This is a genomic window from Clostridium pasteurianum DSM 525 = ATCC 6013 (genome assembly GCF_000807255.1).
GTDB lineage: Bacteria > Bacillota > Clostridia > Clostridiales > Clostridiaceae > Clostridium_I > Clostridium_I pasteurianum.
Genome location: NZ_CP009268.1, coordinates 1,499,462 through 1,557,132, shown reverse-complemented (window position 1 = coordinate 1,557,132; position 57,671 = coordinate 1,499,462). Strand labels below are relative to the sequence as shown.

Below are 57,671 nucleotides of genomic sequence, written 5' to 3'. Positions count from 1 at the left end.
TCATTCGCAGTCTGACTGCCGAAATAAAAGTATATGGCATTCGGAGTTTGATAGAGTTCAGTAACTGTTGTCAGCCCCTACCTCATTCAGTGCTCTACCTCCATAACTCAATTAATCGACGCTAGCCCTAAAGCTATTTCGAGGAGAACCAGCTATCTCCGAGTTCGATTGGAATTTCTCCGCTATCCACAGCTCATCCCATGGTTTTTCAACACCAATGTGGTTCGGTCCTCCACGGAATTTTACTTCCGCTTCAACCTGGCCATGGATAGGTCACCCGGTTTCGGGTCTACAGCATGCAACTAGTCGCCCTGTTAAGACTTGGTTTCCCTTCGGCTGCGCACCATAAGTGCTTAACCTTGCTGCATACCGTAACTCGCTGGCTCGTTCTACAAAAAGCACGTCGTCACACATAAAAAGTGCTACGACCGGTTGTAGGCACACGGTTTCAGGTTCTATTTCACTCCCCTTCCGGGGTTCTTTTCACCTTTCCCTCACGGTACTGCTTCACTATCGGTCACTAGTTAGTATTTAGCCTTGGGAGGTGGTCCTCCCAGCTTCCCACAAGGTTTCACGTGTCTCGTGGTACTCTGGATTAGATCTTGCAATTTTCTCTTTTAACCTACAGGACTATTACCTTCTGCGGTAGAGCTTTCCAGAACTCTTCGGTTAAGATATTATGCAGTGATGATCTATCCACAACCCCAGGAACAAAGTCCCTGGTTTGGGCTGATTCCTTTTCGCTCGCCGCTACTAAGAAAATCGATATTTCTTTCTCTTCCTCCGGGTACTTAGATGTTTCAGTTCCCCGGGTATGTCTCCATATACCTATGAATTCAGTATACAGTACATGTCTGCTCGACATGTGGGTTGCCCCATTCGGAAATCTCCGGATCACAGGCTATTTGCGCCTACCCGAAGCTTATCGCAGCTTGTCACGTCCTTCTTCGACTTCTAGTGCCAAGGCATTCACCATGCGCCCTTTGTAGCTTGACCTTGTTACTCTTTTAGGCGTTAGCCCTTTTAGAGTTTAGTCTTTATTTGTTTAATTTCAATCTTTCGATTAAAACCATATTATACAAAGGATTATTTTTTACTTTACTTTGTTTCTCTATGCAATTTTCAAAGTACATTTTAAGAGAATTGATCTCTCAAAATTAAACAGAGACAAGAGTAAGAAACCAATGTATACAACAGTTATCCTGCTGCAATTACTCCTTAGAAAGGAGGTGATCCAGCCGCAGGTTCTCCTACGGCTACCTTGTTACGACTTCACCCCAATCACTAATCCCACCTTCGGCCGCTGGCCCCATAAAGGTTACCTCACGGACTTCGGGTGTTACCAGCTCTCATGGTGTGACGGGCGGTGTGTACAAGGCCCGGGAACGTATTCACCGCGACATTCTGATTCGCGATTACTAGCAACTCCAACTTCATGCAGGCGAATTTCAGCCTGCAATCCGAACTGGGATGAGTTTTCAAGTTTAGCTCCACCTCACGGTATTGCATCTCGTTGTTCTCACCATTGTAGCACGTGTGTAGCCCTAGACATAAGGGGCATGATGATTTGACGTCATCCCCGCCTTCCTCCCGGTTAACCCGGGCAGTCTCACTAGAGTGCTCAACTTAATGGTAGCAACTAATGATAAGGGTTGCGCTCGTTGCGGGACTTAACCCAACATCTCACGACACGAGCTGACGACAACCATGCACCACCTGTCTTCCTGCCCCGAAGGGCTTCACGTATCTCTACGCTATTCAGGAGATGTCAAGTCTAGGTAAGGTTCTTCGCGTTGCTTCGAATTAAACCACATGCTCCGCTGCTTGTGCGGGCCCCCGTCAATTCCTTTGAGTTTTAATCTTGCGACCGTACTTCCCAGGCGGAGTACTTATTGTGTTAACTGCGGCACAGAAGGAGTCGATACCTCCTACACCTAGTACTCATCGTTTACGGCGTGGACTACCAGGGTATCTAATCCTGTTTGCTCCCCACGCTTTCATGCCTCAGCGTCAGTTACAGTCCAGAAAGCCGCCTTCGCCACTGATGTTCTTCCTAATCTCTACGCATTTCACCGCTACACTAGGAATTCCGCTTTCCTCTCCTGCACTCTAGATACCCAGTTTGAAATGCAGTCCCCAGGTTGAGCCCGGGGCTTTCACATCTCACTTAAGTATCCGCCTACACATCCTTTACGCCCAGTAAATCCGGACAACGCTTGCCACCTACGTATTACCGCGGCTGCTGGCACGTAGTTAGCCGTGGCTTCCTCCTTTGGTACCGTCATTATCGTCCCAAAAGACAGAGCTTTACAATCCGAAGACCGTCATCACTCACGCGGCGTTGCTGCATCAGGCTTTCGCCCATTGTGCAATATTCCCCACTGCTGCCTCCCGTAGGAGTCTGGACCGTGTCTCAGTTCCAATGTGGCCGATCACCCTCTCAGGTCGGCTACGCATCGTCGCCTTGGTGAGCCGTTACCTCTCCAACTAGCTAATGCGCCGCGGGTCCATCTCAAAGCGGATTACTCCTTTAATTAAAGCTCCATGTGAAGCTTTAATATTATGCGGTATTAATCTCCCTTTCGGGAGGCTATTCCCCTCTTTGAGGCAGGTTACCCACGTGTTACTCACCCGTCCGCCGCTAGAAACCCGAAGGTTTCTCGCTCGACTTGCATGTGTTAAGCACGCCGCCAGCGTTCGTCCTGAGCCAGGATCAAACTCTCAATTTATAAGTTTGATGTTAGCTCATCGCTTCTCTTCTCAATGAAGAGTTTGTTACTCTCAATTTTAATTTCTTAAAATCTAAAGAATTGCTGGTTTACTTACTATTCTTATACTCTGTTTAATTTTCAAAGATCAATCACTGTCATTTGACAGCTTTTATAGTTTATCATTTCTTTTATTACTTGTCAACAACTTTTTTTATTTAAAGTTATTGTTTTTTTACTTTTGTTCAAGCAACATTGACTATCTTATCATCATTATTTAATATTGTCAACAATTTATTTCAATATTAAAATTTAATTTTCATATTGACTATATTATAACTTGAAACGACAAAGACTATTTTACCAAAATTAAAATATTTTATAAATATACTATTGTCTTTTAAATATAAATAAATTTAAATAGCTTTAAATTTATTTATTTTACTTAATATTTCATATATTGATACGCTTGGCTAATTGTATATATAACTGAATATAATTTTTATGGTAATAACTTAAATTTATATATTGTATTTTTTGCAAATAAACTTACTAGCTTCTGTATCATATCCATTTTCCATATATTTTTCTAGAGTTTCATGCATTTCTATATAAAATCCTTTTTCATTACTTATCATATTATTTTCATATAATTTCTTCACTGGATCATCTTTAAAAATAATATTCCATTCCCTTTCATTTAAAATGCCTTTGTATATATCTTTTTCTTCTTTTTCAACTCTTTGCATATATTCACCATCATAAAATACTATTATTTCTCCATTTACTATGATAATTTTTTCTACTCTGCAGGATACAGGAGTATTTAAGGTGTTAGATACTATTATAACTAATAATTCCTTAGAGTCTTTTACAAGTTTCACACATTGAATTCTTCCCATTCCAATATCATTTTTTACCCATTTACCTTCATATATAAGTTTTTCAATTTTATACTCTATATCCATACTTGTAGTATTTTTAACTTCATTATTAATGTTCATTCTATCTCTCCTATAAAAAGTATATAAAAGTATATAAAAGTATTATTTCATTATTTCAAAAATATATTCTTTGAAAAGTATAAAAACCTGTGAATTTATTTTCACAGGTTAGTTCAATTATATAATTTAACCTGACTAACTTGGCGTAAGTCTCCCACGCACTCTGTACAGCGATTCATACCAAATACAAAATAAATTTTGTTTTGTCTGCTTTTCTTCAAGTGGGAGTTCAACGCCAAGTAAGCCATGCATTTGCAGTTCTAAAATTCAGATGGGGTAAAAGAATCCCCACCTGAATTAAGAACTTGCTTCAATAAGTCTATCTCTCTATAAAATGAATTATTTCTTTTTCAACTTTTTCCACATCTGGTACATAAGATTTTAAAATTTTAAGTTTACCTTTAATTTTATAGCTTCCCATATAGGCAGGGATAAGTATACTCTCTCCACAGGTTATTGTCTCCTCTCCCTCATTAAAATATATTTTACCTTCACCTTCAACACAGGTAAAGATATAAAATCTTTTTCTATCACTTTCCTCTTTAAGTTCACATTTAATTTCATAGAGTTCTAAAGAAAACTTATCGCAAAGAGAATAGAAAATTTTATTATAATTCTCATTTTCTACTTTCAATCCTCTGCTTTTTTCTCCTGTGAGAGTAAAATTAATTACATCCATAGCCTTATCAATATGCAATTCTCTTCCTCTATTATAATCATACACCCTGTAAGTAGTATCACTATTTTGCTGAATTTCAGCTATTATTACCCCCTGACCTATGGCATGAACCAGCCCACTTTTAACAAAATAGACCTCCCCTTTTTTTACATTTACTTTATTTAGGTATTTATCAAAATCTCCATTGCTTATGGCACTTTTAAACTGTTCTTGGGTACAATCTTTAGTTCCTACTACTAAATTAGCTCCCTCAAAAGCTTCTACTACATACCAAATTTCTGTTTTGCCAAGTTCACCCTCAACTCTTCTAGCATATTTATCATCCGGATGAACTTGTACAGATAATTTATCTTTGGCATTTATTAATTTAATTAAAAGTGGAAATTTATTTTTATCTATTTTATCTCCTAATATTTTTTCTCCCTCTAACTCTATTAATTTCCCCAAAGTTAAATTTTTATATTTTCCATTGGATACTATACTCATTCCATGCTCATGACAAGCTATATCCCAGCTTTCCCCTATATTACCCTCTGGCAAATTGTCTCTAAATTTTTTCAGATCTCTTCCACCCCAAATTTTTTCATAGTACAAATTTTCAAATTTTAATGGATACATAGTGACCTCCTAAAATAATCTAATATTAACTTCTGTTGCACAAATAGTAAAAATTCCATAAACTTTTCTAAAATTAATAATATTAATTACATATTACCTCTAAACATGCAAATTTTCAACGTAGTTGTACTAAAGCAATTCTTACATTCTCCCTTTGATCATCTTTAATTTGTAAAGCTAATTGAATTGTGATACTATAAGCAATGATAATTATTAATTGCTGTTTACTAATCAAATTTTATGAAATAATTATAAATAGATTTCTAAGTTTAATATGAAATTTTTTTCAATCTTAAACTTAGAAATCGTTATCCAGAGACGTATCAACTGTTACTTCCCACATTGATATAATATGGGAATTCTATCAATGAAAGTCATTGGACAAATATATTATAGAATTTTATTTTATGGAGGTGTTTAAAATTAAAATTAATTCATTCTTTAGTATTATAATTTCAAAACTAATTATTAAATTATCTAAAAAGTTATTTAAAGGTGGTACAAATTTTCCCGGGAAAATTGCTTTAAAACTAGACAAAGACATTTTAAAAACAATTACAAAAAACTATAACGTAATACTAATAACAGGTACTAACGGAAAAACTACTACAACTAATATGATTTATAATATGATAAGAAAAAGTAATAAAAAAGTAATTACCAATAATACAGGAGCTAATTTAAAATCCGGTATAACCTCTTGTTTTATAGATAATTTTAGTTTTACAAAATTTAAGGAAAACAGCTATGCTGTCATAGAAGTAGATGAAGCCAATGTAAAACTTATAACCGAATACGTTATTCCAGAAATTATAATAGTTACAAATTTATTTAGAGATCAGCTTGATAGATATGGTGAGGTTTATACTACTTTAAATAAAATAATGGATGGAATAAAAAAAGTTCCTGAAGCTGATTTAGTATTAAATGGTGATGAATCATTGCTAGGTGATTTGAATATTCCAAATAAAATAATTTATTATGGATTTAATTCATCTTTAAATAACAATAAAAAAGTAGACATAAATGCTGATGCTAAATTCTGCAAAAAGTGTAAACATGCCTATTCTTATGAATTTATTACATATAACCATCTTGGGAAATTTTATTGTGACAATTGTGGATACAAAAGACCAGAGCTTCAATATCACGTAGATGAAATAAAGGAACTCTCTTCTTCGGGCTCCCTTGTATCTATAAATGATTCAGATTACTATATAAATCAACCAGGTATTTATAATATATATAATGGACTCTGTTCACTTTCTACAGCTAAACTTCTTGAAATTGAAAACTCAGTAATAGCTGATTGTCTTGAAAATATTGAAAGCAGTTTTGGAAGACAGGAATCTATAAATATTAATGGAAAAGAATTAAAAATAATATTAGTAAAGAATCCAGCTGGCTATGACCAGGCATTAAATACAGTCTCTTTAGACAATAGAGCTATAAATATTTGTATGCTTTTAAATGATAATTATGCAGATGGTCGTGATGTATCATGGATTTGGGATGTAAATTTTGAAATTCTAAAAGAACTAAATATTAAAAATACTATAGTGGGCGGAACCAGATTATATGATATAGCAGTCCGTTTAAAGGTTTCAGGTATTGATGATAATAGGTTTATTATAGGCGAAAGTAACGAAAAAATATTAAAAACTATAGAGAAATGTGAAGGCGATATAGTATATGTACTAGCTACTTATACAGCCATGATCGATTTTAGAAAATTCCTCAATAATAAGGGCATAATTAAAAAATTGTGGTAATGAATTTTAGAACTGCAAATGCATGGCTTACTTGGGCGTCGAACTCCCACTTGAATAAGTGTGAGTCTTAAGCCAAGTTAGTCAAGTGAAAATAAATATTATATGGTGGTGAAATTCTATGGAATTAAATATTTGTCATTTGTATCCTGATTTATTAAATGTATATGGCGATATAGGAAATATATTGATCCTAAAATATAGAGCTGAACAAAGAAATATACAGGTAAATGTATTTAATATATCTTTAAAAGATGATTTTAATCCTGAGGATTACGATATAGTTTTCTTTGGAGGCGGTCAGGATTATGAACAATCTATAGTATCCAGTGACTTGATTAATACAAAAAAGGAAGGTATATCTAAATACATAAACAGTGGCAAGGTATTTTTATCTATTTGCGGCGGCTATCAACTACTTGGTAAATATTATACTACTCCAGAAGGTGACAAATTAGATGGCCTTGGCATTCTTGATATATATACAGATGGTGGTAATACTAGGTTTATAGGTAATACAGTAATAAAGAATGAGGATACTGGTGAAATATATGTAGGTTTTGAAAATCATTCCGGAAGAACATATATAAATGATTTAAAACCTCTTGGAAAAGTTATAAAGGGTTATGGTAATAATGGTTCTGACGGATATGAAGGTTGTATATATAAAAACACCTATGGAACATATTTCCACGGTTCTCTCTTATCCAAAAATCCAGAGCTTGCAGATAGATTAATAAAAACTGCCTTAGGCCTAAAATATGGAGAAGTTTCCCTTGAACCTATAAATAATGATTTGGAATTGGAAGCAAAAGAATTTATTATAAAAAGAGAGACAGGTAATTCAAATAATTCTTAGTTGACAGTGGAGATTTAAAAAAGCTCAAAAATAAAGTTCAAAGAACAGATTTAGTTATTTGTTCTTTGAACTTTATACTTTGATTCTTATTTCCTCTTCTTTATCTATGAAAACCAATACTCACTTATTCAATTACTATATTATCTCCTCTAGCATCTACCTTTACTGTAGTTCCATCATAAATTTGTCCTGCAATAATTTTTCTTGCTATTTCCGTTTCCAGAGTATTCTCAATATATCTCTTTAAAGGTCTAGCTCCATATACAGGATCATATCCTTCTCTTGCCATAAGTTTTTCTGCTTCATCTGTAATGTGAAGTTTAATATTCTTCTCATTAAGTCTCTTTCTTATGTCCTCGATAAATATATCTATAATTTTTGTTATTTCACTAGTTGTCAGAGGTTTAAACATTATTATATCATCTAATCTGTTGAGGAACTCTGGTTTAAACCTTGCCTTCATCTCATCCATTACATATTTTCTTATATTTTCATCTATACCGCTTTCACTGGTATTTGATAGAAGATGACTGCTGCCTATATTTGATGTCATGATTATAATACAATTCTTAAAATCTACAGTTTTACCCTTATTATCTGTAAGCCTTCCATCATCTAATATCTGTAAAAATATATTGAATACATCATCATGGGCTTTTTCTATCTCATCAAACAAAATAACACTATATGGTTTCCTTCTCACTGCTTCTGTCAGCTGTCCACCTTCTTCATAACCTACATATCCAGGAGGTGCTCCTATTAATCTTGATACAGAATATTTTTCCATGTACTCTGACATATCTATTCTTATTATATTTTCCTCTGTATCGAATAGAGTTCTTGAAAGAGTCTTTGCCAGCTCTGTTTTACCTACTCCCGTTGGTCCAAGGAATATAAAGGATCCTATAGGTCTCTTTATATCTTTAAGTCCAGCTCTTGCTCTTATTACAGCATTAGACACTGACTTTATTGCTTCATCTTGACCTATTACCCTCTTTCTCAACTCATCTTCCAGCTTTAAAAGTTTCTGCCTCTCTCCTTCTACAAGTCTTGAAACAGGTATTCCCGTCCATTTTGATATAATTTGTGATATTTCTTCTTCTGTAACTTCTTCTTTTAAGAGTGCATTTTCTGTCTTTTCTTTAATCAGCTGTTCCTTTTCATTTATCTCTTTTTCAAGCTGTGGTACCATTCCATATTTTAATTCAGCTGCTCTATTCAAATCGTATTCTCTTTCAGCCTTTTCTATTTGACCTCTTACTTCATCAAGCTTGGTTTTTAATTCTTTAACTTCTGTTATCTGACCCTTTTCTTTTTCATACTTTGAGGTCATTTCCTTATCTTTTTCTTTAAGATTGCTTAATTCTTCTTCTAAAGACTTAAGTCTTTCTTCTGTAGCTCTATCCTTCTCCTTTGACAGTGCTTCTTTTTCAATTTCCAATTGGAATATTTTTCTCTTTAACATATCCATTTCTGTGGGCATACTATCTATTTCCGTTCTTATCATAGCCCCTGCTTCATCTATAAGATCAATTGCCTTATCTGGCAAATACCTATCTGTAATATATCTGTCTGAGAGCTTTGCTGCAGCTATAATAGCTGAATCATGTATTCTCACTCCGTGATGTATCTCAAACCTTTCCTTCAATCCTCTAAGGATGGAAATAGAATCTTCCACCGTAGGCTCTTCAACTATAACTGGTTGAAATCTTCTTTCCAAAGCTTTATCTTTTTCTATATATTTTCTATATTCATCAAAAGTAGTAGCACCAATACAATGAAGTTCTCCTCTTGCAAGAAGTGGTTTTATAAGATTTCCAGCATCCATTGCCCCCTCTGTCTTTCCCGCTCCTACTATAGTGTGTATTTCATCTATGAATAATATTATCTTCCCTTCACTATTTTGAACTTCCTTTAATACTGCTTTAAGTCTCTCTTCAAATTCACCTCTATATTTTGCACCAGCAATAAGAGCACCCATATCCAATGAAAAAATAATCTTATTTTTTAATCCATCTGGTATGTCTCCTCTTACAATTCTCTCTGCTAGTCCTTCTACTATAGCAGTCTTTCCAACCCCGGGTTCTCCAATTAAAACCGGATTATTTTTTGTTCTTCTGGAAAGTATTCTTACGACTCTTCTTATTTCTTCATCTCTGCCTATAACAGGATCTAGTTTATGCTTTTTTGCATCCTCAACTAAATTTCTGCCATATTTTGAAAGAGCATCATAGGTTCCCTCAGGGTCTTCTGTATCAACTCTCTGATTTCCCCTTATTTCAGCTAAAGTTTTTAAAAATTCCTTCTTATCTATATTATTTCTTTTTAATATATTAACTACAATATCGTTTTTATCCAGCTCCATCAATGCAATCATAACATGTTCTGAACTTATATACGAATCCTTAAAATCCTTAGATATCTTTTCAGCTTTTATAAAAATCTCTTCAAATCTTCTACTTGCATAAACAGAAGAACTCTGTGCTGATTCTCCTAAAACTTTAGGCATTCTGTCCAATTCATTTTCTATATCCTTTTTAAGGGTTTCAATATCTACCCCCATTTTACTAAAAATGTTTGGAATAAGGCCATCCTCTTGAGAAACTAAAGCCATAAAAAGGTGGATGGAGTCAATAGTCTGATGATTAAATCTTACAGCTACAAGTTGTGAATCATTTATAGCTTGCTTAACCTTTGTTGTTAACCTTTCTATATTCATAGTTTTCATCTCCTTAGTAAAAATTTAAAATAAATAGATCATCTAAAGATGTCTAAAATTAATATATTCTATATAATATATTATACTACTTTTTATAAAAATTATGGTTATATATTTATAATAAAAGACCACCTTAATTAAAAAGATGGTCTTTATTATAATAATTAAATTTTATAATTATATGTATTAAAATAAACTATATTTTTTTATCCATATTTAAAGCTAAATTAAAGTATTTTAATGATTCAGAAGTATTCTTCATTTCAAAATATAAAACACCCATTTCCATGTACCTATCTTTAATTGTGTTTTTATCTCCTATCTTCATAAGTATGTCCAAAGATAGGTTCATATACATTTCACTCATTTCAATATTGTTTTCTATATGCATTATAAGAGCTTTAAAGTAATAGGATTTTTCAATAAATACATCTTCATGTAAATCTATTGAATAGTTTAATATTTTGTCACATAATTCCTTAGCCTGTGAAATTTTATTTATTTGGATTAAAGTTTTAATCACATCTAGGATAAAATGTACAAAATCCCGATTAACCTCTTCAGGATATAATGATATGGCTTCATTTATATAATCATAGGCATTTTCATCCATATTAGTTTTAAGCATAGCACAACCATAGTTATAAATAAATTTAGCTTTAAGTTCTCTATTATTTTCAACTAGCTTATAAGACTCTTTTTCAAACTCTCTAAATTTTCCATTATTCATCCCAATGGATAGCCTGCCTAATAAATTAAAAATTTTAGCTTTATAACAACTATCATTAATAAACTTTATTATGTCTATAATCTTATTTAAAATTTCATAGGCATTTTCATATTGTCCCATCATAAAAATACAGTTAGCCTCTTCATAAATGGCACTAATAAGGAAATTATAATCTTTGCTTTCATTTTTCATCAAAGTTTTTCTTACATTATTGTAATAACTTGCAGCCTGAAAGTATTCATTTCCAGCGTAAAAATATTTTCCAATATCCATGTAATATATAAGCTTATTTTTTTCACTGTCAGAATTTCTACATAATTTATAATACCTAGCTGTATTATCTTGACAAGACTTAATATCTTTAATTTCTAAATAATAACTAAAGAGTATATGCATGAATTCAAAAGCTATATCATAGTATTTATATTCTTCTGCATAATCTAAATTATATTTTAATATTTCTGCCTGACTAGTCTTATTATAATTGACTTTAACTTCATTCAAATTAAATTTTAACTGTTCTCTTACATCTTTTTTCAAATATTCAATATCCATACCAAGCTTGTTAGATATTAATTCAAGAATCCAATCTTCTGGCTTTATTTTCCCATTTTCTATACAGCTCATTTTGGAAACGGATATTTTTTCCTCACATATGTCTTTTAGGGTATATCCTTTATATATTCTAGTTCTTTTAATTTTTTCTCCAATAGATAGTATCTCCATGCAGCACACCCTATCTCTAATTTATAAATATTTTATTATTCCCAGTTTTTTAAAGTTTTCTACCCCATGATGTAAATACGTAGCAGCTTTTGTATCCTCATTATTATCTATGTAAAACTTTCCTGTAATAATAGAAATTTCTCCAGCTTGTTCTACTAAATTCATATTTTCTGCGTAGTGCAAAGCCATAAGAAGAGTTTCTTCTGCTTCTTTCATATTTTTCTCTAAAACATCCACCCTATACTTTAATAAATAATACTTTATAATATTGCTATGATTATTATCAGAAATCTTACTTAATATTTCCTGAAGAGTTTTTTTAGAATTCTCTAAATCTTTCAACTTTATGTAATTTTCACATATATTTGATAATGTTTCAATAACAGCATCTTCGTTGTCAGCTCTCATTTCTTTAGCTTTATTGAGATGAATAAAGGATTCTTCAATATTTTCAAATTCATAGAATAGCTTTCCCAAATCATTTTCAATATCACCTATGTATTCTTTCTCATCATTTTCTCTAAATATTTCAAGAGATTTTTTAGAGTATTTTATAGCATTATTTAAATCTTCCTTCTTTATATATTCTTTAGAAAGCAGAAGAAGTGTTTTTGCATATTGTTTCTTATTATTAATTTCTTCAAACTTTTCTTTGGCAAGATAGCTGTAATTTATAGACTTATCCATGTCATCTAACCTAAAATATATTAATGCTGTAAAATAATAAATTTGTCCTAATAAAAAATCATCTCCTATATTATTATCTTGAAATACTTTTTCTGCCTGTTGAAAATAACTGCAGGAAGAATGATAAGCATTTAAACTTAAAGTTATTTTCCCCAACTTTAAATAGGTTTTAACAACTTCTTCCTGATGATTAAGTTTTATAAATATAGCATTCGCAGCTAAAAAATACTGTTGTGCTAAACCCATCTCTTCCTTAGACATGCCTATTATTGCGCGAAGATATAAATTTCTTGCCTTTCTATAATCCAGATTATACTTTTCTGCATAATACATAGCATTTTCAAGAAATTGTTCTCCCAATTGAAATTCATTATTTAAAATATGTGCCTCTGCAATATTTTCATAATATACACAAACTTTTTCTGCCTGAGTTTCTTCTGACTCCATTAAATATTCTACAGAAGTATTTAATGCCAATGCTAAATATTCTAACAAATCCATACTGGGATTGGATTTTCCAGATTCCACAAGACTTATTTGTCCTGGAGTAATTCTATCTCCAGCTAAGTCCTTTAAGGTCATATTAAGATTTTTTCTTCTTATTTTAATCTTTTCACCTAAAGACAATATCTCCATATGTTATCTTCCTTTGCTTATACATATATTTGCAAATTTTAAATATATTAAAATCTTTTTAACTATTTATACTTAATTATTTTATATTATATCATAATTCGTTTAATATTTACAAAATAAATCACAGTAATACCTTAAATATTTTATAAAAAAATAATCGGAGTGTACACTCCGATTTAATTAGTCTATCCAATGCTTTATATTATGAAAAATATCTCCAGCAGCATTATTAATCATACGTCTTGATTTTCTAATTTTCTTTTTAGTATTCCTATTTAAATCTGGTGCAATGAGCATTCCTGCTGCTGCTCCAATTAATGCTCCTGTCGTTATTCCCTTTATAAATCTTCCACGCATATATATACACCCCTTTATTAAATAATATTAATATTCTAAGTCTATATTATGCAATTTTTAAAATATTACTCAAATAAAGTATAGGCTATAATAAATTAATTTAATCTGCTATCCAGTAAATATGTAATAAATTTTATTTTTTGTGAATCTGTTAAATTAGTTATAAATTTCAAGGTATTTCCTTTGTCAGATTTATACTTATTAATGATACTATCAAATTTAATCCCTTCATTTTCTTGAACTTTATTTATGCATTTACTATCAATAATTTCTATATTCTCCTTTGCTTTAGGTGCTATAATCAGTATTTCATTTTTTATATCTTCACTCTTTACTTTTAATTTGTTATCAATGAGCCACTTTTCCACAACCTTATCGGATTTAATATTAACTTTCTCCTTACATTTTTCATCTGCAAGCTCATTATAAAAATCTCCCGTATGACTATCCACTTTTACAAATATCACCTCGATACCTTTATTTATTAATTCATTTATTTTTTTATGATAAGCTATAGAAGATTCCTCTCTTCTCTCCCAAAAACCTGTAGCATGATGGCAAATACCAGCATAATCATGAAATATTACAACTTTATTTTCTCCATTTTTTAAAGCATACTCAACGGATTTTATAGTGGCTTCTAATTCTCCAGCTATCTGTCTTATATTTTTTTGAGAATTATCCTTTGATTTTCCACTTTCTATATATTCTATTACATTATTTCTCACTGCAACCAAACCATAAGCATATCTTTCAGTTTCTCTATTATAGCTTCCATCTACATAAATATGCAAACAATCCTCAGGATAGAAGTCTACTCCTTTTTTCAGCAGCTTACTTCCTTCATTTAAGTAATTTTTTGCACTATCTCTATCTTCAAAACTTTTATATACGGCACCCTTAACACCTTTAACATATTTAAGGCACTCTGACCAGGTATTCACTATTCTATTTTCAATTTTTCTATTTTCCTGAAAATCATATCCTTCTTTTATAGCATAAACTTTTTTACCCATTAAACATATATCTCCCAATTTTCTTTTGATATTAATATTTTCTTGCTTTATGTATATTATAAATTAGGTAACATAAGTTGTAAATATTCATATTATAATTACAAATAGAATGGATAAGGAGGCTTGTTAATTGGAAGAATTGGAAATACCCGAATTTCTTTCATCTGAATTTATTCAGCACGCAGCTTCTAATGCAGATATAATGAAATTAGTATTGGATAATGAAAACGATGGTTTAGTAGTTAAAGATGGTCATTTTAAAGTGAATGATATTTCTAAGCTTTCAAAACTGAAATTAGTATTATGTGATGTAAAAATTGAAATAAATAATTCAGAATGTATGGAAAATAAATATGGAATTACTGATACTACTTCACAACAATGTAATAAATCCAGTGAATATAGCTGTACAGAAAGCAATCATCATAGTAATCATAACAGTAATAAGTACAAAAGTTCAGATAAAAAGCCAAAATTATTATTTGATATAGATGGAAAAGGTACCAATAAAAATATATATATCGGCAAGCAAGGCAAAACTCCATTTAATCAAATTGGAAAAATAAAAGAATTATTAAAACAAATAAAAAAATCAAAAATGGAAATAGAAAATTTAGAAAAAGAATTATATAAAAAAAACAAAACATTAAAAATCTCTGAAAAATTGTTAAGACATGAACAAAAAAAGGCAATTGCTATTCAATCAAAAATTGAAGTAATTTCCGCAATCTTAAATCATTCTCATAGAACATTTGAAAATAAATTAATAAACTCATATAAAAGAGAAATTACAACTTTGAAAAGTGATCTTAATATCAAAAATAAACAAATAAAAAAAATTCAAAAATCTCTAAATGAGAATGAAGAAACCGTAGAATCATTAAAAAAATTAATCAATAAAAAAAATCACAAACTCTTTGAAAATTTATTTAACTATAATATTTAATACATTGAAGATAGAATAATTATTATCACTAATATGATAAAAAAAACATATATTATAGAGAAATAAAAAGAAAAGAGGGATATAAGAATGGCAAATATAGAGATTCCCGAATTACTAACACCTGAAATTATTGACTCAATAGCTTCTAATGCTGAAGCATTGAAATCAGCATTGGCTTCTAAAACAGAAGAGGAAAAAGTTTCTTTATCACATTCAAAGAATTGCAAAAAATGCTGTTGCCCTGATTCTTTGAAATTCAATTTCTTCTTGTGCCATGTAATAATTATTAATAAAAATGCAGATTGTAAAAAAACAGATAAATGTGATGAATCTGATAATGAAGATTTGTAATCATTAATGATATACAGACTGATATTATTGATAGTTTTATCAATAATATCAGTCTCTTTAAATTTATTATATCTAAAAATTGTTTTTCCTTATTTTATTGTAATAATCTATCACATGTCTTTCATATTCTTCTTCCATAATAGGAGATTTCAATATAAAATCTGCTGTAGATTTGCTCATAGCTATCGGAATATCATATAGAACTGAAATTCTAAGAAGAGCTTTTACATCTGGGTCATGAGGTTGCGATGTCAATGGATCCCAGAAAAAAATCATAAAATCTATGTTACCCTCAACTATATTTGCTCCAATCTGCTGATCTCCTCCCATGGGGCCACTTTTAAAACCATTTACCTGTAAACCAGTCCTTTCAGTAATAAGTTTTGCAGTAGTACCGGTACCACATAGAAAATGTTTACATAAGACATCTTTATTTTCCTCAGCCCAGCTTATTAAAGCCTCTTTTCTATTGTCGTGAGCAACAAGTGCAATTTTCTTTTGTTTTTCTAATTTATCTATACTCATATTAATCCCCCTCGATGTAATCTTTTTTATAAAATTATATCATATATTATAGCATCTTCAAAGAAATAAGTAGTTAGTACTTGGAGAAAAGGACGAAACAATCCTTTTCTCAGTTGAAAGTGGATAGTGGAAAGTGGAGAGTTTAAAAAAGTTCAAATATCAAAGTCCAAAAAACAAATAAGGTGATTTTGTCTTTTACAACAAAATTCACAATTAGTTAAGAGTTAAAAATTAAGAATTAAGAGTTACTGATGCTTTTTCTTCGCTGTACTGCGAAAAAAGCTTTAGAACTAATAATTTAACATTTTAAATGGCAATATAGGTTTTTAGACCGGTAGGTCGGCTGTGCTAACTAACTTAGGTAATAAAATTTTTCAAAATATAACTAAACATTCGTTAATTCTGTTGACCTGTCCGTAGGACCATGTTATTAATAAAATACCCCTTAACAAGAGCTATATACAATATAAGTTTAGATGAATTACATGAAGAAGTTGCAGCTGTTATCTTCACCTTGTTAGAAATGAAGTATTACAGCTCTTAGCTTTCAAATAACTATCTAAACATCGATATTTTCTATACTTAATATGATTGAAAAATCGAGTCTAGTAGCCACCAAATAAATATTTTTAACTATACAAAATTGTAGGTATTAATCCTATAGTCCTTCGGACTATAAAAACAACTATCTAAATGCTAATACTCAGTCAACGTAGATTCATCATATTAATGTAATATCACTGCTAAACCACCGGGCTAACCGCCCAAAAACCTTTTATAAACCAATCTCCTTTTTTAAGTTTGTATTTATTAATTCTAAATTTTTCTGTAGTGTAACGGAAGAAAAATATCCATCACTCTCAACTTTCAACTCTTAACTCTTAACTTAATAGGTAACTTTACTCCTATCACTTTTCTAAATCTGATATTTGTTCTTTGAACTTTGCACTTTGACGTTTGTTTCGTCCTTTCCCACTATTATGATTTAATCACTGACAACCACTGATACTCCATCAGGAATAACTACGACTTCAGCCTTTTCTCCCTTTATATTATAAGCCATCTTTAAAGCCTCCTCAAAAGTCTTAGCATGTTTCATATGCATATTTTCAATCATAGATGGATCACACAAATCAGTAACCATAATTACAGTATAATCATTTAAAATTCTTGCCAATATTTGAATTTCCCATTGATCTGGTATAGTTTTATTTCTTGGTACATTTAGTATTCTTTCAAGAAGCTCTCTAGGATTTTTTGCATTAGAAACATTATCATAAAAAGACTTACCACCATGACCATCATTGCAGGCTGCTATCATAATAATAACTCCGCCTTTTCTGCAAGTAGTTTCGGCAGCAGTCATTCCCTTTACTGCTTGATATATATTTTGGTCTAATGGATATCCTCCATTACTGGTGATTGCAATATCTGCCTCTATCTTTTTTACACTGGAAAGCTCCATAACAAATTTACAGCCCTCTTCATGAGCCAGTCTTCTATCTCCAGCAAAAGCATTTATGATTTTCTTATCTGCGTCTATAACTACATTTAAAATAAATGCTAATTTTGCCTTTTCAGCAGCGTAGAGCATATCTCTATGAATAGGATTATCCTCTATAATTCCAGTTCTGGCCTGGTTACTATTGATAAACTCTGAACAGTGATTGGCCATTATAGTTTCTGCTGATGCTATTCCGGGTAAAATGCTTTTTCTGCCACCAGAAAAACCAGCAAAAAAATGAGGCTCAATAAAACCTTCTGATATCAATAATTCTGTATTAATAGCTAATTTATTTAAAATAAGCTGTCCACCAGAAGGTAATACACCTACATTGGTTAAATCATTTTTATCTGTAGATACATGATTTATAATCTTTTCTTTTTCAACTATTTCTCTTCCAAATTTATTTATCATTTCTTCTCTAGTTGTGGGTCTATGAAATCCTGTAGCAATAAGTATAGTTATATCTATACTTGGATTTACTTTTCTAATTCTATTAAGTAAAATTGGCATAGTTATATTACTTGGAACGGGCCTTGTATGATCACTAGTTATAATAACCATATTATTTTTATTCTTTACTAAATCTTCTAGTCTTTCGCTTCCTATTGGATTATCAAGTGCTCTGTTTACTATATACTCCTGTGATTCATTAACTTTATAATTGTGTGCTTTAGATATCAATATACCTTTTAAGTTTTTATTATCTATGTTTATCTTTAGGGTTTTTGTTGAATAGGGAATTTTAATCATTTTTATTACCTCCGAAAATTTAATCGATATATTTTATAAAAGCCATAATAACGATTACATATATAATAAAATTATATCACATAATTAAAAAAATTGAATTAATAATATAAAAATTACCAATTCAATCTTAAAATTTTCTTAATCTCATTTTCCTTTTCAATTATATCTTCAAAGTCCCCAGTATATATTTTCTCACCAGTAAGTTCTTGTATTACTTTAACAAACTTTAAAAAATCACAATTTCCTGCCCTTTCCCCCATACCTGTAATCGTACAATCGGCAAATTTTGCTCCTGCTTTAAAGGCAGCAAAAGAATTTGATATTGCCATTCCAAAATCATTATGTACATGTATTTCTATATCTATAGGAACCTTATCTCTTATTTTTTTTATTTGACTATAAAGTTCTTTAGGTTCCATAATTCCCACTGTATCTGCATATCTTACTCTTTTAACTCCCAAAGCAAAAATCATTTCACATAGCTGAATTAAAAAATTCAAATCAGCCCTTGAAGAATCTTCTAAGCCTACAGTTACTTCACAATCTTTTTCCAAGGCATAGATAACTGTTCTCTTTAGATTTTCCGCAACCCATTTTCTATCTTTTTCCAACTTAGTTTTTATTTGAAGATCCGATACCGGGGAAGATATATGAACTATATCTACTCCACATTCTATAGAAGTGTCAATATCCTTAGTACTCATTCTGTTCCAAGCGGCTATTTTACTAGGAAGCCCTAAGGCGGCTATTTTTGATACGCTTATCTTCTCATCACCCCCCATGGCAGGTATACCGGCTTCTATTTGGTGTACTCCCATCTCACTTATAATTTTAGCTATTTCTACTTTATCTTGCACACTTAAAGCTATACCTGCTTTTTGTTCCCCATCTCTTAAAGTAGTATCAACTATATTAATACCCATACAATATCATCACCTTTGATAACTTTTATTATATTCTTTGTACATTTCTATTATCTCATTGTCTAAAACATTCCTTTTTTCTTGAATACTCTTTTCTCTTATATCTTGTAAAAATAAATTCATATCTATATTATTACAATTTAAATTAAGCTCTTTAAATTTTACTACTAAAGCTGCTTTTCCAGAATGTTTTCCAATATATAATTTTCTATTTGTACCTATAAGTTCTGGATTAAAAGGTTCATAGTTCTTAGGATTTTTAGCAATACCATCTGCATGTATTCCCGATTCATACTTAAAAATATCTTCTCCCAATATAGGTTTCATTGAATATACTCTCTCACTGGTTATTTTTTCATATATTCTAGTAAGTTTACTTATCAATTTCAAATCACCACGTATCTCAATATTTCTTATGGACTTAAGCGCTATTATAACTTCTTCCATAGCAGCATAATCATTGCTATTAAATTCAGTGGTAATAATATCACTACCATTTAAAAAAGCATTTATAATTATTGCTGTAGCCATATAATATTTATTGCTGGCACAGAAATCTACAAGTACATTAAATTTAGATTTTAGATCTTTTATTCTGAAGTCTTCATCAATAAAATCCAGCTTGCTTAAATTATTTATCCTTAAGCATACTATATTGAAAATACAAAATATTTTATTGTCTTCACTTAAATACAACTCATCCAAATCTTCTATATCTATTTCTAAGATTATGTTATGTTCTTTTAAATTTTTCTGAATTTTTTCATCTTCTAATAAAAACCTATATATAGTTTTATAGTTTAAAATTATATATTTAAAATTATAATTATTTAAATAATTATAATCTTCAATATTTTCAATTCTGTATATATAATCTAAATTTAAGGGAAATTTTTTTATCTTGTCCATAGAATCTCTATTGATTTCAAATAGATCTATACCTGTTTCGTGTAATAATTTCAAGAAATATGCTATGTCATCATTATTGAAATTTTGAAATTTTTTTACCAAATTCGGTATAGTTCTATCTATAATATTTTTTTTGACACCATCCATTACAACAGCCATATATAAACACCTTCTCGCTAATCATCATCCCTAATACTAAGTCTAACTAATAATAACAATACAAAAGTCATTATATACAAAATCGTAGCAAAAGCAGTAGCCATTTTAATATCATCCTGCATATAAGTATAGATTTGAAGTGGTATGGTTCTTGTTTTTCCTATAATGTTTCCTGCAAACATCAAAGTGGCTCCAAACTCTCCAAGAGATCTTATCCAAGCCAAAATAAGTCCAGACACGATTGACTTTTTAAGCATTGGAATCATAATTTTAATTATTGTTTCAATTTTTCCTGCCCCTAGCACATAACTCACTTCAAAAAGTTCAATAGGTACTGATTTAACAGAATCTCTAAGAACTCTTACATAAAGAGCAGAAGATACAAAAAATTGTGCAATTATTACAGCTGTAGAGGTAAATATAACATTTATCCCATGATTAGATAAAAAATTACCCACTACACCATTTTTACCAAAAGCTAGTAGCAAAGCAATACCAGCTACTGCTGGAGGCAAAACTACAGGAATTTCTACAAATATATCTAATATTTTAGATAAAACTTTATTTCTAACAAAATTGATACAAAAAGCTGTTGGAGTTCCTATGATAAAAGTAAATATAAGTGCTATAAGTGAAGTTACAAAGCTTAAAATTATAGTCTTTATATTATCTTGATCATAAAGGGTTTGAATAATGTGAGAACCACCTGAATACCGAATCATTGAAATTATTGGAAATATAAGCATTACAAAATATATAGCCGTTAGAGCTAAAAATAAAGGAGCTAATATTTTTTCAAGAAAAGAAAACCTGCTCTCTCCATCTCCATAGGAAGAAAGTTTTTTTGAACTCTCTAATATTTTTTTATTATTTTCCATGTATTATATTACCTCCTGTTAAATACATAAAAAAATATTTAGAATTAAGTTGTTTAATATAAAATACTATAACTTATATAAAACAATATAATATTCTATATATTCTTATATAATTTTATAATTTATTGTATCAATAAATATTAGTTCATACATTATTATAGGCACAGAATGATATATAAAAAAATATAATTATTATCAACTACGACATTATACCATATTTTATACAGTTATACTATAGCAGTTATTTATAAAAAATTAAGGAAATAACAAATCAAATATATTAAACTTTGACTTATTATCTCCTTAATTACAGATTTCAGATGTACTAAACTATTTTACTGAAAAGCCATATTGCTTTAAGATATCTTTTCCTTTACCAGTAGTAACATAATCAACAAACTGCTGAGCTGTATCCTTATTTTTTGAGTCACTTACTACAGCTATAGGATAATCCACTTGTAATTTTGAAAACTCTTCGTCAGTTATAACTTGTAATTTTTCCTGATTATTTGCATCTGTCTTGTAAACAACACCTGCATCTGCATCTCCAAGATTTACTTTACTTACGACATCTTTTACATTCAATTCCTGACTCTTAATGTTTTTTATTATTTTATCATAAGTAGCCTGATCTATTGTGTTATCAGCTTTAGCAGCATCTAAAGCCTTGTAAAAGTAGTTTCCTGCTGGAAGAGATTTATCTCCAACCACAAGTTTTAGACCATCTTGACCAAGATCTTTTAAAGAATTTATAGTTGCTTTACTATCTTTATTTTTTACTATAACTATCTGATTCTGCGCAAAAATAACATCTTTATCAACCTTTTTAGCATCTGATAGAGTTTTCATATTTTTTGTATCAGCTGATGCAAATACATCTGCAGAAACCCCTTGATTGATAGAAGCCACTAGCTGCTGACTGCCTGCAAAATTAAATTCTACATCGATATTTTTGTCATTCTTGATCTGCTTACCTATTTCAGTATAGCTTTCTTTTAAGCTGGCTGCTGCAAATACTGTAAGCTTTTTAGCTGGTTCCTGTTTGGTTGCAGTATTATTATTTGTGTCATTCTTACTAGCATTACTGCCACAAGCTGCACTAAATACTGAAATCATCAAAATACTAACAACTAATACTATGACCTTGAATTTTTTAAATAGTGATTTTTCCATCCTTAACTTCTTCTCCTCCTTGAGCTGCCATTTCTTCTACAGCACGCTTTATTCCTCTATTAATAGAATCATACATTTGGATAAGTTTTATTCCTTCTGATTCTAAAGTCTTAACGGGTTCTATTCCTGCTCTTAAGGCAAGCACTGCATCACAGTCATGAATAGTTTTTACTATTTTCATAATCTTATTCTCATGTTCTCCGCAATCATCAGTTCCAGTACAATACTGATCCACATCTCTGCTCTCTAAAAATTTAATATCTCCACCTTCATAAGCATAAATTTGAAATTCTTTAGCTTGACCAAAATGCTGATCTATATCTACACCTGATTTAGAAGCTATAGCAAATCTATATTTTGACATTCTAGTTGAATTTTCCTCTGGAACTTCAACTTTATCTTGATATGCATCAACTATTGAACTGCTGCATCCTGATTTACAATCTCCTGCTGGAGCTATATCTGAAAAATCTGCTGAGCAATCATTTCCAAGAGTACCTATAGCATCAGCTCTGCACTGTTTACAATGATACATCTGCTTCATATCTATTTCACAAGCTTTTCTCATATCGTTCAGCTCTTTAGTAGTAGTTTCCGGCATATTTTCAAAAGCAGTTCCTTCCACTGGTATTAATTTCATTATATTAGTCATAAATGCTCCACATTCTTTAGCCTTTTTAACTACTTCAGGAATATGAGTATCATTTACCCCTTTGATCATTACAATATTTACCTTACAGACAACTCCCTTTGAAGATAGATATTTAAGTCCTGAAAGCTGATTATGCATAAGTATGTCAGCAGCTTCTTCTCCAGTATATTTTTTACCAATATAATTAACTTCTCTATATATCTTAGCTCCTATTTTCTTGTCTACAGAATTCATAGTTACCGTAACGTGAGATACTCCTAACTCTATTAACTGATTAGCGAAAAATGGAAGCATCAATCCATTAGTTGATATACAAAAAGTTATATTAGGATCTTCTTTCTTTATGAGCTCTATAGATTTCTTAACCACATCAAAATTAGCTAATGCATCTCCAGGTCCTGCTATTCCTAATACAGTTAGATTCTTAAATTTAGCCTTAACTGCTTTAAATTTTGCTAAAGCCCCCTCCGGACTAAGAACTTGACTTGTAACTCCTGGTCTGCTTTCATTAGTACAATCATATTTTCTATTACAATAGTTACAGCTTATATTACAACTTGGTGCTACTGGTATGTGCATTCTAGCAAACTTATGTGCATTATCACCATAACAGGGATGAGTACAAGATTTTTTTGCATTTAATTCTTTTTTACTAAGAACTTTTTCTTCTACTAAGGGTTCCTCAATTGTTACATTTGTCTTATTTGCTATTTCCATATTATCTTCTCCTTCTTTTTTAGGAATGAAGAACCTATCATAAGAATCTTTCCTAAAGGTATCTTCTTTATCTTCAAGAATAGTATTTGCAATAGAATCTATAAAAAAGGCTGATCCATTATATCCTGTAAATATCAATCTCTGTGCTCCAATTCTATCATGCACCGGGAAACCTATTCTAACTATTTTTACACCAAGTCTGCCAGCCATTCTTCTTCCATCTGAATTTCCAATCATTACATTTATATTAAAATCTTTTGCATAGGACTCTATAGTTTCAAAATCAGTATCATCTAAAATTACTGGTTTTTCTACTTGCCTTGCAAGTTCTTTTTCTAATTTTGCTTTTAATTCTTTATTTTTTGACCCAGTTGCTATAAGCTTTACTAGGACACCATTTTCTGCACAAGTCTTAGTAATAGCTAATACAAGCTCTGGTTCACCATAAATAACAGCTCTAGCTTCTGCATTATATTTATGGCTATCTATCATAGCATCCAAATATCTTCCTCTTTGTAGCTTAATTTTATCTGGCATAGATTTGCCAGTTATTTTCGAAATTATTGACATAAATTCATCAGTGCTTCTAAGTCCCATAGGAATATTACATTTATAAAGCGGCACTCCAAATTCTTCTTTTAAATATGTTCCAGGAGAATAATCATATGGAACTGTCATGCCCATTTCTATAGTAGCTAATGCACTTCCCATCTTTTCAATATCTTCTATTTTAGTACCACCTGCTGGTAGTCTTGTATATTGATCATTATGAGATGAATCCAAAGTATTGGATACATCCGGTAAAATAGTATATTCTACCCCAAAAGTTTCTAATATTTCTTTTATATTTCTTACATCTCCAGGATTTAAATTGGCACAAATAATATTTATTTTATTTAATTTCACATCATTTTCTGGTTTTTTACAAATCTGTTCTACAATACTTCTTAAAGCTCTAAAATATCCTTCTGCCTGAGTACCACCATATCCAGGAGTTGATGTGGTCATTATTTTTATATTTTCATAAACTTCGTTGCCTTTTTCTTCTTCTCTAAACTCATGTAAAATTCTCTGTATATCTTCACCTATAGTTTCAGCAAGACAAGTTGTCATTATTCCTATAGTTTTAGGATTGTACATTTCAATCATATTCTTTAAACCTAATTTCAAGTTTTTAGTTCCACCATATACAGTACCATTTTCAGTCAGTGAAGATGATGCTATATCAATAGGCTCATTATAATGAGTTGCCATATGTCTTCTAATATATGTGCTACACCCCTGAGATCCATGTAAAATTACCATATTCCCTTCTATACCTTTGAATGCCATAACGCCACCCATAGGCATACACATCTTACATGGGTTAACATTTAAATTCACAAAATTTCGACTATTCAATATATTCACCTCCACTTATATTCTAAACATAATCCCATACTGGACTGTTTATTGTCAAGTCAATTTCTTTAGCAAAATTCAAAGAACCTACATAACCACTTAATGCATGTTTTCTCTCATGGTTATGGTCACAGAAAGCTATACCCAATTTATAAGCTAAGGGTCTTTCCTTTACACCACCTACCAGTATATCTGCTCCCTGTTCCAAAATAAACTTTTCTAGTTCATAAGGATTTGCATCATCTAATATTACTGTTCCTTCAGTAGTAATACTCTCTATAATTTCATAATCATCTTTTTTACCAGTTTGAGTTCCTACCATTACTGTTTCCATTCCTAAATTTCTAAATTGCTTTATAAGTGATATTGCCTTAAAGGCACCACCAACAAATATAGCAGCTTTTTTGCCTTTTAATCTATCTCTATAATAATCCAGTTCATTTTCTATTTTACTTTCTTCCTCTAAAACGAACTGTTTTGCTTTCTTAACTTTCTCTTCATTTCCTAAAATATCTGCAATTTTAAGTAATGAATTCTTTGTATCTTCAACTCCATAAAAACTTACCTTGATATAAGGTATTCCAAATTTCTTTTCCATCATCTTTGCCAGATACATCATAGATCCAGCACATTGAACTATATTAAGCTTAGCTTTTGGCGCATTCATTATTTCATCATAACTGCTATCTCCAGTTAATTTAGCTACCACATCTATACCAAACTTTTTCAAATAATTAGTTACAATCCATATTTCTCCTGCTAAATTAAAATCGCCTAAGAAATTTATTCCATCAATTTTTTCATCAGTAGTCTTATCTCCCATAAGCTTCATTAATGCATCACAAGCTGCTTTATATCCAGTAGACTTGCTTCCTGCAAATCCAGGAGATTTAACCGGTATAACTCTTATACCATATTTCTCTTCTGCCGCTTTACATACAGCATCAGTATCATCACCTATAACTCCTACTATACAAGTTGAGTAAACAAAAATTACTTTAGGGTGTTTCTCTGCTACTATTTCATCAATAGCTGCTGATAACTTCTTTTCTCCACCAAATATAACATCTTTTTCTCTTAAATCTGTAGAAAAACTATTTCTATATATCTCTTCACCACTGCTGAGACTTCCTCTTATGTCCCAAGTATAACTAGCACATCCAATAGGTCCATGAACTAAATGATAGGCATCTGTTATTGGATTAAGAACAACTCTAGCTCCACAATAAACACAGGCTCTTTGGCTTACGGATCCAGATACACTGGCTGTATCACACTTGAAATCCCCACCACATCCACCGTCTTCACTTTTTTTGTTATAATAAATGGATTCTTCTCTTTGTTCTATTACCTTTAAATTTTTCTTTTGGACTACAGGTTTATAATCAATATTTTCTTTTTCCTCTTTTTTATCTACTAACTCTAAACACTCATCAATAATAGAATCATCATAACAAAATTCTTTTTTCCTATTCTCCATAATACTGTACCTCCAAAATCTTAATTTATAACATTACCCTATAAAATCACCTATATTAAAATTTGATTCAGGATAACTATAGTATCATCCTGAATCCATGGGGCATTTATCAATATATAATATTGTCAATTCCATATAGAATGACTATATAGAATTGACACCAAAATACTTATATATAACTATAAGATAAATTATCTTACTACTTCAAAATCTTCTTCTGTACATTCTCTTTCAATCTTGTCAAGGATAACATTAGTTATTTCTTCAACTAGACGTATTGCACCTTTGTATCCAACCTTTGGATTATAGTAATGTCCATATCTGTCCATTATAGGGAATCCGAATCTAACAAAAGGAATGTTTTCTTCTCTTGCAATGAATTTTCCATAAGTGTTTGATATTAATAAATCAACACCTTCATTTTTTATCCATTGGTGTACATCGAAGAAATCGCCTTCAACTTTAACTTTGCTTCCTTCTATACCAGCTTCTGCAAGCATAGCATCGATTTCTTTTTGGAATTTCATACCAGGAGTACCAGTAACCACATACTTTGGTATAGCACCTAATTCTATTATGAATTTGCTTAGAGCAATAATTTCATCAGGATCTCCAAGTAATGCAACTTTTTTACCTTGAAGATACTGCTGTGCATCTATCATCAAGTCAATTAATTGACCTCTTTCTTCTTCAATTGAAGCAGGTACTTCTTTACCAGTTGCTTCAGATAAAGCCATTATGAATTCATCTGTAGCTGAAACACCGATAGGAGTTCTTAATGTTTTAAATGGAACTTTGCATTTCTTTTCTAAAGTTTTTGCACCTAGATCAGAAGCATAACTTCCAAGAGAAAGAGTAAGATCTGAATTTCCTGTGTCCTTTAAATCTTCAATCTTTGTTCCACCTTCTGGATACATTTTGTATTCGCCTGTAGTAGGACCATCTAAAACCCCACTAGTATCAGGGAACATTATATAAGGAATATCCATAGCTTCAAATAATCTCTTTATTTCTCTCATATCAGCTGGACCAACAAATCCAGGGATTACATTTATTTTTCCATTTTTTGCACCTGTATTTTCAGATAAATAGTTGACAATACCCTGTACCATATTAGCAAATCCAGTAACATGTGAACCAACATAACTTGGTGTATTTGTATGGATAACTAATTTACCTTCTGGTATGCTGCCTGCATCTTCCATTTGGCTGATATAAGTAGGCAAATCATCACCTAATGTTTCTGATAAACAAGTTGTGTGAACAGCTATTATATCAGGATTGTATAATGAAAATATATTTTTAACAGCTGTCTTTATGTTAGAACCACCACCGAATACGCTGGCACCTTCAGTAAAGGAACTTGTTGAAGCCATTGCTGGCTCTTTGAAGTGTCTTGAAAGTACTGTTCTGTGGTAAGAACAACAACCTTGTGAACCATGACTATGAGGGAGACAGTTATGAATACCTAATGCAGCATACATAGCTCCTACTGGTTGACAAGTTTTAGCTGGGTTAATTCTTAAAGCTTTTCTTTCTACTATTTCTTTTGGTGTTGCATCTAACATTACGCTTCCCCTCCTACAACTACTTTACTTTCTGATGAAGCTTTTTTCCAAGGTGGTGTTATCATCTTCCATGCTGGTGTATAGATACCATTAACAAGTTCATGACCAAAGTTAACTACACCTCTGAAACCTGCATATGGTCCATTATAGTCATATGAATGAAGTTGTTTTGACAATACTCCGCCTTTTTGGATAACGAATTTTTCTTTTATTCCAGCAAAGAACATATCTGGTTTTAACTTTTCTAGTACTACTTCCATGTCATGGTGATTCATATCATCAATCAATATAGTACCATCATGCATTTCTTTCATCATTCCACCATAAGAAGATAATGGAACGCCTGCTTTTTTAAGTTCTTCTACTTTATCTTCTGGAATTACAACACGGTATTTCTGTTCATCCGGAGTAACAGTTATTTCAGGAATGTTTTTGCTGTCCGCATCAATTTTGATAGTTGGTATAACTTCTCTTCCTTCATAATCGTCACGGTGAGCAAATTCGAATCCAGCTACTAAACTGTCTACACCAAAGCTCTTAAGCATGTTCATGTATGTGTGAGATCTTGATCCTCCAACATATAGACAAGCAGTTTTTCCTTGAAGTTTTTCTTTGAAATAGTCTAAATCATCTTGAATCGCAGCTATTTCTTCTGCTATAACTTCTTCAGTTCTCTTAGTAAGTTCTGGATCATCAAAACATTTAGCCATATCTCTAAGTGTTTCAACTATTCCATCAACACCTATGAAGTTACATTTAATCCATGGAATACCATATTTAGTTTCCATCATTTCAGCAATATAATTGATAGATCTGTGACATTGAACTAGGTTTAAGTCTGCTTTGTCAGCATTTTGTACTTTTTCATAAGTAGCATCACCAGTTAAAGTTGCATTTACATGGTAACCTATTTTTTCAAGTACTCTATCCATTTCCCAAGCATCTCCACCAATGTTGTACTCTCCTAGGACATTTATTGAATATTTCTTTTGTTCCTTGTTACCTTTTCCTATGATATCAGTCATAACAGTGTTGTTTGCTATATGGTGACCTGCAGATTGAGATACACCTTTATAACCTTCACAGCTAAAAGCATGAACTGGAATTCCAATTTCTTTGCTTGCTGTTGCAGCAACTGCTAGTATATCATCACCGATAAGACCAACTGGACATGTTGCATAAACACCTATAGCTGCTGGATGGAACATTTCATATGCTTCATGTATAGCATCTTTTAATTTATTAACTCCACCAAAAACTATGTCACTTTCCTGCATATCAGTAGAGAATACATATTCATTAAAATTTAATCCAGTACCGTTTTCTGGTTTAGACTTAAATCTTCTTCCACCCCATGTATAGAATGAACATCCTATAGGTCCGTGTGTGATGTGAACCATATCCTTTATTGGTCCCATAACAACACCTTTACATCCTGCATAAGCACAACCTCTAGCTGTGATTATTCCTGGCACTGTTCTTGTGTTAGCAACTATTTCAGGATTTGGTGTTTCTTCAGTTTTTATAACTATATGACCACTTCTAGTCTTTTTAGTTTTAGGTATATATTTTTCTAAAATCTCGTCTTTTAAATTTTCGCTCACGAAATTCACCCCTCATCAAAATTAAATACTTTTATTAAATCTTATAGATCCATTAAACCATATTGCATTAATATTTCTTCAAGTCTTTCTTGAGTCATTGGCTTTGGTATAACGAATAATTCATTTGCATCTACTTTTCTAGCTAATTCTCTGTATTCTTCAGCCTGTTCACAAGTAGGATCATATTCAATAACAGTTTGCTTATTGATTTCTGCTTTTGTAACCATTGGGCTTCTTGGTACGAAATGTATTAATTGACTTCCTAGTTCTTTAGCAAAAGCATCAAGTAATTCATATTCATTTGCAACTTTTCTACTGTTACAGATGATACCACCAAGTCTAACTCCACCGCTCTTAGCATATTTTTGGATACCTTTTGATATGTTATTAGCAGCATATAGTGCCATCATTTCTCCACTTGCTACTATATATATTTCCTGAGCTTTTCCTTCTCTGATTGGCATTGCGAATCCACCACAAACAACGTCTCCAAGTACATCGTAGAATACATAGTCTAAATCGTCTGTATAAGCTCCTAATTGTTCAAGCATGTTTATTGAAGTGATTATTCCTCTTCCTGCACATCCTACTCCTGGTTCTGGACCACCGGATTCAACACATCTAATTCCGCCATATCCTTCTTTTAATATGGAATCTAATTCAACGTCTTCTCCTTCTTCTCTTAATGTATCAAGAACTGATTTCTGTGCAAGACCTCCAAGTAATAATCTTGTTGAATCTGCCTTAGGATCACAACCTACTACCATTATAGTCTTACCCATTGCATGAAGACCTGATGTTAAGTTTTGTGTTGTAGTTGATTTTCCTATTCCACCTTTTCCATAAATAGCTACCTGTCTCATTAAACATTCCTCCTAAAAATTAAAAGTAATTTACGTTTTGCTATGTTGTTTTTTTAGCTTAATGAAAATATATCACAATAATTTAATTAATACAATAGAAAATTTGATAATTTCATAAAGTTTTTTTGTATTTTTTATCAAAAGCTTAATGAAAACGATATTTCAGATAAATTTTATCAAAGTATTTATGGATACAGGCATTAATATATTGATAATTTAGCAATGTATTAATATTAATTATAAAAAATCACAAAGTATTTATTAATAAATTCATATATAGCTTATATTTAAAAATTAAATAGAATAAAGGATAACTTTTAAGCTATCCTTTATTCTATAGTAAAATTTCATGTATAAAAGTTTCCAAATTATTTATTTTTAAAATTATAGTTTTACATTTAATACTATCTTAATCAATAAGACCATGTTCCATTAATATTTGTTCTAATCTTTCTTGAGTCATTGGCTTTGGTATAACGAACATGTCATTTTCCTCTACTTTTCTAGCTAGTTCTCTGTACTCATTAGCTTGTTCACAAGTAGGATCATATTCTATAACTGTTTTCTTATTTATTTCAGCCTTTGTTACTGATGGACTTCTTGGTACGAAGTGTATTAATTGACTTCCTAATTCTTTTGCGAAAGCATCAAGTAATTCATATTCATTTGCAACTTTTCTACTGTTACAGATGATACCACCAAGTCTAACTCCACCGCTCTTAGCATATTTTTGGATACCTTTTGATATGTTATTAGCAGCATATAGTGCCATCATTTCTCCACTTGCTACTATATATATTTCCTGAGCTTTTCCTTCTCTGATTGGCATTGCAAATCCACCACAAACAACGTCTCCAAGTACATCGTAGAATACAAAATCCAAATCGTCTGTATAAGCTCCAAGTTGTTCAAGCATATTTATTGAAGTGATTATTCCTCTTCCTGCACACCCTACTCCTGGTTCTGGGCCACCGGATTCGACGCATCTGATTCCAGCATATCCAGTTTTTAATATCGAATCTAATTCAACGTCTTCTCCCTCTTCTCTCAAGGTATCAAGAACTGTCTTTTGAGCAAGTCCTCCTAACAATAATCTTGTTGAATCTGCCTTAGGATCACAACCAACTACCATTATTTTATTTCCTCTTTCAACTAAACCTGCTGTAAGGTTTTGTGTTGTAGTTGATTTTCCTATTCCACCTTTTCCGTAAATAGCCAACTGTCTCATTTAATATTCCTCCTTAAATTACGTCCCTTTGATGTCTAACATGGAATGATTATTTTCCACATCTCTATGCTTTATACTTCGTTTTTCATTATATTCCTTAATTTAGTACTTGTCAACAAATATACCATATTTACTATTAAATTATTAATTTTTATTTATATAACATATCAATATATCAAATTTTCTCCATTTATGATACACCATTAATTTTTTATAGATTATTCAGTTCTATATGATATAATGTTTATAATCGTAAAGTCTTACAAAGCTGAAATATTGTATATGATAAAAATTCAATATAAATAAAGATATATAATTTATTTATAGCTTATTGTAGTTTATTCATAATATATTTATAATTATTTATATGATATTATTTATCTATAATGTGTATAATAAATATTACTTACAATATGAATAATATTAAAGTTTTAAGCATTATACTAATTAACTATTACTAATGTTAAAAAATATAAATCAATCATGGAAGGAAATGTGGTATATGGATATGGATACAGCTCTCACTCCTCAAGAGGTTGCGGATATATTAAAAATTTCAAAAAGTACCGTATATGATTTAATTAAGAAAAAAGAAATAAACTCTTACAGAGTAGGTAAAAAAGTTCGAGTTGACTTAAAGGATGTAGAAGCCTACAAAAATAAAACCAAAAATATAAAATCTAATATTTTTGTTCCTAGTAATTCAGTAGTTATTAATTCTTCATCTTTATATGATGGAATGACACCAAAGGAAGAGGTGTTAGAGGATAGCTTTGTTATATCTGGTCAAGATACAATTTTAGATATTTTATGCCGTTATCTCGATTCCTACCCTCATGGTTCTATGCGAGTTTTGAGATCCTATGAAGGCAGTTATAATGGTATATATGAATTATATTGTGGAAAAGTTCAAATAGCTACAGCACATATTTGGGATGGAAAAACTGGTGAATATAATGTTCCTTATATTGAAAGAATGCTCCCTGGGACATCTGCAGTTATAGTCCGTTTTGTTGGAAGAATGCAGGGATTCTATGTTGCAAAGGGGAATCCAAAGGGAATAAAAGATTGGAATGATCTTTCAAGATCTGACATAGTTATTGTAAATAGAGAGAAAGGTAGTGGAACTCGAATTTTATTGGATGAACATTTACGCCTAATGAATATTTTAGGCAAAGATATAAAAGGTTACAATAAGGAATGTACCTCTCATTTAGCAACTGCCAGTGTGATTGCCCGCGGTAATGCCGACCTAGGTATAGGAAATGAAAAAGCATGTTCTCAAGTACAAGGTGTTGACTTTATACCTATACAACAAGAAAAATATGATTTAGTCATAAAAAAGGAAGATATAAATCATCCTACTACAAGAGCTATTTTAGATATTCTGAATTCAGAGGAATTTAAAATTGAAATTTCAGGCATAGGCGGATATGATGTCAGTGAAATGGGAAAAGTTGTAGCAGAAACATAACAGGACAATTGAAAAATTGTCCTGTTATTATATTTTTAATCTGATAGGAGTCTTTCTATTATATTACCTTTTTTCAAATGAACTTCCACAATTTCTTCCACATCATTCACAGTAACTCCGCTATACCAAATACCCTCTGGATATATAACCATATTAGGTCCTTTATTAGTTATGCCATTTCTAAAACATCCACAACTTGACACTAATACTTCATCTGCCATACCATATTTAGCTATTAATTTATCAAATTTTGAAATTATATCTTCAGCACCTTTTTTATAGCACACTCCCTGTTGAACTTTATTACATTTAGTACCATTGCAAATTAGAATATGATATTTAATTTTTCTTCTCATTGCAAAATACTCCCATCCTTTAAAATGCATATACTTTATAATTAATCGAACTCACTATTACCAGGCTTTTTTACCTTTTAATAGTAAATACAAAAATAACGGAGCTCCTATAATGGAAGTTAGTATTCCAAGAGGAATCTCCATTTGGAACATATTACGTGCAAAATTATCCACTAATAATAAAAAACTGCTTCCTACAATAATAGATACAGGTAAAAGTACTTTATAATTGGGTCCAACTATTAAACGTGCAATATGAGGAATTATAAGACCAATCCATGAAATCATCCCTGCAATAGCTACGGAGGCTGCAGTAAGCATAGTAGCACAGATAATAGTAACTATTCTCATCTTCTTAGTATCCACTCCTAAAGATTTAGCTTCCTCATCTCCAAAAGATAGTATGTTTATTTTCCATCTTATTGCCATAATAGGAATAATGCCTATCGAAAAAGGTATAAGAAACATTAAAATGTCGCTATTACTAATAGATGACAAACCGCCCATAAGCCAAAAAGTAATGGCTGGAAGCTTATTATCCGGATCTGCTACGTACTTAGTAATTGATATAATTGCTGAAAATATATTTGAAACTACTACACCTGTTAACACCAAAAGTACAATTGATCCTTTATCTTTTCCGATAATGTTACTAATAGCATATGTAAGTATTACCGCTATAACTCCCATTATAAACGCCATTGCTTGTACAGCTATGCTGTTAAAAGATAATAGTAGTCCTATAACCGCACCCATTCCTGCTCCAGAGGAAGCTCCTAAAATATCTGGTGAAACCATAGGATTTTTGAATAAACCCTGATAAGCAGCTCCAGATACTGATAAAGCAGTTCCTATCAATACTGCAGCAAAAATTCTTGGAACACGTATTTGAAATAATACCATTTCCTCAGTTTTAGACCAAGTAACAGGCAGGTTAAATAGTTTTCCTATTACAATATTAAATAATTGAGATAAGGGTATCCCATATCTGCCAATAGTAAAAGACAATAAAAAAATAGATAAAGATATTATACTTAATATAATTATAATAAGATTTTTATTTTTTGTTGTTTTACTTTCTGTACTGGCAATAGATATTAATTCTTTTTCTACTTTAACACTATTATTTACAATTTTCATAAAATCACCTTTCCAGTTTAAATCTATTTTGTACGTTAAATCTATATATAATTATAGTAATTTACATGTTAACAGTTTTAATATATTATGTATAAATAGCTTAAGATAACTATTATAAATGTACATTTATAATAACAAAAAAGCTTTAATTTAAATTAAAGGCTGCAATTTTCAATTCGCAGCAAAGACATAAATATACATTAGTTGACAATTAGACAACTATGTGATACTGTATTGTTGGTTTAAGTTATAATTTTAATATATTTTATTTAATATATTGCTCACACTGCAGCATGAGCAATATTTTTTTTCATAAACATTATACATATCCTTCTAAATCAATTTCTTTAGATCTGTATGCTCTTTCCCAATCATTTGCTATTACTTCTAAAACATTCAACATTCCATCATATCCAAAATAAGCTTTATCCACATAAACATCCATATTTGTAGGTGTTAATACATCAAATGCAATTTTAACCCCAACTTCTTCTGCCATATATTTTTCCCAGGCAGATCCAAGCACTGCATCTACTCCTGAGTTTTTCAAAGTTTCCTTTATTTGATATCCATCAATACCAAAAGCTACTTTACTTGATAATCCAAGATCCTTTAACTCCTGATCCAATAATTTTCTTCCCTCTGGAGTATCAGATCTAATCAATATTATCTCTGGAATCATCTCTAATTCTTCAAATACCATTCTAACTAAAGCAATTCCCATTGTAGCATCAGCGGATAATGCTATTCTACAGTTATGATAACGAGGAATCATCATAAGAGCTCTTCTACGAAGAATTGTCATTACTTTTTCCTCACCTTTTTTTATTATTTCTTCAACTTTCTCACTAACACTAAAATATTCTCCGAGTCTGCGTAACCATTTAGAAGTATTTTTAAGTCCTACTGGTAAAGGTATATCATCTAGTATCAGAGGTACTCCATGAGTTTCTCTCATTTCTTCTGCAAACTGATATCCTACATCGTGACTTAAAATAATGTTAGCTGATGCCATACCTGCCTTTTCCAAATCATCAATAGATATATCCTTTGCCAATACAGTTTGAACTTTAATACCTAAAGTATTTAAAATATCCTTTACCCAATCTAAATCTGCCCACCAAGTAGGATTTATATTACCTTGAGGTGCAATAATATTTACACTTTTTTCAATTTTAACATCTGACTTCTTGATAAAAGGTAATAATGAATTAAAGCCCAAATCTAATCCATCATAGCTATTTCCACGAAATCCACCAGCCATAATTGGTATAAGCTTGGCATTAACTTCTGATTCCATATCTCTACAGATTCCTTCCAAATCCTCTCCTATAATATCTGCTGCACAGGTTCCAATTACGAATATAACCTTATTTCCAAAAGTCTGGTCTGCTTCTTTGATTAACCTTTTTAGCTTATCAGAAGCTCCCATTATAACATCTGATTCAAAAAGACGAGTACATCCTATCTTTCTTCTTGTAAAATCAACTTCATGCGTATCATAAGCTGCATTAACTGTTGCTGCACATCCTTGAGGTGAGTGAATCACTATACTTGCGTCTTTTATTCCTGCAATGACACCTGCAACTCCCTCTAAAGCACAACTTACAATCGGATCTTTACTATGGTTACATTGTTCAAAGGTTAATTCATCATACATTGTCCTCTCCTCCTTTTATGAGCATATACAGTACAATCAGGTAAATCCTGACTTAATTTAGGGGTTAAAGCCTGCCCGGAAGCCAAGCCAGCCTCTTCTTTTGGAAATACCATTTCCTTAAACACAGAACTTCTAGGTCTAAAAGAATACTTTAATGCAGTGTTTATACACTTAGCTACTTTTAATGCTCCTCTATATCCAAATCTTGGTCTGTTTAATATAGCATTTAAATCCACTAAAGGAATGTTTGGAAAACTTAAGGATGAACCAAAATATACTACAGATTTTGGATCAATTCCTCCAAGAAAATCTAACAACTCATCTTCGGTCTGCTTCATGGATTCGTATTTACCAAAGGCAAGAGTACCTTTTGTTATTAATATTTCAGGGTCTAAACCAGTTTCCAATAGATAATCTATACTAGTTTGTCTTGCTTCAGTACTCCAGGGATGGAAATTAAATATTATTGGTCTCATTCCAAAATCACTTTTTAACATGTGTGCAATAGATAGTGATTTTACAGCATCATGACCTTCTACAATTGCAATTTTGTCTTTTAATACTTTTTTACTTTCTTCAAATTCTTCTTTTATAGCTTCATATTCTCTTTCCATTAAAGCTTTAGCTGACTCTTCCATTTTTAGGTACTTTGCTGCTCCCATAATCCATTTTTCTGTAGCCGCAATACCATAAGGAAGTATTGTAGAATTAATAGGTGTACCATACTCTTCTTCCATTGACTTACCAATAGCATAACCAATATCAAGACATAGTCCACAGTTAACAGCTACACTAGGAGCTTTTTTTATCTCTTCCAATGTGCAATTTCCAGCAATAACAGAATTTATTTTTGCACCCATTCCCTTTATGAGTCTAACAAGTTCCTTTACATCAGTATCTACTTCTGTTCTTTCAGCACCCATTTTTCCGCCTACAATATTAACAGTATCAAGCATAGCAGCTTTACTCTCCTCAGTAGGTTTATCCATAAGTTTAACTATTTGCTTAAATACTAAATCAAATCCACTTCTATATTCCCCTGAAAAGCCTTCACAATGTATAGACATTAACTTTGCATTTAATTCAGGCTCCATATTATCCATAATTTCATCTACATTATCACCTATGATACCTGTGGCACAACTAGTTGCAACAAATATAACATCTGGTTTATATTTTTTATCTACTTCCTTAAGTGCACCTATTAATTCTTTTTCTCCACCATAGATTACATTTTTTTCTCCTATGTTGGTACTTATAATAGGTTCATAAGCAGCTCCACTATTACGGCAATTTGTGAGTTTATAGGCTTGTTTTACCCCATAGGCACATCCACTAGGTCCATGAGTAAGTATAACAGCATTTTTGATACCGCTTAAAATCTTAGTTGCAGTCCAAAATTTACAAGCTCTTGTATGACTTCCCTGCAAACTTGTTTTAATTTTACCCTCTTTAGCAAGCTGGTATAATTCACTGAGTGTTCCATGAAATTCTATATTTTCTGCTGTAATAGCCATAACATATACCTCCTTAAAAATTTTATTTTTAATTTTTTACCATACAATTATAAAATTTATATGTATAGCCAAGTTTCTGTTTAAAAACTTGGCTATACAAAAGTTTTAACTTATTAACTTATAGACTATCTTATGATCATGGACTACCAAACGTTTAGTATCCATTCTTTGTTGTGTTTATACTCCATATCTGTAAATAAAGTATTTGCAATAGTTTCTGCAAGGAATTCTGCACCCTTATAACCTACTAAAGGATGTTTCCAAAGTCCTGCTCTGTCGAAAGTAGGGAAACCCACTCTAACCATAGGAATATTATTATCTACAGCAATATATCTTCCTTTTGAATGTCCCATGATTAAATCTAATTTAAGACCTTCATTCTTTATTCTTTTCTCTAATTCCCACAAATCAGAATTGCAAACAACTTCTATATCACAATTAGCTCTTTTTTCTAACTCAGTAATTCTAGGATCTTTAGCGTACTTCTTGTTATCATCACCTAAAAGAAGTAATACAGGTTCTAACTCACATTCTATACAGAAATCTGCAAGACCCATTACTAAATCAGGATCTCCATATATAGCAACTTTCTTATTTGCAAAGAACATATGAGCAAGATCAGCCATCGCATCTATGGCTCTTCCACGTTCAGCAACTAGTGATTCAGGTACTTCTTTACCAGTAAGCTTACTTATGTTTTCAATGAACTTATCAGTATTTGCTATTCCAACAGGCATTGCATCAAGTACTGCAGGGACCTCAAATTCTTCTTCTAAGAATGTAGCAGCACTTCCACCTTCATATTTGCAAACAGCTATAGATCCTAAAGAATTAGCACTATCAGCTATATCTTCTATAGTTGTATTACCATAAGCAAGAGCAGATTTATCAGGCATAATTGGAGCATCGAAAGTTTCTACATCCATTAATATATTGCCTTCAACATCCATTTGAGCTAATATACCCTTTATTTCTGTTACATCTCCCGGATTTATCCATCCAGTAAATATATTTAATTTATTATTAGGTTTAGTTTTCTTAGCAAGCTCAGTTACAAATGATAGAACACCTACATCATAACCACTAACCTGACTTCCAGTATAACTAGGAGTATGCATTGGAATTAACTTAACTTCACAATCTGGATGTTTCTTTTTCCAAGCCATTTTTATTTTTCTTATAGTACCTTCAATATCATCACCTATAGTTTCCGTGGAACAAGTAGTAATTATAGGTAAAACTTTTAAATCAGGATATCTATTTATAAGTGTTTCTACACCATCTTCGATTCTCTGAACTCCACCAAAAACTGCTGCATCTTCATGTAGTGAAGAAGAAGCAATATCAAAATTTTCTTTATAGTGCTGAGCAAACATAAGTCTTACGAAAGTACAACAACCTTGTCCTCCATGAACTAATGCTATACAATCTTTAACTCCTATACTTGCATATTGAGCCCCACAAGGCTGGCAGTTGAAAATAGGATTTATTACACCTGTACGTTCTCTTTTTACTATTGAAACAGACATTTTATCACCTCTCGAATATTTTAGAAAAATTTAGCCTTTTTAGATATATAAGCTGCATAGTAGATCACATAAGCTATGTATATCCGCAGCTTAGGCATATGAAAATAAATAATAAGTCAAAGATGCGGCGGATATTTTGAATCATACAAGGAAACAGGTTCCGCAGATAGTGATGAGCTATCTAAGAGTTCTGTTGACGCAGTAGGATTCAAAATATACCAGCATACTGACTAGTTATTTATTTGAATGTGCCTTATATAGAATTTAATTTAATAGAATGGGACTCTCAATTCCTCATTTCTACATTTTGTTATTGAAACATCAACAAGTTTTGCTTTAACTCCGTCTAACAATTCATCTTTTTCACTTGCACTCATATCTTTTAAATAAGAGAATTTTTCTAACAATTGATCTGAAAGAATTTTTGCATCTGCATAATGACCCTTATCTTTAGGTTCTAAGTCTTTAACAGCTATTTTTTCTCCCGCAAATAATTTAGGGAGCATTCCAAAAACTCCATTTATATTTTCTGTTCTATCCCATTCTCTTGAATGAAATTGCCATAAGCATCTTTCCATAATAAATTCAAGTATTTCATCAACTTTCTTTTCCATAAGACTATACCCCCTGTGTAATAGCTTCTTTAGCTGATTCTCTGATATCTTTTCCAGCTAAGCCCCAAAGTGGAGAATTTATAGCATTATACATATCTCTAGCCATGTTTACAGATCCTTCAAATCCCATGTATGGTCCATTATGATATCCATGTCCATTTATATAAGGTATGTGCAATTTTTTAACCATTTCACCAACTCTAGGTCCTGTAAGAACAACATCAGGCTTAACCATATCTAATACTTCAAAGAATTCCAATTCATTTCCATCATCAATATAGATAGTACCTTTTCTTCCTCTTGAAATAACTTTTTCAAAGTCTTCCTGATGACCAAACTTAGATGACATAGCAACAACTTCCATACCTAGATCATCTTCTAAAGCTTTAGTCCAGTGCCATAATCTAGGACCACCAGTCCAGATGCAAAGCTTTTTACCAGCTAATCTTTCTTTGTACCACTTCATCTTTGCACCCCATTTAGCATCTTCTTCTGCAATTACTTGCTCAGCTTTATCTTCTATACCAAAGTATGTACCCAATTTCCTTAACCCTTCTTTTGCATAGTCATAACCCCAAGTATCAACATCAAGTCTTGGAATTCCATACTTTTTCTTAAGCTCATTAGCTATATATCCTGCAGATCTAGCACAGTTTGTAAGATTTAATTTAGCTCTATGCATACCTCTTAACGCATCATAAGTTCCATTTCCTGTAAAGTGAGCTATTACCTGTATTCCCATTCTCTCTAAGTAGTCATTCATAACGAATGTATCACCTTGGATATTATAGTCACCAATGATATTAACAGTATATTCACTCTTTATTTCAGGTTCATAAGTTCCTACTTTTTCCTTCATCCAATCTATATTGAATACATGATGTCCCATAGATTGACTTACACCTGCAAATCCTGGACACTGTACAGCGAATAAATCTACATCTTCACGTTCTTCTTCAACTTCTTTAATAACTGACTTTATATCATCACCTATTAACGCAGTAGCACATGTTACATAAACCATCATTCTCTTTACTTCTGGGAATGCGTCAAAAGCTTCATTTATAGCTTGTTTTAATTTTTTCATTCCACCGAAAACAACATTTCCCTCTTTCATATCTGTGGACCAGCCATATTTTAATTGGAAGTTGTTGTTGTCACTTGGATATCTTTTTGTATGCCAAGTATTATAAGTACAACCTATAGGTCCGTGAACTAATTGAATAGTATCTTTAAGAACACCACCGATAACTAGTTTAGCACCACAATAACTACAGCCTCTTTCTGACAAAGTTCCTGGTATAGTAGTAACATTAGATGCAGGTAGATACTGAGTTAAGTCTTCTCCGTCCTCTTTTATATAAACGTGTCTTTCTCTTTCCGGTATAGTTTCATCACATTTAAACAATTTTAATGGCATCTTCATACCTCCATTTTCATTTTTAATAATATTTATGAATTAATTATTTTTATTCTATATATCTCTAATCTAATATTGGTTAAATTATATAAATATACTTTATTTAATATACTGCTAATATTTATAACAAATAAATCCTATAGATCCATTAAACCATATTCCATTAATATTTCTTCAAGTCTGTCTTGAGTCATTGGCTTTGGTATAACGAACATTTGATTTTCATCTATCTTTCTAGCTAATTCTCTGTATTCATCAGCTTGTTCACATTCAGGATCGAAGTCTATAACAGTCTTCTTGTTGATTTCTGCTTTTGTAACCATCGGGCTTCTTGGTACGAAATGTATTAATTGACTTCCTAGTTCTTTTGCGAAAGCATCAAGTAATTCATATTCATTTGCAACTTTTCTACTGTTACAGATGATACCACCAAGTCTAACTCCACCGCTCTTAGCATATTTTTGGATACCTTTTGATATGTTATTAGCAGCATATAGTGCCATCATTTCTCCACTTGCTACTATATATATTTCCTGAGCTTTTCCTTCTCTGATTGGCATTGCGAATCCACCACAAACAACGTCTCCAAGTACATCGTAGAATACATAGTCTAAATCGTCTGTATAAGCTCCTAATTGTTCAAGCATGTTTATTGAAGTGATTATTCCTCTTCCTGCACATCCTACTCCTGGTTCTGGACCACCGGATTCAACGCATCTGATTTTTCCAAATCCATCTTTTAATATAGAGTCTAATTCTACATCTTCTCCTTCTTCTCTTAATGTATCAAGAACTGATTTCTGTGCAAGACCTCCAAGTAATAGTCTTGTTGAATCAGCTTTAGGGTCACAACCAACTACCATTACTTGTTTTCCTCTAGTTGCAAGACCTGCTGTAAGATTTTGTGTTGTAGTTGATTTACCTATTCCACCTTTTCCATAAATAGCTACCTGTCTCATTCAATCATTCCTCCTAAATTTGTTTGGCACATTTTATTACTCTCTGGAAAGTTTAGTTCCAATTTAGTAATTTCTGTGCTCTTTTGTTTGATTATATTTTAATTTTTAATACATGTCAATAATTTTTAAGCTTTTTTTATTAATTTATTTATATTTTCTTCAAAAAAATATTAAAATATAAATTGTTAACATTTACATGGTATATTAATATTATAATACATTTAAAATTTTAAAATTATAAATATACATTTTAATATAATATGATACAAATACCCTTAGATTATGTTTAAATTTAATTTTATATTTATATAGAATATATAGTGATACTCATTAAAGATAATATTTATTAAAAATATTTTGTGATTTTTAACAACAAAAAATCAAGCACAATAATAAATGCTTGACCATAGATACACAATTGAAGATATAAATCCATATTTTTTCAAATATAGTATATAGCAAATTTAAAATTATCAATATTTAATCATATATATGATATGCGCTGATTAATCGTTTACAATATGGTTTGTAAAAAAATTTCCTTCCTTATTATATATATAAGTTCTATACAATTATGTTTCTTAACGTTATATGATGTTGTGTTGCATCAAGCAAGCATATATACCATGTTATATATATTTACAATTCCCTATGTTTATTTATATAGAAATTACTAGTTTATTATACTGTTAAATCACATTTTAAAATATATTATTTAATTGCTTCTAAGTTATAAACTAAAATACACTTTATTCAATATAATTAACTTCACTTTTATAGTTTTATATTGACTAATGTAACGTTATGTTATATAATAAATTTAAATTAAGTTATAATTATTTATAACACTTTATATTTATTTAAGTTTTAAAAACTTCATTTAATAAACTTATTATGCAATTTTGCATTAATAAATAGATTATTAATCTCAATCATTCCTATAACTTAAGAGTAAAAGTATATTTTGTAATATTACTTTTACTCTCTTTTTTACATTTAATACAAAATATATATTACATTCTACGCATTGTATTTTTTAATTGATATTAGGAATATCATCTCTAATGTTTTATCAATGTCATTGTATTTTGAATTATTTTATATTACAATTATCTTAATATTTATGATTTTTTAATTATTTTTATTACTAATCACAATAAGTTGGTTATAATTTAAACTTCACAATATTTACAAACCCAATTAAATATTAACTAAATCACTTCGAATATGCAACTAAAAGGTTTAAATTTTTTAGTTAATTTAGTTAATACCTTATGAAAGGAGCACTAATATGTTACAAGATACAGCATTAACTCCTCAGGAAGTAGCTGATATATTAAAAATAGCCAAAAATACAGTGTACGAACTAATAAAAAGAGGAGAATTAAACGGCTATAAAGTTGGAAAAAAACTTAGAATTGATTTTAAAGATGTTGAAGCATATAAAAATAGATCAAAAAATCCTCAATTGACTCAATCTAATAACATTAATGATAATTTTTCAGATAATAATAATCCATTATCCTTTGAAACTCTTTCTCCACCTCTATATGAACCGACTTCGGTCAGAGATTTCGTAATTTGCGGTCAAGATGTACTATTGGATATTTTATCTCGTTATTTAGAATACAACCTTCACGGTTCACGTATTCTAAGATCCTATACAGGCTGCTATAACAGTTTATTCGCTCTATATCTTGGAAAGATCCAAGTTTCAACTGTTCACCTTTGGGATGGAGATTCCGGAGAATACAATATACCTTTTGTCAGAAGGATGCTCCCCGGCATACCCACAATAATAGTACATTTAGCCTGCAGAATGCAAGGATTTTATGTAGCAAAAGGAAATCCAAAAGATATAAAAAGCTGGGAAGATCTAAAAAGATCCGATATTTCCATTATCAATAGAGAAAGAGGTTGCGGAACTAGAATTCTTCTGGATGAGCACATTCGCTTATTGGGAATCGACCCTTATTCTATAGATGGATATTCAAGAGAATGTTTTTCACACCTTGCGGTAGCCAGCACCGTAGCCAGAGGTGGAGCGGATCTTGCTATAGGAAGTGAAAAAATGGGACTTCAAGTAAAAAATATTGATTTCATCCCACTGCAAAAGGAAAGGTATGAATTAGTTATAAAAAAAGAAGATATGAACAAACCTTTTTTTAAAGTTCTTATGGATATCATAAATTCCAATAACTTCAAGATGGAGTTAGAAGGTTTAGGTGGATATGATCTTTCAGAAACCGGAAAGATAGTGACAGAATTATAAAGTATATATCATATTATCATAAAATTTCAATTAATATTGTTAATAACGCTACTAATATGTTATAATATTATTAACTTAAAAATTAAATTGATTAAATAAAATCAATTTAAAAAATTATAAATAAATCTTACTAAATGTTAATTTCATATTTTCATTTAGTTTTGATAAAAATTTATTAACAATTAAAAGGAGAGTTCTTATGGTAAACCCAAAACACCACATATTCGTTTGTACTAGTTGTAGACTTAATGGAAAGCAGCAAGGTTTTTGTTACTCCAAAAATTCCGTTGAAATTGTAGAAACATTCATGGAAGAGTTAGACAGCAGAGATTTATCTAGTGAAGTAATGGTAAATAATACAGGTTGCTTTGGTATATGCAGTCAAGGCCCTATAGTTGTTGTATATCCCGAAGGAGTCTGGTATGGTAATGTAACTGCTGATGATGTTGAAGAGATTGTAGAGTCTCATATCGAAAACGGAGAAGTTGTTAAAAGACTTCAAATTTAGTAGATACATATAATAAATAATAAAAACACTATGTGGATTAAACACATAGTGTTTTTATTATTTTCTTTCTATCTATTAACTAAAGTTTTTTCATCATTAAATTGATTGTATACTTTAACTTCAAATTCCCCTTCAGTCAACTTTTTAACTTCAAACTTCATACCTAAAGTCATCAATTCATTTTCAATCCACTTGGGAATATGATTACAAACAATCTTTAATTCCCTGAAAGGTTTATTTTTAAGAAAAGGCTGCAATATTTTTTTTGAACTGATACCAGGATTATTATTTTGTACTCTTTCAAGATTTATAAAATACTCTCCTTGTTTTTCCAAAGCTATAGGTTCTATTACTGTATCCTGTGCTTTCCTTCTCTTAGCTTCTTTTTCTTTACTTTCTATAATCATTTCCATTAATTCATCTAAAAATTCTTCTGGATTTCCATCAGCTTCTGCAATAACAAAACCCGATTTTTTTAAAACACTATAGGGAATTCCATCTACCCTTTTTCCTAAAAAAATACTGCAATCCCCCAAATCCTCCGTAATCATTAACATTTTCTCACGGACAGCCCCCATTCCATTAGATGTACTCAGATTAAAAATAGTTTTGCTTTTAACTCTCCAACCTTCTTCTTTTTTTTCATATATAACTATCATTCCAGAATCATATACACTACCTGTATTTCCATCTTTTCCTACTAGCACAGCTACTTCATTAAACATAATTACCATCTCCTAAATTTTTATAATATTCTCTATAAATTTTTATAAAATATTTATAAAAAATTCATTAGCACTATCAAATAATTGATAATATTATTACATTAAATTTTTCATATATTCTATAACAAAAATTAAATCAAGCAAACATATCAATACAATTTAATATAAATTATATTATAACACCATTTATATTGCAATATATTATTTGTTTATTTATTAAATTATATTTATTTTTATTGCTAATTTATCAATAAAAAGAAGTTTTTTTATTGACTTTACATATGCAAAAGCATATAATCATACATAACATTATATAACTTATCATTTTTTATAAATTATTGTACATTTTATATTAAATTGAATTATTTTGTTTAAAAAACAATATTAGAAAGGAGAAAAAATGAATAAATATATTGATGATAAGTTAAATACCAGTTAATGCATCAATTTATTGTACCTGAACTAATTTTAAACTTCTATTAAAATTATACATATATCTTGGAATTATATAACTTAAGAAGTTCTATGAAAGGATGATTTAAATGGCAAAAAAATTTATTAGTATTATATTAATTATATCTTTATTAACTATTTTACTAACAGCTTGTAAAAGCGGTAACTCAGAAAATTCTGCAAAAGCAGAATCTGAAAAACCCAAAACTATTACCGACTCAGCAGGAAAGCAAGTTGAAATACCATCTAAAATAGATAATATTGCCGAATTATGGGGAGCACATATTGAAGTTTTACAAACTCTTGGAGTTGGTGATAAAATTATATCCACTACATTTACTCCTCAATCAAGACCTTGGTTATTTAAAGTAATTCCAACTTTAGATAAAGCTGTTTTCAGTGTGTTAACAAGTTTAAATGTAGAAGAATTGGTAAGTAAGAAACCCGATATAGTATTCATTCCCTCTGGCGATCCTAATGTGGACAAACTTACTAAAATGGGTCTGCCAGTAGTACAGCTTTCCTTTACAGATTTTGAATCCATGAAGAAATGTTTTACATTAACAGGTGACATCTTGGGAGGAGATGCTGTAGAAAAAGCTAAGAATTATAATTCCTATTTAGATAGCAAATTAAATATGCTTAAAGCTGTTACAACAAAAATACCTGAAGATCAAAAACCTAAAGTTCTGCATCTTTCTAGTGCTGATCCCTTTAAAGCAGATGGCAATAGCACAATCATAAATGATTGGATCGAAGTTGCCGGTGGTATAAATGTAGCAAAAGATATTAAAGGCAACAGACAAACTGTTTCTATGGAACAAATTCTTAAATGGAATCCAGATATTATTATTGTAAGCGAAAATATTAAATCTATAGATAAAATTACAAAGGATGAAAGACTAAAAGATGTTACCGCTGTAAAAAATGGTAAAGTATTCTTAAATCCAGATGGAGCCTTTCTATGGAATAGATACGGTACAGAAGAAACACTTCAAGTTCAATGGGCTGCAAAAACTATACAACCTGATAAATTTAAAAATATAGATATGGTAAAAGAAACAACAAATTTCTATAAACAATTTCTTAAATATAATCTTACTGATGAAGATGCACAAAGGATTTTAAATGCACAACCGCCTGCTAAATAACAAAAACAGTCGGATTTTAAATCCGACTGTTTTTGTTATTTAATCTTTTTTATTTACACTCATTACAAACTTTATGGCTTATGATTACTTCAAAGATGTCATCACCTGTTTTACTTGCATCCATCTTCATATTTAAACTTTCCAATTCATTTTGAAACCAAGGCGGTATATGGCTGCATAAAACTTTAAGATCATAAAAAGTTTTATTATTCAAAAATGGAAGCAGTACTTTTTTTGAACTGATACTAGGATTCTCTTCTTGCAGCTTTTTTAAATCCATAAAATAGCTTCCTGGTTTACTCAGTTCTACAGGTTCTAAATTTAATATGTTCTTTCTTTTAGCTTCTTCTTCTTCCTTTTTCTTCTTTTTCTCTTCAAAAATCTCTAAGAATTCATCTAAAAATTCACTAGGTTTCCCTTCCGCTTCTGCTATAGTGAATCCCGATTTTTTCAATACAGTATAGGGAATTCCTTCCACTCTCTTTCCAATGAAAACTTTGCAATCTTCTAAACTCTGTATAAGTTCCTCTACCCTTCTATGCATAGCTGGTATTCCCTGTTCTGTATTCATGTTAAAGATAACTTCATTTACTACCTTCCATTCATCTTCTTTCATATACACCATTACAATACCAGATTCGTATATAGAGGTAGTTTCATTATCTTTACCTACTAAAACACCTATTTTAGTATTCATTTATCCATCTCCTATCGTTATAATTTTTATGTCTTGTTAAAAAACAATAAAACATAAAAATTACGAAATTCATAATTTTTATGTTTTATTATATCATCTTTTTTAATATTTGTAATTAAAAATCACAAATTAATATAATTTATATTGTAATTCCTCAATAGTTGTAATAAAGATCACTTAAACTACTATATAAGATCTATATAAATTAGCTATTAATATAGTCTATTATAAACCTATTAATTTTTATTTAAGTACACTTTTTACTTCCCTTACAAATTCCTCAACATTTTTAATTGCTTCATCTTTATCCTTTGATTCATCTACCTTTTTTACAATAGCACTCCCAATTATAATTCCATCACAGTAGCCTTTTAGTTCCTTTGCCATTTTTGAGCTGGAAATACCAAACCCTAAAGCCTTAGGTATCTCTGCATATTGAGATACAATACTCATATATTCATCCAAGTTTGTCTTTATTTCATTTCTAACGCCTGTAACCCCATTAGTAGAAACACAATATATAAATCCACTGGCATTTTTAACTATGTTTTTTATTCTTTCCTTAGAAGTTGGAGCTATTAAAGGAATAAGACAAACATTGTAGTTATCGCTTATAGCTAAAATATCTTTTCTTTCTTCTATAGGTAAATCTGGTATTATAACTCCATCTATTCCAGATTCGCTGCACTCTTTTATAAACTTTTCAATACCATATTTAAATACTGAATTATAATATACTAAATATACTAGAGGCACTTCAGTCTTTAAACGTATTGTCTTTACTGTATCCATTATTTTAGCAATAGTTGTCCTATTTGCAAGAGATCTTTGAGAAGAGGCCTGTATTGTAGGTCCATCTGCTATTGGATCAGAGTATGGTACACCTAATTCAATAATATCTGCTCCCGCTTTTTCCATAGCATATACTAAATCAATAGTTGTATTCAAATCCGGATCACCAGCAGTTACAAAGGGAATCATTGCCTTTTCATTTTTTTCTTTTAATTCCTGAAATTTAGCTTCAATTCTATTCATTATAGTTCAACCCCCATTACCTTAGCTATAGTATTGATATCTTTATCTCCTCTACCAGATACATTGACAATCATTACCTTATCTTTATCAAGTGTAGGTGCAAGCTTCATAGCATAAGCTAATGCATGAGAGCTTTCTAATGCTGGAATTATCCCTTCTATCTTAGATACTTCCATAAAAGCATCTACAGCTTCTTTATCATTTGCTGATACATATTTTGCTCTTCCTATATCATTAAAATATGCATGTTCTGGTCCTACACCAGGATAATCAAGTCCAGCTGAAATTGAATAAGCAGGAAGTATTTGACCATCTTCATCTTGAAGTACATAAGTCATCATTCCGTGGATAACGCCAACAGAACCTTTTGTTATACTTGCTGCATGCTCTTCTGTATCAATTCCCTTTCCTGCCGCTTCTACACCTATAAGCTTAACTTCTTTATCTTCTGCAAATGGATAGAATATTCCCATAGCATTACTTCCGCCACCAATACATGCAACAATGTAATCTGGCAGTCTTCCTTCTTTTTCTAGTATCTGCTCTTTAGCTTCATCTCCAATAACCCTTTGAAAATCTCTTACCATAGTTGGATATGGATGTGGTCCCATAACTGTTCCTATAACATAAAAAGTATCTTCTATGTTAGTAACCCAATTTCTAAAAGCTTCATTTACTGCATCCTTAAGAGTTGCTGTACCGGAAGTAACTGAAGTAACCTTTGCTCCCAGTATTTTCATTTTAAACACATTAAGTGCCTGTCTTTCAATATCTTCTTGACCCATAAATATTTCACATTCCATTCCAAACATAGCAGCTATAGTAGCTGTTGCAACACCATGCTGTCCTGCTCCTGTTTCAGCAATAATTCTCTTTTTGCCCATTCTCTTTGCAAGCAGTACCTGCCCCAAAGCATTATTTATTTTGTGAGCTCCTGTATGATTAAGATCTTCTCTTTTAAGATAAATTTTAGCTCCACCTAATTTTTTAGTTAAGTTTTCAGCATAGTAAAGGGGGGATTGTCTTCCTACATAATCCTTTAAATAGTATTTAAATTCCTTTATGAAATTTTCATCCTTCTTTGCCTTATCATATTCCTCTTCTACTTCTATAATTGCATTCATTATAGTTTCTGGTGCGTATTGACCTCCAAATTTTCCAAATCTTCCTATCATTTAATATTCCTCACTTTCTCTATAAATGTTTTTATTTTATTAAAATCCTTTACTCCCTCTGTTTCTACGCCACTAGATACATCAACAGCAAAGGGCTTCACTATATCCACTGCCTCACATACATTATTAGGATTTAATCCACCGGCCAATATAAGATTTTTATTAATATTTAGCTTAGAGATAACCCGCCAATCAAAACTAATGCCAGTTCCTCCCTGCACACCTTTAACACTGCTGTCTAACAATACTGCTTCAATGTTATATTTGTTTAATTTATCTAAGTCCTTTTGGCATTCCTTTAGATTGTAAAAATCATTACTGTTTTCATGATTAATTTTATGAGCATCCAGTAAATCACCATTTTTCTCCTGTGTAGCAGTTTTAGGCTGAGTTAAATCCACTTTTATAGATACGGACTTCCAAAGCTCAAATTCTTTTAGAGAAGAAAAGTATTCTTCATCTTCCTTGCCATGAAATTGAAGCACATCTAGTTTTAGATTTTCAGCTATCTCTTTTACTTTTTTGATATCTTCATCCACAAAAACCCCTACGGTTTTTATATTTTTATTTAATTTGCCAATAAGTTCTTTAGCCTTTTCCATAGTAACTTGTCTCTTACTTTTAGCAAATACAAAACCTACGTAGTCTGGAAGAAGTTCATTCACATATTCTATATCCTCTAATCTTTTAAGCCCACATATTTTTATCTTAGTCATAAAAGCCCCCATTTCTATATTACCAGTTCGCAATTTGGAAAAAATTACATCCTTAGTGAATTATTTTCCCTTAGCCTTAAGTATAAAATCTTGAACAGCCTGGATATCCTCTATATTTCTCATAAAGGTTTCACCAATAAGTACTGCATTTACTCCAATGGATTTTAAATACAATATATCCTCTGGAGTTTTAATTCCACTCTCAGAAACGATAGTTATTTCCTTGGGAATATATTTCATAAACTTTTCAGTAGTTTTTAAATCTACTGTAAAATCTCTCAAATCTCTATTGTTAATTCCTATAATTTCTCCTTCAGCCTCTAAAGCTATTTCCAACTCTTCTATGCTGTGAACCTCTATAAGGCAATTAAGTCCAAGCTCCTTAGCTATCTTATAAAAGCTTTTTAATTTTTTACCAAGTACTGCAACTATAAGAAGTACGGCATCTGCCCCTATTTTTTTTGCCTGAAATATCTGATACTCGTCTACTATAAAATCCTTACGAAGTACAGGCTTTGAGGTAACCCCTTTAACCTGTGCTATATATTCATCGCTGCCCATAAAAAATTTCTTTTCTGTAAGTACAGATATAGCATCTATACTTATCTGTTCATAGACCTTTGCTATAGCTACAGGATCAAAGTCCGGCTTTATTATTCCCTTAGAAGGAGATGCTTTTTTTATTTCTGATATTATATTAATTCCAGGTTTATTTAGCGCAGCTTTAAAATCTCTAGTAACTATGTCTTGGATTTTATTTTCAAATTCCTTAAGAGGCATTTCTCTTTTCTCTTCTTCTATCTGTTTTATTTTGTAAGCAACAATATCATCTAAAATCATATTCTTACACCTCTTTACTGTACTCTACAAGTTCATTTAATTTTTCATAAGCTTTACCCGAATCGATAATATCTTCAGTGAGTTTTATACCTTGTTCCAGGGTTTCTGCAATTTTTCCTACATACAGTGCTGCAGCAGTATTTAAAACTACTATATCTCTTTTAGGTCCTCTTTTTCCTTTTAATATATCTATTATTATACCAGCATTCTCTTTAGCTGAAGACCCCTTAATATCTTCCACCTTTGCTAATGGTATACCAAGCTTTTCAGGTTCAATTTCATAATCTATGACTTTACCTTCTCTGATCTCACTTACATAAGTAGTTGTAGTAGTTGTAATTTCATCTAATCCGTCTCCGCCATGGACTACCATAGCCTTTTCACTACCTAATTTTAAAAGTACCTCTGCAAGAGTATGAGTTAATTCTTTACTATAAACGCCCAATACCTGACCTTTTACAAAGGCTGGATTTGTAAGTGGTCCCAGTATATTAAACACAGTTCGTATTCCAAGTTCTTTTCTTACAGGTCCCACATTCTTCATGGCTGAATGATATTTCTGAGCAAATAAAAATGCCATTCCCTTTTCATCAATTAATTTTTTTGCCTTTTCAGGTTCTATGTCTATGTTAATACCCAATTCCTGAAGCACATCTGCACTGCCGCTGCTGCTGGAAACTGCTCTATTACCGTGCTTAGCCACCTTAACTCCTGCTGCTGCTGCAATTATTGCCACTGCTGTGGATATATTAAAGGTTTTGCTTCCATCTCCACCAGTTCCGCAGGTGTCTATAACATATTCAGACTCTAATTTAACAATAGAAGCATTATCTCTCATAGCTCTTGCAGATCCAGTTATTTCTTCAACAGTTTCTCCCTTCATTCTAAGCCCTACTAAAAATGCCCCTATTTGTGATGGAAGTGCTTCCCCCTTCATGATTTCATTTACAGAAGAATAAGCTTCCTCCTCATTTAAATTCTCTTTATTACTTATCTTCTTTATTGCTTCCTTTAACATTACATATCCCCTCCACAAAATTCTTAATCATAATTTTCCCTTGTTCTGTAATTATTGATTCTGGATGAAATTGCAATCCATATATATCATATTTATTGTGTTTAAGCGCCATAACAACTCCGTCATCCAAACTCTCTGCTGTAATGGTCAGCTCTTTTGGAAAAGTATTCTTATCAACTACCAATGAATGATAACGCATAACCTTAAGTGGATTATTTATTCCCTTAAACATTCCTTCACCATTGTGTTTTATATCAGAAGTTTTACCATGCTTTATGTTTTCTGCTCTAACTATATTTCCTCCATAAGCATAACCTATGGCTTGATGCCCAAGACAAATACCTAAAATCGGTATTTTACCGCCATACTTTTTTATTACATCTACACAAATCCCTGCCTTTTCCGGAGTACCAGGTCCAGGTGAAAGTATTATTCCCTCTAAATCCATATTCTCTATATCTTCAACTTTAATTTTATCATTTCTTACAACCTTAATTTCGCACCCTTTAGGTGCTAATATTTCTCCGATATATTGATATAAATTATAAGTAAAGGAATCATAATTATCTATTATAAGTATCATCTTAAATCACCTCTTTCATTGCCATAGCTTTGTTAAGAGTTTCTCTGTATTCTGTTTTAGGATCGGAATCATATACTATACCTGCTCCAGATTGAACATAGGCATAATCATCTTTAAATACTATAGTCCTAATAGCTATACAGGTATCCATATTTCCATTGTGAGAAAAATATCCTACAGCTCCTGCATATATTCCCCTTCTCACATTTTCAAGTTCATCTATTATTTCCATAGCCCTTACCTTTGGTGCCCCTGATACTGTTCCCACAGGAAGGCAGGAACTTAAAGCATCAAAACAATTCAATTCCTTTTTCAATTCACCAGAAACCATGGAAACTATGTGCATAACGTGGGAATAGAGATCTATTTCCATAAATCTATCTACATTTACTGTTCCAAATTCACTTATCCTTCCAATATCATTTCTGCCCAAATCCACAAGCATTAAATGCTCTGCTTTTTCTTTCTCATCTTCTAAAAGTTCCTTTTTAAGTTTCTCGTCTTCTTCTGATGACTTACCTCTTGGTCTTGTTCCAGCTATAGGATTTGTTATAACCCTATTATCCTTTACGGAAACCAAACTTTCTGGAGAAGATCCTGCTATCTGAAAATCTTCAAAATCTATATAGAAAAGATAAGGTGATGGATTTTTAGATCTCAATCTTCTATATACATCAAATGGTTCAGAAGAATTTTTAAATTTTAACCTTTGGGATGGAACCACTTGAAATATGTCTCCTGCTTTTATATATTCCTTTGCTCTTTCTACAATTTCACAATATTCTTCTTCTGTAACATTAGATTCAAATTCTTTATTTAAATTAGCTTCCTTAAGAGGATGCAGTACGTTACCACTAATTATGCTTTGCTTTATATTATCAAGAGTTTCTGTTATTTTATTGTAGTCAGAATTATCCTCTGGAAATACATTGTATACAATATTTATATTGTGTTTAAAATGATCGTAACATATAAAAATTTTATAGAACATCAAGTTTGCCTCAGGAACCTTTAATTCATCTATATTATTATCTGGAAGTTTTTCATACTGTCTTACAACATCATAGCCCACGTAACCTATTGCCCCTCCTGTAAAGGGAATATTAAAAACTTCTGAATTATAATCTATATTTACATACTGTTTTACATAATCCAGCACTTTTCCATAAACAGTTTTAGTACCATTATCTCCAGATATTATAATTTCATCTTTATAACTCTTAATTGTCATATAAGGATCTGCGCCCATAAAAGAGTATCTCCCTATTTCTTTCTCAGAATAAACACTTTCAAGAAGAAATTTTTTTCTTCCCTGTAAATTATAATATAGAGTTATTGGAGTCAGTTCATCTCCATTAACTTGAAGACTAATTGGAAATGTTTTATGCAGCTTTCTTTGGTCATAAAATTCCTTTTCAGTTAAATTGAACATAAATTTCACGTCTCCTTTAAATAATAAGGCATGTGAAAATAAATAGTAAGTCAAAGATGCAACGAATATTTTGAATCCTGCAAGGAAACAGGTTCCGAAGATAGTGAGCTATCTGAGGGTTCTGTTGACGCAGTAGGATTCAAAATAAGCTAGCATACTGACTAGTTATTTATTTGAATATGCCTAAAATTAAAAAAGGTCACTTCGTCCTGAATATGGGACGAAGTGACCGTGGTGCCACCCATTTTAATTTTATATTATAAGTGCAAGATTCGAATTATACATTATCAATACGCCTAAGACATGCTATTGCTATCCTTCACTCATGAATGGAGTATGCTGCAACAATTAGTCATGGGAAAATACGATAATGTAAATAAAAAACACCTCATCCTTTTTAAGGACGAAGTGTTAAACTTCGCTATGCCACCTAATTACAAAACTTTTCTTTAACAGATACAGAAATAAAATTTCGATATCCTGTCTCTTTAACGGTAGACTACCGGCTATTGCTACTAAAATTTCACATTGCATCTCACAGATCCATTCAATACAAGCTACAATATTTGGCTCTCACCATTCCAAACTCGCTTTAATTAAACTCTCGTATTTACTACTTCTGATCATAGATTGTTTATAAAAAATAACTTTAATATTATTAAACAACATTTTTTCATAATTGTCAATGTATTGCTTAAATTAAATTTTAACTCCAAGTAATTTAAACAATTTATCCGCATTTTCTTTAGCTCTGTTGATGTGCTGCTCTGATAACTGCTTTTTAACATCAATATCTTTTATACCTTTATCTAAATCCTTTAAGGCTGACTTTAATGTATCTCGTAATCTAGGTATATTTTCAATTATTTTTTTTACTATATACACATACTCATCATCATAAAGCCTATAACACTTAAATTCTCCAGAAGTAAGTCTTCCATCTGAAAGAATATATATAAACCTGTCTTTCATTTCTCCAGATAGTGCTATTTCTATCTTATGCTTATACAATCTAAATCTTTCTCCATTGTCATCTATGAGTACAGGAAATATAGTTGAAAATAAAAAGGTAAGCTCTGCTGTAGAATTATCTAAAAGTCCTACTCCTGAAAAATCTCTAGCATTTAATCTAATTTCAATATCTTTTGAAAAAATTTCTTCTTTTATAGAAGTTGCTATTTTTTCACGCAGTTCTTCTTCTTTTCCCTTTGAAATATATTTTGTTATTGAATTTACTAAATTTTCAATATAACTTTTGTTTTGTTTATTATTTACAGTCATACTAATCGCCTCTTTTATCAATCCTATACTTAAAAGTATATATAATATTTTCCTCAATTGCAAATATACTTTAATATCTGTTATATAATATATGATGTAAATATATCTAATAGTATTATATTATTATTTTTTAATTATATTGATTAATTAACAATATAAATTCATAATTATTTTAAGTTTAATTTAATAGATTTTGATGATAACTTCCTAATTTATTTAAAATTTATCTTATTTAACACTTGATGAAAAAGATATTATTTATTATGATTATTATATAATAATTAATATTATCAAGAATTTATAAAGACATATATTAATATTATAATTTATATAATAATGGACAATTTAAAGTAATAAAATAAAATTGAAGCTTTAAAATTAGTATAGAGTTTTAGGAGGTGCATCAATGTTTGAAAATATATCAAATGGTAAAAACTACAAAAGCTTGTTTAATGGAGAATGGATTGAAAGCAAAAACAAAAATACAATAGAACTAAAATCACCCGTAGATGAATCTATAATTGGCAGCATCCAAGCTCTTTCAAAAGAAGAGGTAGATGAAGTACTTGAAATTTCTAGAGAAGCTCAAATAAAGTGGGGAGAAACTCCAATAAGTGAACGTGCAGAAATACTTTATAAAGCTGCTGATATTTTAGAGGAAAATGTAGAAGAAATCGCTAAAATAATGCAGCTGGAAATTGCCAAAGATTCTAAATCAGCAATTTCAGAAGTTAAAAGAACTGTGGACTTTATAAGATTTACAGCTAGTGAAGGAAAACATATTGAAGGTGAAACAATAGGCGGAGATAACTTTCCTGGTTTTAATAAAAGTAAACTATCTTTTGTTACGAGAGTTCCATTAGGGGTTGTTCTATCAATATCTCCTTTTAATTATCCTGTTAATCTATCTGCTTCCAAAATAGCTCCGGCACTTGTAGCCGGAAACAGCGTAGTGTTAAAACCACCTACTCAAG

Annotated in this window: 46 protein-coding genes, 2 rRNA genes and 1 other annotated feature (2 of these 49 running past the window's edge); of the genes, 9 read left to right on the top strand and 39 right to left on the bottom strand. The window is 31.0% G+C overall.

What is annotated here, in order from left to right; all coding sequences use genetic code 11:
- The 4 genes from CLPA_RS07050 to CLPA_RS07035 all read right to left on the bottom strand — a co-directional run.
- Positions 1-996 (bottom strand): 23S ribosomal RNA (locus tag CLPA_RS07050); it reaches 1,903 nt to the left of the window's first position.
- 226 nt (positions 997-1,222) lie between these two features.
- Positions 1,223-2,729, bottom strand: a 16S ribosomal RNA gene (locus CLPA_RS07045).
- Together the 16S and 23S rRNA genes form the textbook arrangement of a ribosomal RNA operon.
- Positions 2,730-3,229: 500 nt before the next feature.
- Complete coding sequence (locus CLPA_RS07040; RefSeq protein WP_003447822.1) at positions 3,230-3,712, bottom strand: hypothetical protein; 483 nt, start codon at positions 3,710-3,712, stop codon at positions 3,230-3,232.
- A gap of 319 nt (positions 3,713-4,031) precedes the next feature.
- A complete protein-coding gene (locus CLPA_RS07035; protein WP_003447823.1) occupies positions 4,032-5,009 on the bottom strand; it encodes a type I phosphomannose isomerase catalytic subunit in 978 nt (325 codons plus the stop codon).
- A 413-nt stretch (positions 5,010-5,422) separates the two neighbouring features.
- On the opposite strand from CLPA_RS07035, the gene CLPA_RS07030 reads away from it, so the two are divergent.
- Both CLPA_RS07030 and CLPA_RS07025 read left to right on the top strand, forming a co-directional pair.
- Positions 5,423-6,781: a Mur ligase family protein gene (locus CLPA_RS07030; protein ID WP_144311762.1), complete on the top strand. Its 1,359-nt coding sequence runs from the start codon at positions 5,423-5,425 to the stop codon at positions 6,779-6,781.
- A 118-nt stretch (positions 6,782-6,899) separates the two neighbouring features.
- Positions 6,900-7,637, top strand: a complete 738-nt coding sequence (locus CLPA_RS07025) for a type 1 glutamine amidotransferase (RefSeq protein WP_003447827.1) — start codon at positions 6,900-6,902, stop codon at positions 7,635-7,637.
- 124 nt (positions 7,638-7,761) lie between these two features.
- Here CLPA_RS07025 and clpB read toward each other — a convergent pair whose 3' ends face one another.
- The 5 genes from clpB to CLPA_RS07005 all read right to left on the bottom strand — a co-directional run bounded on the left by clpB (position 7,762) and on the right by CLPA_RS07005 (position 14,508).
- On the bottom strand, positions 7,762-10,356 hold the full coding sequence (gene clpB / locus CLPA_RS07020) for an ATP-dependent chaperone ClpB (protein ID WP_003447829.1): 2,595 nt from the start codon (positions 10,354-10,356) through the stop codon (positions 7,762-7,764).
- A 196-nt stretch (positions 10,357-10,552) separates the two neighbouring features.
- Positions 10,553-11,812, bottom strand: coding sequence for a helix-turn-helix domain-containing protein (locus CLPA_RS07015; protein ID WP_003447831.1), 1,260 nt, complete (start codon positions 11,810-11,812; stop codon positions 10,553-10,555).
- A 21-nt stretch (positions 11,813-11,833) separates the two neighbouring features.
- The gene (locus CLPA_RS07010) at positions 11,834-13,135 is read right to left on the bottom strand and encodes a helix-turn-helix domain-containing protein (protein ID WP_003447840.1); all 1,302 of its coding nucleotides are present in this window, start codon (positions 13,133-13,135) and stop codon (positions 11,834-11,836) included.
- Positions 13,136-13,315: 180 nt separating this feature from the next.
- The gene (locus CLPA_RS20800; protein ID WP_003447843.1) at positions 13,316-13,492 is read right to left on the bottom strand and encodes a YtxH domain-containing protein; all 177 of its coding nucleotides are present in this window, start codon (positions 13,490-13,492) and stop codon (positions 13,316-13,318) included.
- Between the two features lie 95 nt (positions 13,493-13,587).
- The gene (locus CLPA_RS07005; protein WP_003447846.1) at positions 13,588-14,508 is read right to left on the bottom strand and encodes a ribonuclease H1 domain-containing protein; all 921 of its coding nucleotides are present in this window, start codon (positions 14,506-14,508) and stop codon (positions 13,588-13,590) included.
- Positions 14,509-14,638: 130 nt separating this feature from the next.
- Between CLPA_RS07005 and CLPA_RS07000 the strand changes: the two genes are divergently transcribed.
- Positions 14,639-15,454, top strand: coding sequence for a hypothetical protein (locus CLPA_RS07000; RefSeq protein WP_003447848.1), 816 nt, complete (start codon positions 14,639-14,641; stop codon positions 15,452-15,454).
- An 87-nt stretch (positions 15,455-15,541) separates the two neighbouring features.
- Positions 15,542-15,805, top strand: coding sequence for a hypothetical protein (locus CLPA_RS06995; RefSeq protein ID WP_003447850.1), 264 nt, complete (start codon positions 15,542-15,544; stop codon positions 15,803-15,805).
- 72 nt (positions 15,806-15,877) lie between these two features.
- Here CLPA_RS06995 and CLPA_RS06990 read toward each other — a convergent pair whose 3' ends face one another.
- From CLPA_RS06990 to nifH (CLPA_RS06935), 12 genes are all read right to left on the bottom strand, one after another.
- Positions 15,878-16,330 carry a methylglyoxal synthase gene (locus CLPA_RS06990; protein ID WP_003447852.1) on the bottom strand — a complete coding sequence of 151 codons (453 nt, stop codon included), beginning with the start codon at positions 16,328-16,330 and terminating at the stop codon, positions 15,878-15,880.
- 985 nt (positions 16,331-17,315) lie between these two features.
- The gene (larA, locus tag CLPA_RS06985) at positions 17,316-18,593 is read right to left on the bottom strand and encodes a nickel-dependent lactate racemase (protein WP_087946553.1); all 1,278 of its coding nucleotides are present in this window, start codon (positions 18,591-18,593) and stop codon (positions 17,316-17,318) included.
- Between the two features lie 107 nt (positions 18,594-18,700).
- Entirely contained in the window at positions 18,701-19,510 is an 810-nt protein-coding gene (locus CLPA_RS06980) for a homocitrate synthase subunit alpha (protein WP_003447856.1), read from the bottom strand.
- A 9-nt stretch (positions 19,511-19,519) separates the two neighbouring features.
- Positions 19,520-20,578 carry a homocitrate synthase/isopropylmalate synthase family protein gene (locus CLPA_RS06975; protein ID WP_003447857.1) on the bottom strand — a complete coding sequence of 353 codons (1,059 nt, stop codon included), beginning with the start codon at positions 20,576-20,578 and terminating at the stop codon, positions 19,520-19,522.
- 17 nt (positions 20,579-20,595) lie between these two features.
- A complete protein-coding gene (locus CLPA_RS06970) occupies positions 20,596-21,456 on the bottom strand; it encodes an ABC transporter permease (protein ID WP_003447860.1) in 861 nt (286 codons plus the stop codon).
- Positions 21,457-21,786: 330 nt separating this feature from the next.
- The gene (gene modA, locus CLPA_RS06965) at positions 21,787-22,629 is read right to left on the bottom strand and encodes a molybdate ABC transporter substrate-binding protein (protein ID WP_003447862.1); all 843 of its coding nucleotides are present in this window, start codon (positions 22,627-22,629) and stop codon (positions 21,787-21,789) included.
- Positions 22,610-25,399, bottom strand: a complete 2,790-nt coding sequence (gene nifB, locus CLPA_RS06960; RefSeq protein WP_003447864.1) for a nitrogenase cofactor biosynthesis protein NifB — start codon at positions 25,397-25,399, stop codon at positions 22,610-22,612. Before nifB ends, modA begins: the two co-directional genes overlap by 20 nt.
- A 22-nt stretch (positions 25,400-25,421) precedes the next feature.
- Positions 25,422-26,879 carry a nitrogenase iron-molybdenum cofactor biosynthesis protein NifE gene (gene nifE / locus CLPA_RS06955; protein WP_003447866.1) on the bottom strand — a complete coding sequence of 486 codons (1,458 nt, stop codon included), beginning with the start codon at positions 26,877-26,879 and terminating at the stop codon, positions 25,422-25,424.
- 191 nt (positions 26,880-27,070) lie between these two features.
- Positions 27,071-28,447: a nitrogenase molybdenum-iron protein subunit beta gene (gene nifK / locus CLPA_RS06950; RefSeq protein WP_003447875.1), complete on the bottom strand. Its 1,377-nt coding sequence runs from the start codon at positions 28,445-28,447 to the stop codon at positions 27,071-27,073.
- Positions 28,447-30,051 carry a nitrogenase molybdenum-iron protein alpha chain gene (nifD, locus tag CLPA_RS06945; protein ID WP_003447876.1) on the bottom strand — a complete coding sequence of 535 codons (1,605 nt, stop codon included), beginning with the start codon at positions 30,049-30,051 and terminating at the stop codon, positions 28,447-28,449. Before nifD ends, nifK begins: the two co-directional genes overlap by 1 nt.
- 41 nt (positions 30,052-30,092) lie before the next feature.
- The gene (gene nifH, locus CLPA_RS06940) at positions 30,093-30,914 is read right to left on the bottom strand and encodes a nitrogenase iron protein (RefSeq protein WP_003447877.1); all 822 of its coding nucleotides are present in this window, start codon (positions 30,912-30,914) and stop codon (positions 30,093-30,095) included.
- 409 nt (positions 30,915-31,323) lie between these two features.
- Positions 31,324-32,142: a nitrogenase iron protein gene (gene nifH, locus CLPA_RS06935; RefSeq protein WP_003447878.1), complete on the bottom strand. Its 819-nt coding sequence runs from the start codon at positions 32,140-32,142 to the stop codon at positions 31,324-31,326.
- 502 nt (positions 32,143-32,644) lie between these two features.
- On the opposite strand from nifH (CLPA_RS06935), the gene CLPA_RS06930 reads away from it, so the two are divergent.
- A complete protein-coding gene (locus tag CLPA_RS06930; protein WP_003447879.1) occupies positions 32,645-33,616 on the top strand; it encodes a helix-turn-helix transcriptional regulator in 972 nt (323 codons plus the stop codon).
- Between the two features lie 35 nt (positions 33,617-33,651).
- On the opposite strand, the gene CLPA_RS06925 is transcribed toward CLPA_RS06930, so the two are convergent.
- From CLPA_RS06925 to nifH (CLPA_RS06890), 8 genes are all read right to left on the bottom strand, one after another.
- A complete protein-coding gene (locus tag CLPA_RS06925) occupies positions 33,652-33,972 on the bottom strand; it encodes a (2Fe-2S) ferredoxin domain-containing protein (RefSeq protein ID WP_003447880.1) in 321 nt (106 codons plus the stop codon).
- A gap of 57 nt (positions 33,973-34,029) precedes the next feature.
- On the bottom strand, positions 34,030-35,112 hold the full coding sequence (locus CLPA_RS06920; RefSeq protein ID WP_003447881.1) for a FecCD family ABC transporter permease: 1,083 nt from the start codon (positions 35,110-35,112) through the stop codon (positions 34,030-34,032).
- 319 nt (positions 35,113-35,431) lie between these two features.
- Positions 35,432-36,772 (bottom strand): nitrogenase component 1, encoded by a 1,341-nt coding sequence (locus CLPA_RS06915; RefSeq protein WP_003447882.1) that lies wholly within the window; start codon positions 36,770-36,772, stop codon positions 35,432-35,434.
- A complete protein-coding gene (locus CLPA_RS06910; protein ID WP_003447883.1) occupies positions 36,757-38,289 on the bottom strand; it encodes a nitrogenase component 1 in 1,533 nt (510 codons plus the stop codon). Before CLPA_RS06910 ends, CLPA_RS06915 begins: the two co-directional genes overlap by 16 nt.
- 143 nt (positions 38,290-38,432) lie before the next feature.
- Positions 38,433-39,818 carry a nitrogenase component 1 gene (locus tag CLPA_RS06905; RefSeq protein ID WP_003447885.1) on the bottom strand — a complete coding sequence of 462 codons (1,386 nt, stop codon included), beginning with the start codon at positions 39,816-39,818 and terminating at the stop codon, positions 38,433-38,435.
- Positions 39,819-40,087: 269 nt separating this feature from the next.
- Positions 40,088-40,432: a Fe-only/vanadium nitrogenase subunit delta gene (locus CLPA_RS06900; RefSeq protein ID WP_003447886.1), complete on the bottom strand. Its 345-nt coding sequence runs from the start codon at positions 40,430-40,432 to the stop codon at positions 40,088-40,090.
- A gap of 4 nt (positions 40,433-40,436) precedes the next feature.
- Positions 40,437-41,852 carry a nitrogenase vanadium-iron protein, alpha chain gene (vnfD, locus tag CLPA_RS06895; RefSeq protein ID WP_003447887.1) on the bottom strand — a complete coding sequence of 472 codons (1,416 nt, stop codon included), beginning with the start codon at positions 41,850-41,852 and terminating at the stop codon, positions 40,437-40,439.
- A gap of 137 nt (positions 41,853-41,989) precedes the next feature.
- Complete coding sequence (nifH, locus tag CLPA_RS06890; RefSeq protein ID WP_003447888.1) at positions 41,990-42,811, bottom strand: nitrogenase iron protein; 822 nt, start codon at positions 42,809-42,811, stop codon at positions 41,990-41,992.
- 1,291 nt (positions 42,812-44,102) lie between these two features.
- On the opposite strand from nifH (CLPA_RS06890), the gene CLPA_RS06885 reads away from it, so the two are divergent.
- Positions 44,103-45,083 (top strand): helix-turn-helix transcriptional regulator, encoded by a 981-nt coding sequence (locus CLPA_RS06885; RefSeq protein ID WP_003447889.1) that lies wholly within the window; start codon positions 44,103-44,105, stop codon positions 45,081-45,083.
- 199 nt (positions 45,084-45,282) lie between these two features.
- Positions 45,283-45,591, top strand: coding sequence for a 2Fe-2S ferredoxin (locus CLPA_RS06880; RefSeq protein WP_003447890.1), 309 nt, complete (start codon positions 45,283-45,285; stop codon positions 45,589-45,591).
- 68 nt (positions 45,592-45,659) lie between these two features.
- Here the strand turns inward: CLPA_RS06880 and anfO (CLPA_RS06875) are convergent, their stop codons facing one another.
- Entirely contained in the window at positions 45,660-46,316 is a 657-nt protein-coding gene (gene anfO, locus CLPA_RS06875) for a Fe-only nitrogenase accessory protein AnfO (RefSeq protein ID WP_003447891.1), read from the bottom strand.
- 542 nt (positions 46,317-46,858) lie between these two features.
- Here anfO (CLPA_RS06875) and CLPA_RS06870 point away from each other — a divergent pair.
- Entirely contained in the window at positions 46,859-47,920 is a 1,062-nt protein-coding gene (locus CLPA_RS06870) for an ABC transporter substrate-binding protein (protein WP_003447892.1), read from the top strand.
- Positions 47,921-47,969: 49 nt separating this feature from the next.
- On the opposite strand, the gene anfO (CLPA_RS06865) is transcribed toward CLPA_RS06870, so the two are convergent.
- The 9 genes from anfO (CLPA_RS06865) to CLPA_RS06825 form a co-directional block, all read right to left on the bottom strand.
- A complete protein-coding gene (anfO, locus tag CLPA_RS06865; RefSeq protein ID WP_003447895.1) occupies positions 47,970-48,617 on the bottom strand; it encodes a Fe-only nitrogenase accessory protein AnfO in 648 nt (215 codons plus the stop codon).
- 243 nt (positions 48,618-48,860) lie between these two features.
- Positions 48,861-49,652: a tryptophan synthase subunit alpha gene (gene trpA, locus CLPA_RS06860; RefSeq protein ID WP_003447897.1), complete on the bottom strand. Its 792-nt coding sequence runs from the start codon at positions 49,650-49,652 to the stop codon at positions 48,861-48,863.
- Positions 49,652-50,827, bottom strand: coding sequence for a tryptophan synthase subunit beta (trpB, locus tag CLPA_RS06855; RefSeq protein ID WP_003447899.1), 1,176 nt, complete (start codon positions 50,825-50,827; stop codon positions 49,652-49,654). The genes trpA and trpB overlap by 1 nt, the downstream gene beginning before the upstream one ends.
- Complete coding sequence (locus tag CLPA_RS06850; protein WP_003447902.1) at positions 50,824-51,543, bottom strand: phosphoribosylanthranilate isomerase; 720 nt, start codon at positions 51,541-51,543, stop codon at positions 50,824-50,826. The genes trpB and CLPA_RS06850 overlap by 4 nt, the downstream gene beginning before the upstream one ends.
- 60 nt (positions 51,544-51,603) lie before the next feature.
- The gene (trpC, locus tag CLPA_RS06845) at positions 51,604-52,383 is read right to left on the bottom strand and encodes an indole-3-glycerol phosphate synthase TrpC (protein WP_003447903.1); all 780 of its coding nucleotides are present in this window, start codon (positions 52,381-52,383) and stop codon (positions 51,604-51,606) included.
- Between the two features lie 4 nt (positions 52,384-52,387).
- Entirely contained in the window at positions 52,388-53,401 is a 1,014-nt protein-coding gene (trpD, locus tag CLPA_RS06840; RefSeq protein WP_003447906.1) for an anthranilate phosphoribosyltransferase, read from the bottom strand.
- Entirely contained in the window at positions 53,370-53,984 is a 615-nt protein-coding gene (locus CLPA_RS06835) for an anthranilate synthase component II (protein WP_003447907.1), read from the bottom strand. The genes trpD and CLPA_RS06835 overlap by 32 nt, the downstream gene beginning before the upstream one ends.
- Position 53,985: 1 nt before the next feature.
- Positions 53,986-55,416: an anthranilate synthase component I gene (gene trpE / locus CLPA_RS06830; protein ID WP_003447909.1), complete on the bottom strand. Its 1,431-nt coding sequence runs from the start codon at positions 55,414-55,416 to the stop codon at positions 53,986-53,988.
- Between the two features lie 396 nt (positions 55,417-55,812).
- Positions 55,813-56,052 (bottom strand) — a binding site (T-box leader).
- Positions 56,053-56,115: 63 nt separating this feature from the next.
- Positions 56,116-56,697, bottom strand: a complete 582-nt coding sequence (locus tag CLPA_RS06825; protein ID WP_003447911.1) for a hypothetical protein — start codon at positions 56,695-56,697, stop codon at positions 56,116-56,118.
- Between the two features lie 406 nt (positions 56,698-57,103).
- Between CLPA_RS06825 and CLPA_RS06820 the strand changes: the two genes are divergently transcribed.
- A protein-coding gene (locus CLPA_RS06820) for an NADP-dependent glyceraldehyde-3-phosphate dehydrogenase (protein WP_003447913.1) crosses the window boundary here: on the top strand, positions 57,104-57,671 show its beginning. 887 nt of this gene lie beyond the right edge of the window; the window shows 568 of its 1,455 coding nt (coding positions 1-568); the start codon lies at positions 57,104-57,106; its stop codon lies beyond the right edge, outside the window.

Bases quoted from the DNA above. Each gene is read 5' to 3' on its own strand.
- CLPA_RS06980 (WP_003447856.1), bottom strand. From the start codon at position 19,510: ATGGGTATTAATATAGTTGATACTACTTTAAGAGATGGGGAACAAAAA.
- anfO (WP_003447891.1), bottom strand. From the start codon at position 46,316: ATGTTTAATGAAGTAGCTGTGCTAGTAGGAAAAGATGGAAATACAGGT.
- CLPA_RS06900 (WP_003447886.1), bottom strand. From the start codon at position 40,432: ATGGAAAAGAAAGTTGATGAAATACTTGAATTTATTATGGAAAGATGC.
- trpC (WP_003447903.1), bottom strand. From the start codon at position 52,383: ATGATTTTAGATGATATTGTTGCTTACAAAATAAAACAGATAGAAGAA.
- nifH (WP_003447888.1), bottom strand. From the start codon at position 42,811: ATGAGACAGGTAGCTATTTATGGAAAAGGTGGAATAGGTAAATCAACT.
- nifH (WP_003447878.1), bottom strand. From the start codon at position 32,142: ATGAGACAGTTGGCTATTTACGGAAAAGGTGGAATAGGAAAATCAACT.
- clpB (WP_003447829.1), bottom strand. From the start codon at position 10,356: ATGAATATAGAAAGGTTAACAACAAAGGTTAAGCAAGCTATAAATGAT.
- nifH (WP_003447877.1), bottom strand. From the start codon at position 30,914: ATGAGACAGGTAGCTATTTATGGAAAAGGTGGAATAGGAAAATCAACT.
- CLPA_RS07040 (WP_003447822.1), bottom strand. From the start codon at position 3,712: ATGAACATTAATAATGAAGTTAAAAATACTACAAGTATGGATATAGAG.
- trpD (WP_003447906.1), bottom strand. From the start codon at position 53,401: ATGTTAAAGGAAGCAATAAAGAAGATAAGTAATAAAGAGAATTTAAAT.
- CLPA_RS07035 (WP_003447823.1), bottom strand. From the start codon at position 5,009: ATGTATCCATTAAAATTTGAAAATTTGTACTATGAAAAAATTTGGGGT.
- modA (WP_003447862.1), bottom strand. From the start codon at position 22,629: ATGGAAAAATCACTATTTAAAAAATTCAAGGTCATAGTATTAGTTGTT.
- CLPA_RS06930 (WP_003447879.1), top strand. From the start codon at position 32,645: ATGGATATGGATACAGCTCTCACTCCTCAAGAGGTTGCGGATATATTA.
- CLPA_RS20800 (WP_003447843.1), bottom strand. From the start codon at position 13,492: ATGCGTGGAAGATTTATAAAGGGAATAACGACAGGAGCATTAATTGGA.
- nifK (WP_003447875.1), bottom strand. From the start codon at position 28,447: ATGTTAGATGCAACACCAAAAGAAATAGTAGAAAGAAAAGCTTTAAGA.
- CLPA_RS07010 (WP_003447840.1), bottom strand. From the start codon at position 13,135: ATGGAGATATTGTCTTTAGGTGAAAAGATTAAAATAAGAAGAAAAAAT.
- CLPA_RS06920 (WP_003447881.1), bottom strand. From the start codon at position 35,112: ATGAAAATTGTAAATAATAGTGTTAAAGTAGAAAAAGAATTAATATCT.
- CLPA_RS06885 (WP_003447889.1), top strand. From the start codon at position 44,103: ATGTTACAAGATACAGCATTAACTCCTCAGGAAGTAGCTGATATATTA.
- CLPA_RS06825 (WP_003447911.1), bottom strand. From the start codon at position 56,697: ATGACTGTAAATAATAAACAAAACAAAAGTTATATTGAAAATTTAGTA.
- CLPA_RS06835 (WP_003447907.1), bottom strand. From the start codon at position 53,984: ATGATACTTATAATAGATAATTATGATTCCTTTACTTATAATTTATAT.
- trpB (WP_003447899.1), bottom strand. From the start codon at position 50,827: ATGATAGGAAGATTTGGAAAATTTGGAGGTCAATACGCACCAGAAACT.
- CLPA_RS06870 (WP_003447892.1), top strand. From the start codon at position 46,859: ATGGCAAAAAAATTTATTAGTATTATATTAATTATATCTTTATTAACT.
- CLPA_RS06990 (WP_003447852.1), bottom strand. From the start codon at position 16,330: ATGAGTATAGATAAATTAGAAAAACAAAAGAAAATTGCACTTGTTGCT.
- CLPA_RS07015 (WP_003447831.1), bottom strand. From the start codon at position 11,812: ATGGAGATACTATCTATTGGAGAAAAAATTAAAAGAACTAGAATATAT.
- trpA (WP_003447897.1), bottom strand. From the start codon at position 49,652: ATGAATAGAATTGAAGCTAAATTTCAGGAATTAAAAGAAAAAAATGAA.
- CLPA_RS07005 (WP_003447846.1), bottom strand. From the start codon at position 14,508: ATGGGTAAAAAAGTTTATGCTATAAAAGAAGGATATGATTTTCAGGAA.
- nifE (WP_003447866.1), bottom strand. From the start codon at position 26,879: ATGGAGAATAGGAAAAAAGAATTTTGTTATGATGATTCTATTATTGAT.
- CLPA_RS06925 (WP_003447880.1), bottom strand. From the start codon at position 33,972: ATGAGAAGAAAAATTAAATATCATATTCTAATTTGCAATGGTACTAAA.
- anfO (WP_003447895.1), bottom strand. From the start codon at position 48,617: ATGAATACTAAAATAGGTGTTTTAGTAGGTAAAGATAATGAAACTACC.
- trpE (WP_003447909.1), bottom strand. From the start codon at position 55,416: ATGTTCAATTTAACTGAAAAGGAATTTTATGACCAAAGAAAGCTGCAT.
- CLPA_RS07025 (WP_003447827.1), top strand. From the start codon at position 6,900: ATGGAATTAAATATTTGTCATTTGTATCCTGATTTATTAAATGTATAT.
- CLPA_RS06910 (WP_003447883.1), bottom strand. From the start codon at position 38,289: ATGGCTATTACAGCAGAAAATATAGAATTTCATGGAACACTCAGTGAA.
- CLPA_RS06915 (WP_003447882.1), bottom strand. From the start codon at position 36,772: ATGTATGATGAATTAACCTTTGAACAATGTAACCATAGTAAAGATCCG.
- CLPA_RS06995 (WP_003447850.1), top strand. From the start codon at position 15,542: ATGGCAAATATAGAGATTCCCGAATTACTAACACCTGAAATTATTGAC.
- CLPA_RS06905 (WP_003447885.1), bottom strand. From the start codon at position 39,818: ATGTCTGTTTCAATAGTAAAAAGAGAACGTACAGGTGTAATAAATCCT.
- CLPA_RS06850 (WP_003447902.1), bottom strand. From the start codon at position 51,543: ATGACTAAGATAAAAATATGTGGGCTTAAAAGATTAGAGGATATAGAA.
- CLPA_RS06880 (WP_003447890.1), top strand. From the start codon at position 45,283: ATGGTAAACCCAAAACACCACATATTCGTTTGTACTAGTTGTAGACTT.
- CLPA_RS06975 (WP_003447857.1), bottom strand. From the start codon at position 20,578: ATGGCTGTTGTAATGGATGGTGTCAAAAAAAATATTATAGATAGAACT.
- vnfD (WP_003447887.1), bottom strand. From the start codon at position 41,852: ATGCCATTAAAATTGTTTAAATGTGATGAAACTATACCGGAAAGAGAA.
- CLPA_RS06970 (WP_003447860.1), bottom strand. From the start codon at position 21,456: ATGGAAAATAATAAAAAAATATTAGAGAGTTCAAAAAAACTTTCTTCC.